General features: G+C 68.4%; 58 protein-coding genes (1 of these 58 running past the window's edge). 28 read left to right on the forward strand and 30 right to left on the reverse strand.

Translation table 11 applies throughout. The annotated features are described in order from the left end of the window. The 7 genes from ACODSY_RS13120 to ACODSY_RS13150 form a co-directional block, all read right to left on the reverse strand. A partial coding sequence (locus ACODSY_RS13120) for a hypothetical protein (protein ID WP_488952200.1) occupies positions 1-222 on the reverse strand: 222 nt, incomplete at its 3' end. Continuing rightward, positions 219-977: a TrbG/VirB9 family P-type conjugative transfer protein gene (locus ACODSY_RS13125; RefSeq protein ID WP_488952201.1), complete on the reverse strand. Its 759-nt coding sequence runs from the start codon at positions 975-977 to the stop codon at positions 219-221. The genes ACODSY_RS13120 and ACODSY_RS13125, both read right to left, overlap by 4 nt. Then, positions 974-2,143, reverse strand: coding sequence for a TrbL/VirB6 family protein (locus tag ACODSY_RS13130; protein WP_488952202.1), 1,170 nt, complete (start codon positions 2,141-2,143; stop codon positions 974-976). Before ACODSY_RS13130 ends, ACODSY_RS13125 begins: the two co-directional genes overlap by 4 nt. 34 nt (positions 2,144-2,177) lie before the next feature. Further along, the gene (locus ACODSY_RS13135) at positions 2,178-4,577 is read right to left on the reverse strand and encodes a VirB4 family type IV secretion/conjugal transfer ATPase (protein WP_488952203.1); all 2,400 of its coding nucleotides are present in this window, start codon (positions 4,575-4,577) and stop codon (positions 2,178-2,180) included. After that, positions 4,574-4,858, reverse strand: a complete 285-nt coding sequence (locus ACODSY_RS13140) for a VirB3 family type IV secretion system protein (protein ID WP_488952204.1) — start codon at positions 4,856-4,858, stop codon at positions 4,574-4,576. The genes ACODSY_RS13135 and ACODSY_RS13140 overlap by 4 nt, the downstream gene beginning before the upstream one ends. 3 nt (positions 4,859-4,861) lie before the next feature. Then, positions 4,862-5,164, reverse strand: coding sequence for a TrbC/VirB2 family protein (locus ACODSY_RS13145; protein ID WP_488952205.1), 303 nt, complete (start codon positions 5,162-5,164; stop codon positions 4,862-4,864). 5 nt (positions 5,165-5,169) lie between these two features. After that, positions 5,170-5,769 carry a lytic transglycosylase domain-containing protein gene (locus ACODSY_RS13150; protein ID WP_488952206.1) on the reverse strand — a complete coding sequence of 200 codons (600 nt, stop codon included), beginning with the start codon at positions 5,767-5,769 and terminating at the stop codon, positions 5,170-5,172. Positions 5,770-6,003: 234 nt separating this feature from the next. Between ACODSY_RS13150 and ACODSY_RS13155 the strand changes: the two genes are divergently transcribed. Next, positions 6,004-7,590, forward strand: coding sequence for a hypothetical protein (locus ACODSY_RS13155; RefSeq protein ID WP_488952207.1), 1,587 nt, complete (start codon positions 6,004-6,006; stop codon positions 7,588-7,590). Positions 7,591-7,678: 88 nt separating this feature from the next. Next, entirely contained in the window at positions 7,679-10,354 is a 2,676-nt protein-coding gene (locus tag ACODSY_RS13160) for a TonB-dependent receptor domain-containing protein (RefSeq protein WP_488952208.1), read from the forward strand. 44 nt (positions 10,355-10,398) lie between these two features. Here the strand turns inward: ACODSY_RS13160 and ACODSY_RS13165 are convergent, their stop codons facing one another. Continuing rightward, on the reverse strand, positions 10,399-10,983 hold the full coding sequence (locus ACODSY_RS13165; RefSeq protein WP_488952209.1) for a recombinase family protein: 585 nt from the start codon (positions 10,981-10,983) through the stop codon (positions 10,399-10,401). Between the two features lie 182 nt (positions 10,984-11,165). Beyond that, positions 11,166-12,275 (reverse strand): alpha/beta fold hydrolase, encoded by a 1,110-nt coding sequence (locus ACODSY_RS13170; protein ID WP_488952210.1) that lies wholly within the window; start codon positions 12,273-12,275, stop codon positions 11,166-11,168. 163 nt (positions 12,276-12,438) lie between these two features. Here ACODSY_RS13170 and ACODSY_RS13175 point away from each other — a divergent pair, with 163 nt between their 5' ends. Beyond that, complete coding sequence (locus tag ACODSY_RS13175; RefSeq protein WP_488952211.1) at positions 12,439-12,699, forward strand: XrtV sorting system accessory protein; 261 nt, start codon at positions 12,439-12,441, stop codon at positions 12,697-12,699. A gap of 31 nt (positions 12,700-12,730) precedes the next feature. Here ACODSY_RS13175 and ACODSY_RS13180 read toward each other — a convergent pair whose 3' ends face one another. The 4 genes from ACODSY_RS13180 to ACODSY_RS13195 form a co-directional block, all read right to left on the reverse strand. After that, complete coding sequence (locus ACODSY_RS13180) at positions 12,731-14,206, reverse strand: exopolysaccharide biosynthesis polyprenyl glycosylphosphotransferase (protein ID WP_488952212.1); 1,476 nt, start codon at positions 14,204-14,206, stop codon at positions 12,731-12,733. Between the two features lie 77 nt (positions 14,207-14,283). Continuing rightward, positions 14,284-14,982, reverse strand: a complete 699-nt coding sequence (locus ACODSY_RS13185) for a sugar transferase (RefSeq protein WP_488952213.1) — start codon at positions 14,980-14,982, stop codon at positions 14,284-14,286. Further along, positions 14,975-15,214 (reverse strand): hypothetical protein, encoded by a 240-nt coding sequence (locus ACODSY_RS13190; RefSeq protein ID WP_488952214.1) that lies wholly within the window; start codon positions 15,212-15,214, stop codon positions 14,975-14,977. Before ACODSY_RS13190 ends, ACODSY_RS13185 begins: the two co-directional genes overlap by 8 nt. A gap of 156 nt (positions 15,215-15,370) precedes the next feature. Further along, entirely contained in the window at positions 15,371-16,054 is a 684-nt protein-coding gene (locus ACODSY_RS13195) for an exopolysaccharide biosynthesis polyprenyl glycosylphosphotransferase (protein WP_488952215.1), read from the reverse strand. A gap of 164 nt (positions 16,055-16,218) precedes the next feature. On the opposite strand from ACODSY_RS13195, the gene ACODSY_RS13200 reads away from it, so the two are divergent. From ACODSY_RS13200 to ACODSY_RS13215, 4 genes are all read left to right on the forward strand, one after another. After that, positions 16,219-16,362 (forward strand): hypothetical protein, encoded by a 144-nt coding sequence (locus tag ACODSY_RS13200; RefSeq protein WP_488952216.1) that lies wholly within the window; start codon positions 16,219-16,221, stop codon positions 16,360-16,362. A gap of 270 nt (positions 16,363-16,632) precedes the next feature. Then, positions 16,633-17,700, forward strand: a complete 1,068-nt coding sequence (locus ACODSY_RS13205) for an AGE family epimerase/isomerase (RefSeq protein WP_488952217.1) — start codon at positions 16,633-16,635, stop codon at positions 17,698-17,700. Between the two features lie 11 nt (positions 17,701-17,711). Next, positions 17,712-19,001, forward strand: coding sequence for a nucleotide sugar dehydrogenase (locus ACODSY_RS13210; RefSeq protein ID WP_488952218.1), 1,290 nt, complete (start codon positions 17,712-17,714; stop codon positions 18,999-19,001). Positions 19,002-19,065: 64 nt separating this feature from the next. Then, a complete protein-coding gene (locus tag ACODSY_RS13215) occupies positions 19,066-19,665 on the forward strand; it encodes a surface-adhesin E family protein (RefSeq protein ID WP_488952219.1) in 600 nt (199 codons plus the stop codon). Positions 19,666-19,913: 248 nt separating this feature from the next. Here ACODSY_RS13215 and ACODSY_RS13220 read toward each other — a convergent pair whose 3' ends face one another. Beyond that, positions 19,914-22,427: a TonB-dependent receptor plug domain-containing protein gene (locus ACODSY_RS13220; protein WP_488952220.1), complete on the reverse strand. Its 2,514-nt coding sequence runs from the start codon at positions 22,425-22,427 to the stop codon at positions 19,914-19,916. Positions 22,428-22,856: 429 nt separating this feature from the next. Between ACODSY_RS13220 and ACODSY_RS13225 the strand changes: the two genes are divergently transcribed. After that, positions 22,857-24,461, forward strand: a complete 1,605-nt coding sequence (locus ACODSY_RS13225) for a flavin monoamine oxidase family protein (RefSeq protein ID WP_488952221.1) — start codon at positions 22,857-22,859, stop codon at positions 24,459-24,461. Positions 24,462-24,482: 21 nt separating this feature from the next. Continuing rightward, entirely contained in the window at positions 24,483-24,959 is a 477-nt protein-coding gene (locus ACODSY_RS13230) for a RidA family protein (protein WP_488952222.1), read from the forward strand. Positions 24,960-24,962: 3 nt separating this feature from the next. On the opposite strand, the gene ACODSY_RS13235 is transcribed toward ACODSY_RS13230, so the two are convergent. Continuing rightward, positions 24,963-25,286 carry a UrcA family protein gene (locus ACODSY_RS13235; RefSeq protein ID WP_488952223.1) on the reverse strand — a complete coding sequence of 108 codons (324 nt, stop codon included), beginning with the start codon at positions 25,284-25,286 and terminating at the stop codon, positions 24,963-24,965. Positions 25,287-25,497: 211 nt separating this feature from the next. On the opposite strand from ACODSY_RS13235, the gene ACODSY_RS13240 reads away from it, so the two are divergent. After that, the gene (locus ACODSY_RS13240; RefSeq protein ID WP_488952224.1) at positions 25,498-26,733 is read left to right on the forward strand and encodes a M24 family metallopeptidase; all 1,236 of its coding nucleotides are present in this window, start codon (positions 25,498-25,500) and stop codon (positions 26,731-26,733) included. Here the strand turns inward: ACODSY_RS13240 and ACODSY_RS13245 are convergent. From ACODSY_RS13245 to ACODSY_RS13270, 6 genes are all read right to left on the reverse strand, one after another. Beyond that, positions 26,730-27,185, reverse strand: a complete 456-nt coding sequence (locus tag ACODSY_RS13245; protein ID WP_488952225.1) for an SRPBCC family protein — start codon at positions 27,183-27,185, stop codon at positions 26,730-26,732. The two genes, ACODSY_RS13240 and ACODSY_RS13245, sit on opposite strands and share 4 nt — an antisense overlap. A 2-nt stretch (positions 27,186-27,187) precedes the next feature. Then, positions 27,188-28,195: an NAD-dependent epimerase gene (locus ACODSY_RS13250; protein WP_488952226.1), complete on the reverse strand. Its 1,008-nt coding sequence runs from the start codon at positions 28,193-28,195 to the stop codon at positions 27,188-27,190. Positions 28,196-28,262: 67 nt separating this feature from the next. After that, the gene (locus ACODSY_RS13255) at positions 28,263-29,087 is read right to left on the reverse strand and encodes a glycosyltransferase family protein (protein WP_488952227.1); all 825 of its coding nucleotides are present in this window, start codon (positions 29,085-29,087) and stop codon (positions 28,263-28,265) included. An 87-nt stretch (positions 29,088-29,174) separates the two neighbouring features. Continuing rightward, positions 29,175-31,646: a TonB-dependent receptor gene (locus ACODSY_RS13260; RefSeq protein ID WP_488952228.1), complete on the reverse strand. Its 2,472-nt coding sequence runs from the start codon at positions 31,644-31,646 to the stop codon at positions 29,175-29,177. Between the two features lie 27 nt (positions 31,647-31,673). After that, positions 31,674-32,663, reverse strand: coding sequence for a FecR family protein (locus ACODSY_RS13265; RefSeq protein WP_488952229.1), 990 nt, complete (start codon positions 32,661-32,663; stop codon positions 31,674-31,676). Positions 32,664-32,760: 97 nt separating this feature from the next. Continuing rightward, complete coding sequence (locus tag ACODSY_RS13270; RefSeq protein ID WP_488952230.1) at positions 32,761-33,330, reverse strand: RNA polymerase sigma factor; 570 nt, start codon at positions 33,328-33,330, stop codon at positions 32,761-32,763. Positions 33,331-33,816: 486 nt separating this feature from the next. Between ACODSY_RS13270 and ACODSY_RS13275 the strand changes: the two genes are divergently transcribed. Further along, positions 33,817-35,679, forward strand: a complete 1,863-nt coding sequence (locus ACODSY_RS13275) for a phosphoenolpyruvate carboxykinase (GTP) (protein ID WP_488952231.1) — start codon at positions 33,817-33,819, stop codon at positions 35,677-35,679. Positions 35,680-35,749: 70 nt separating this feature from the next. Here the strand turns inward: ACODSY_RS13275 and ACODSY_RS13280 are convergent, their stop codons facing one another. The 3 genes from ACODSY_RS13280 to ACODSY_RS13290 form a co-directional block, all read right to left on the reverse strand. Beyond that, positions 35,750-37,681 (reverse strand): polysaccharide biosynthesis protein, encoded by a 1,932-nt coding sequence (locus tag ACODSY_RS13280; RefSeq protein ID WP_488952232.1) that lies wholly within the window; start codon positions 37,679-37,681, stop codon positions 35,750-35,752. 233 nt (positions 37,682-37,914) lie between these two features. Continuing rightward, positions 37,915-38,613, reverse strand: coding sequence for a TorF family putative porin (locus ACODSY_RS13285; protein WP_488952233.1), 699 nt, complete (start codon positions 38,611-38,613; stop codon positions 37,915-37,917). Positions 38,614-38,819: 206 nt separating this feature from the next. Further along, positions 38,820-39,620: an SDR family NAD(P)-dependent oxidoreductase gene (locus tag ACODSY_RS13290; protein ID WP_488952234.1), complete on the reverse strand. Its 801-nt coding sequence runs from the start codon at positions 39,618-39,620 to the stop codon at positions 38,820-38,822. A 55-nt stretch (positions 39,621-39,675) separates the two neighbouring features. On the opposite strand from ACODSY_RS13290, the gene queF reads away from it, so the two are divergent. After that, a complete protein-coding gene (queF, locus tag ACODSY_RS13295; RefSeq protein WP_488952235.1) occupies positions 39,676-40,131 on the forward strand; it encodes a preQ(1) synthase in 456 nt (151 codons plus the stop codon). A 309-nt stretch (positions 40,132-40,440) separates the two neighbouring features. On the opposite strand, the gene ACODSY_RS13300 is transcribed toward queF, so the two are convergent. Then, entirely contained in the window at positions 40,441-41,052 is a 612-nt protein-coding gene (locus ACODSY_RS13300) for a nitroreductase family protein (RefSeq protein ID WP_488952236.1), read from the reverse strand. Between the two features lie 84 nt (positions 41,053-41,136). Between ACODSY_RS13300 and ACODSY_RS13305 the strand changes: the two genes are divergently transcribed. The 3 genes from ACODSY_RS13305 to ACODSY_RS13315 all read left to right on the forward strand — a co-directional run bounded on the left by ACODSY_RS13305 (position 41,137) and on the right by ACODSY_RS13315 (position 42,878). Next, a complete protein-coding gene (locus ACODSY_RS13305) occupies positions 41,137-41,751 on the forward strand; it encodes an NUDIX domain-containing protein (protein WP_488952237.1) in 615 nt (204 codons plus the stop codon). 27 nt (positions 41,752-41,778) lie between these two features. Then, positions 41,779-42,609: a serine O-acetyltransferase gene (gene cysE, locus ACODSY_RS13310; RefSeq protein ID WP_488952238.1), complete on the forward strand. Its 831-nt coding sequence runs from the start codon at positions 41,779-41,781 to the stop codon at positions 42,607-42,609. A gap of 62 nt (positions 42,610-42,671) precedes the next feature. Beyond that, complete coding sequence (locus ACODSY_RS13315) at positions 42,672-42,878, forward strand: DUF3126 family protein (protein WP_488952239.1); 207 nt, start codon at positions 42,672-42,674, stop codon at positions 42,876-42,878. A gap of 10 nt (positions 42,879-42,888) precedes the next feature. Here ACODSY_RS13315 and ACODSY_RS13320 read toward each other — a convergent pair whose 3' ends face one another. Together ACODSY_RS13320 and ACODSY_RS13325 are read right to left on the reverse strand one after the other, a co-directional pair. Further along, positions 42,889-43,437, reverse strand: a complete 549-nt coding sequence (locus tag ACODSY_RS13320; RefSeq protein WP_488952240.1) for an SOS response-associated peptidase — start codon at positions 43,435-43,437, stop codon at positions 42,889-42,891. Positions 43,438-43,483: 46 nt separating this feature from the next. Continuing rightward, on the reverse strand, positions 43,484-44,182 hold the full coding sequence (locus ACODSY_RS13325; protein ID WP_488952241.1) for a S24 family peptidase: 699 nt from the start codon (positions 44,180-44,182) through the stop codon (positions 43,484-43,486). A gap of 7 nt (positions 44,183-44,189) precedes the next feature. Here ACODSY_RS13325 and ACODSY_RS13330 point away from each other — a divergent pair, with 7 nt between their 5' ends. From ACODSY_RS13330 to ACODSY_RS13340, 3 genes are read left to right on the forward strand one after another with little or no spacing between them, the layout of a single operon-like run. After that, positions 44,190-44,429: a hypothetical protein gene (locus ACODSY_RS13330; RefSeq protein WP_488952242.1), complete on the forward strand. Its 240-nt coding sequence runs from the start codon at positions 44,190-44,192 to the stop codon at positions 44,427-44,429. Between the two features lie 38 nt (positions 44,430-44,467). Then, positions 44,468-44,623 (forward strand): hypothetical protein, encoded by a 156-nt coding sequence (locus ACODSY_RS13335; RefSeq protein WP_488952243.1) that lies wholly within the window; start codon positions 44,468-44,470, stop codon positions 44,621-44,623. Further along, positions 44,620-45,222: a hypothetical protein gene (locus tag ACODSY_RS13340; protein WP_488952244.1), complete on the forward strand. Its 603-nt coding sequence runs from the start codon at positions 44,620-44,622 to the stop codon at positions 45,220-45,222. The genes ACODSY_RS13335 and ACODSY_RS13340 overlap by 4 nt, the downstream gene beginning before the upstream one ends. A gap of 106 nt (positions 45,223-45,328) precedes the next feature. On the opposite strand, the gene ACODSY_RS13345 is transcribed toward ACODSY_RS13340, so the two are convergent. Next, entirely contained in the window at positions 45,329-45,595 is a 267-nt protein-coding gene (locus tag ACODSY_RS13345; protein ID WP_488952245.1) for a hypothetical protein, read from the reverse strand. A 232-nt stretch (positions 45,596-45,827) separates the two neighbouring features. Between ACODSY_RS13345 and ACODSY_RS13350 the strand changes: the two genes are divergently transcribed. From ACODSY_RS13350 to ACODSY_RS13380, 7 genes are all read left to right on the forward strand, one after another. Further along, a complete protein-coding gene (locus tag ACODSY_RS13350; RefSeq protein ID WP_488952246.1) occupies positions 45,828-46,346 on the forward strand; it encodes a terminase small subunit-like protein in 519 nt (172 codons plus the stop codon). After that, positions 46,343-47,722, forward strand: a complete 1,380-nt coding sequence (locus ACODSY_RS13355) for a hypothetical protein (RefSeq protein WP_488952247.1) — start codon at positions 46,343-46,345, stop codon at positions 47,720-47,722. Before ACODSY_RS13350 ends, ACODSY_RS13355 begins: the two co-directional genes overlap by 4 nt. Before the next feature lie 145 nt (positions 47,723-47,867). Then, positions 47,868-47,990 carry a hypothetical protein gene (locus ACODSY_RS13360; protein ID WP_488952248.1) on the forward strand — a complete coding sequence of 41 codons (123 nt, stop codon included), beginning with the start codon at positions 47,868-47,870 and terminating at the stop codon, positions 47,988-47,990. 63 nt (positions 47,991-48,053) lie between these two features. Beyond that, positions 48,054-48,311: a GlsB/YeaQ/YmgE family stress response membrane protein gene (locus ACODSY_RS13365; RefSeq protein WP_488952249.1), complete on the forward strand. Its 258-nt coding sequence runs from the start codon at positions 48,054-48,056 to the stop codon at positions 48,309-48,311. 88 nt (positions 48,312-48,399) lie between these two features. Then, entirely contained in the window at positions 48,400-48,924 is a 525-nt protein-coding gene (locus tag ACODSY_RS13370) for a hypothetical protein (RefSeq protein WP_488952250.1), read from the forward strand. 4 nt (positions 48,925-48,928) lie between these two features. Next, positions 48,929-49,327: a BlaI/MecI/CopY family transcriptional regulator gene (locus tag ACODSY_RS13375; protein ID WP_488952251.1), complete on the forward strand. Its 399-nt coding sequence runs from the start codon at positions 48,929-48,931 to the stop codon at positions 49,325-49,327. Between the two features lie 53 nt (positions 49,328-49,380). Beyond that, positions 49,381-49,857 carry a low affinity iron permease family protein gene (locus ACODSY_RS13380; RefSeq protein WP_488952252.1) on the forward strand — a complete coding sequence of 159 codons (477 nt, stop codon included), beginning with the start codon at positions 49,381-49,383 and terminating at the stop codon, positions 49,855-49,857. Here the strand turns inward: ACODSY_RS13380 and ACODSY_RS13385 are convergent. Further along, positions 49,854-52,007, reverse strand: a complete 2,154-nt coding sequence (locus ACODSY_RS13385; protein WP_488952253.1) for a hybrid sensor histidine kinase/response regulator — start codon at positions 52,005-52,007, stop codon at positions 49,854-49,856. The two genes, ACODSY_RS13380 and ACODSY_RS13385, sit on opposite strands and share 4 nt — an antisense overlap. A gap of 155 nt (positions 52,008-52,162) precedes the next feature. Here ACODSY_RS13385 and ACODSY_RS13390 point away from each other — a divergent pair, with 155 nt between their 5' ends. From ACODSY_RS13390 to ACODSY_RS13400, 3 genes are all read left to right on the forward strand, one after another. Then, entirely contained in the window at positions 52,163-52,588 is a 426-nt protein-coding gene (locus ACODSY_RS13390) for an OsmC family protein (RefSeq protein ID WP_488952254.1), read from the forward strand. Between the two features lie 380 nt (positions 52,589-52,968). Beyond that, positions 52,969-53,400 (forward strand): hypothetical protein, encoded by a 432-nt coding sequence (locus tag ACODSY_RS13395; RefSeq protein ID WP_488952255.1) that lies wholly within the window; start codon positions 52,969-52,971, stop codon positions 53,398-53,400. A 35-nt stretch (positions 53,401-53,435) separates the two neighbouring features. After that, positions 53,436-54,230 carry a hypothetical protein gene (locus tag ACODSY_RS13400; protein ID WP_488952256.1) on the forward strand — a complete coding sequence of 265 codons (795 nt, stop codon included), beginning with the start codon at positions 53,436-53,438 and terminating at the stop codon, positions 54,228-54,230. On the opposite strand, the gene ACODSY_RS13405 is transcribed toward ACODSY_RS13400, so the two are convergent. Then, positions 54,227-54,374 carry the end of a DUF2239 family protein gene (locus tag ACODSY_RS13405; protein WP_488952257.1) on the reverse strand. Its footprint extends 413 nt past the window's final position, so 148 of the gene's 561 nt are visible here — the last part of the coding sequence; its start codon lies off the right edge, out of view; it ends in the stop codon at positions 54,227-54,229. The genes ACODSY_RS13400 and ACODSY_RS13405 overlap by 4 nt on opposite strands.

Genomic DNA, 54,374 nt, shown 5'->3' on the forward strand with positions numbered 1-54,374 from the left:
GGGCTGGGGCGCGGGCGCGGCCACCTGCGCGGGCGGGGTCTGGGCACGCGCCTCACGGCTGCTGGACAGGCCGTTGAACACGAGAATCCCCAGCACCGCCGCGCCACCGACGCCGACCCACATGGTCCAGGGCGAGTCGGGCGCCTGCACCTTGGGGCGGCGCGCCGCGCCGCGCGCGAAAACCGGGCTCACATCGGTCGGGATTTGGTCTTTGGAGGTCATCGCCGCCACCACGGATCCTTCTTGCGCTGGGGAAGCGCACTGGCTTCTTCAACTCGGAAGCCGTCGTTGTAGATGCGGGTGGTCTCGCTGCCCCGGCGCAGCACGAAGCCGCGCGCGATGCGATCGACCACCACATAGCCATCACGCTCGCGCGTGTTGACCACGGCCTCGCCGCCGTCGGGATCCACCGCGAAGATCGCGGGAAGGTCCTCGGCCTGGCGGAACGAGAAGTAGGTGTCCTGGCCGTCGTCGAACACCTTCACCGGGAGCGTCTTGGACGACCCCTGGTAGGAGTAGGCGGCGTTGCGCTCGACCGGCGGCGGCGGCGGCGGCGGCGGCGCGATATAGGCCACCACCGGCGGTGCGTAGAGGAAGCGGACGCTGAACGGCGCGCTGCGGGCCGCGGCGCGCGGGCGCAGGCCGAGCTCGAAGTTGTAGCGCCTCAGGTTTGTGACCACCGTCATGTTCGTCGGGGGACGCTGCGACATCGGCTTCAGGAACAGCAGGTTCGCGCGGCGGTTCGGTGTCACCTGCCAGCCCAGCGAGTCGCCGATCGCGACGTTCTCGATCTTCTCGGAGGGGTCGAACTCGACCGACAACTGGTAGCCCAGCGCGACCTTCAGTTCGACCACGTCTTCGGGATTGTACTCGACGACGTGAATGCGGGGGTCGCCGCCGCCCGGGTGCGGAACGACGGCGAGCGCGGGGGTGGCGATCAGGGCGAGCGACACGGCGAAGGCGGAAAGTCGGGTCATCGCGAAACTCTCGCGCGGCGGGCGGTGAAAGCGGGGCGGCGGTAGGCGTCGCCGAGATGGGGCGTGGGGTCGATCGAGACCGAGGTCCGCCGGCCCGCTGCGGCGGCGGAGCTGGCGCTGGCGATCGCCGCGGCCCTGCCACGGGAACTCTGCGCGAGGTCTCGCTGGAGATCCGCGGCCAGGCGTTCCGCCCGCGACGGGGTGGACGCCGCGAGCGCGGCGGCGGCCGCCGCCGTGGGCGAGGGGGGCGCCACTTCGACCCGTGCGGCGCGGTCGCGCCGTCCTACGGGCAGGTGCAGGCCCATGGCCATGATCGAGGCTCCGGCGACGAGCACGGCCTGGGCCGCGGCGAAGACGAAGACCAGCGCCGCCGCGCTCATGGCCGTCTGAGGCGTCAGCCGCAACCCCAGCCGCTGCTCGTTGAGCGCGCCGATCCAGGGGTCGAGCACGGATAGCATCAGGACGATCAGGAGCCAGGCAACCAGGGGCGTCAGGGCCGATGCCGCCAAGGCCCGAAGCCATCCGACGAACAGGCCACGGGTGGCTGGGATGAGCGCCAGGATGACGAACAGCGGGCCAACCGCGGTAAGCACGCCGATGGACAATGTCGCCGCGGAGATGACGCCGGCGCTGGTGACGAAGAGGGCGCCCGCGGCTGCGGCGCTGGCCTCCGCGGCGGCCGCCTGCGGGCTCGCATAGCCCTTGGCGTTCGGGCCCGCGATCTTGCCGTAGGCCGCGGCGGTGGCGCTGAACTCGTCATAGGCGGCCTGCAGCCCGTCCACCGGCCGGGTCGCCAGCGTGGCGCCGTCCTGCGCGGTAGGGGCCGAGATCAAGGCCGCGAGCTCGGTCGGCGCACGGTCGGCGACATCGAAGACCAGGGTCTGGAAGGTGGACCAGCTCGTGACCAGGGCGAGGATCGCACCGATCTTCAGCGCAATACCCGGGGCGTCCGAGAGGCGCATCCCGCCCTGGGCGAACAGCAGCCGGTAGCCGATCAGGGCGACGTAGATCGTCAGCAGGGCGGTGAGGGCGGTCTGGAAGACGGACGAGCCCGATGTCAGCGCGATGTATCCGCTCTGGGCGTAGCCGCGCGTCTGGCAGTCCACCGTGGCGAGCACGCCACGGATCAGGCCGTCGTCGATCATCGCGGCGCAGGCGCTGCTCATGCGAAGTCACCGCTCTGGGCGTGTCGAGACGCGCTCATGCCGCGCTCCGGCCCTTGCGATCACGGTCTTCCATGAACGCGGGCAGCCAGGCGGCGGGCTCGTCGCCCACCTCCAGGCGCAGCGCATCGAGGCGGCGCACGGCCCGCTCGGTGCCGGCCAGCACGGCCAGTTCGCCCGACAGGCCGGTGAGGTCGAGGCGCGCCACGACGCTGTGGTCGCCCCGCTTGATGAGGAAGCAGCGCGAGGTGTCCGGCAGCGAGCGGACCAGCTCGAACTCGTGCTCGGTCAGACCGAAGCCGTCGACGTAGTCGGAGGCCTTGGCGCGGGCGTTCGGGAAGAAGATCTGGGTCGCCGCCTGCTCGATGATCGCCGAGGCGATGCGACTATCCAGGGCGTCCGAGGCCGACTGGGTGCAGAAGCCGACCAGGCCGTTGCGCTTCCGGATGGTCTTTTCCCAGTCCTTGATGCGGCGGACGAACACGGGGTCGTCCAGAACCTTCCACCCTTCGTCGACCACGAACATGGCCGGACTTCCGTCCAGCCGCTGCTCCAGCCGGTGGAACAGATACATCATCGCCGGAATGCGGATGGTTGGCGCGTCCAGGACCTTGGTCATGTCGAAGCCCAGGATGCGGGTCTCGATGTCCAGGAGGTCGTCGGCGTTGTCGAACAGCCAGGCGTGGTCGCCGCCCTCGCACCAGGCCGACAGGCGCGAGGCCAGGTCGCCGGCGTGCGGGCGGCGCGCGCCGCGGAACAGCTCGCGCAGGTAGCGCAGGCGGCGGTGGCCGGGCGGCTGGGCGAAGTTGGCGTCGATCGCGTCGGCGATCATCGCGCGGTCTTCGGAGTCCAGCGTCTCGCCGTCGGCGGTCAGCAGTTGGGCCACCCACTCTCCGAGGAATGCGCGGTTGGCCGGCGTGTCCGGCATGGCCAGCGGGTTGAAGCCCGTGGGCTCGCCTGGCGAAATCACGTCGTACCGCCCGCCGATCGCGCGGATGAAGGGCTCGGCGCCCCGGTCCTTGTCGAAATAGGCGATCCGCGGCTTCAGGCGCTCGGCCTGGGCCAGCAGGAAGGTCAGCAGCACGGTCTTGCCCGAACCGGACGGACCGATGACCGTGAAGTTGCCCAGGTCGCCATTGTGGAAATTGAAGTGGTAGGGACCGAAGGCGGTGGTCTCGAGCACGGCGATGGCCGGGCCCCAGTGGTTGCCGTCGGGCTGGCCTGTCGGGTGGTTGTGGAAGCTCGCGAGGCCGGCGAAGTTGCCGGCCGAGATCATGGCTTTTCGCGAGATGTATTTGAAATTCGCGGGAAACTGGGCCCAAAACGCGGGCTCGAGATTCACGTCTTCGCGCACCGCCACCGCGCCGGCTTCGGCCAGCGAGGATTGGATATCGGCGATGCCAGCGTCCAGTTCGTCCAGGCTGTCGGCCTTGGCCAGGATCGTCAGGTGGTGCTCGCCATAGGCCTGGCGACCGGCGCCGACGTCGTCGCGGGCCTGGGCCAGCTCGCCGCGCAGGCTGAAGGCGTCGTCCTCGGCGGCCTTGAGGCGGCGCAGGGCCAGGCCCATGCGGTCCAGCGCCACCTGACGGTCGACGAAGGCGAAGCTTTCGGTGAGCACCATCTCCATGGGCAGGCGCAGCACGCCGTCCAGCAGGCCCGGCGCCGTGCGGGCCGGGTAGTCCTTCATCGAGACCATGGCGCCGAAGCTGGAGCCCTCGGGCCCGCCGCCGAACTCCATCGCGTCGAGCCCGAAGCTGAGGCGGCGGGTCGCGATGGCGTCGGAGAGGTCACCGGTCGGCGCCAGCACCGGCCGCAGCTCGCCGTTCAGGATCAGGCTGAGGAATTCGGCGGGCTCGGAGCGCTGGGCGCCGCCGCCGGCGGTGTAGAGGCCCAGGGTGCGCGCGCCGTACGGCGCCAGGGCCGCGGCGAAGGCCTCGCGCGCGGCGTGCAGGTCGCGCAGGTCGCGGGCGATATCGACGTCGCGGTTGCGCGAACCCTTCATCAGCCGTTCGAGGAAGCCGCCGGCGCCCTGTGTCGGCCGCATTACCAGCGTCAGGAAGATCTCGTTGACGTAGAGCCTGCGGCTGGCGAGCTGTTCGCGCCAGCGGGTGTCGAGACCCCGGCAGAACGGCTCTTCCGGCGCGGGCGGGAAGCTCGGGGTCACCCGGCGACGCACCACGTGATGATAGACGGCGAGGCGCGAGCTGGCGGCGCCCTTCAGCACCGTCTCGCGGATGGCCTTGCGGTAGTTCAGCTCGTCGTCTGGGGCCGTCTCGAAGGGGAAGCCGGCCAGATGCAGCGTCTGCACCAGCAGGCCCTCCCGCGTGCGCAGGGTCACCTCGTCGGCGTGGCCCAGGTAGGGCAGGCGGGTTCCCACCGCAACCTCGCGGGGGGCCAGCACCTTTGCGGCGCCCGTGGTGAGGAAGGTCTGGCTCATGGGCGGTACGAGTTCCCCTGCCAGAAGGCGAAGTTCTTCACGCGCGGACAGGTGGACAGCCGGGTCACCCACAGGTCGAAGAACCGCGGCTCACGCAGCGATCCCACATAGCCCACCGCGTGCAGGACCACCGCGATCAGCAGCGACCAGAACGAGCGCGTGATCAGGAAGGCCTCGGCCGTGACGATCAGGTTGAGGACCATGTACGGATAGGTGACGCCACCGATCATCTGTGGCCGCGTGAGCGCCGCGAAGACGGGGTCGGAGGCGAGCCGGCTCATGGCTCAGAACCCTCCGGCCAGCGAGCGGATGCCGGCGACGATCGTCACCGCGCCGAAGATGATGAAGATGCCGACGAGGGTGATCACGCCGCGCCGCCAGTCGAAGCGGCCGACCAGCATCAGATAGCCGATGATGGCGACCGCGATGACCGCGGCGGTCGTGGCGAGGTTGCCCAGCAGCGTGCCCTGCACCCAGTTGAGGGCGGCGAGCAGCGGCGAGGACCCGGCCGGATCGCCCTGGACCTGGGCGTGGGCGGGGGTGGCGAGAAGGGCCGTCAGCGCGGCGATCGGGACGAATTTCTTCATGGGCCTCACGGAGCGCCGGCGGCCGTGGCGGATGCAACCGCCAGGCGCGCCATGATGGCGCGGACATAGGACTGGGTTTCGGCGTAGGGCGGCACGCCACCGTAGCGCTCGACCGCCTTCGGACCGGCGTTATATGCCGCCAGGGCCAGCTTCACGTCGCCGAAGCGCCGCAGCTGCTGGCCAAGGTAGGCGGCGCCGCCATCGATATTGCTCTTGAGGTCCGCGGGGTTCACGCCGAGGTCGCTAGCCGTTGTCGGTAACAGTTGCATGACACCGAGCGCGCCCTTTGACGAAACTGCCGCGTGATTGAAACGCGATTCCTGCCAGGCGACTGCCTCGACGATTTGGGCAGGCACGGCGTGGCGGGCCGAAGATTCGCGGATCAACTGCACGACCTCCTCCGGCGGGGCCCGGAAGAGCGGCGCGGGAGCGGGCGGCGCGATGGCGACGGCGCTGCTGTCCGTATGGACCATGGGGCCGGCGTAGGTGGTCACCGCTCCGTCATCCCCGATCGAAAGCACCTGGGCCTCCGCCGTCGCGGCGGGGGCGAAGCACGCGCCAAACGCCGCGGCGAACACCAAGGAGAGCCACGCCCCGCCAGCCATCAGTCGTCTCCAGATTGAGGGGCCTAGATAGCTCATATGAACCGGCGGCGGCCAGATCACTTTGTCACGGCGACCTTCTGACACTGCTCAATGACGACTGCGGCAGTGCTTCGACAGCTCTGCAATAAGTCTGTCACGAGTCTGTCGGGGAGGTGTCATGCCCGGCGCCTAAGTAGTGGTCCGGGCAGGCGGGGGAACAGGCTCCTGAACGGGTTCGATCGGAGCCCCGCGTGCATGCACATGCGTCTCGCGGAGATCCAGATGAACAGCGGCAAGCTCAAGACCCTCCTTCTCGCCTCGCTGAGCGCGCTGGCGCTCGCCGGTTGCGGAGCTGACGACATCTCGTCGCCCGGCACGGGCGGCAACGTCACCATCAACAACGGCTCCGGCGGCAACACCGGCGGCAACAATGGCGGGAACAACGGCGGCGGCGGCGCGATCACGCCGGCCTCGGGCTGCCCCACCATCGCCGATCCGCAAGGCCTGAAGGACGACGGCACGATCACCGGCCCGACCGGCACGTACCGCGTCTGCACCCTGCCGGCCCGCATCAACACCTCGATCCGCCTGACCAAGGTCTCGGGCCTGCTCTACCAGCTGGCCGGGCGCGTCGACGTCGGCACAGACGGCGGCTTCACCGCCAGCTCGTCGGACACCAACGTCACGCTCACGATCGACCCCGGCGTGATCATCTTCGGCGGCACCGGCCAGTCGTGGCTGGCGGTCAACCGCGGCAACAAGATCAGCGCGGTGGGTACTGCCACCCAGCCGATCATCTTCACCAGCCGTGACAACGTCCTCGGCCTCAACACCGAGACTTCGCAGGGCCAGTGGGGCGGCGTCGTGCTCATGGGGCGCGGCAAGGTCACCGACTGCACCACCGGCTCGGTGGCGGCCGGCACCTGCGAGCGCCAGACGGAAGGTTCGGCCGACCCGGCCCGCTTCGGCGGCGGCAACGACGCGGACAACAGCGGCCGGATGTCCTTCGTCCAGATCCGCTATTCGGGCTTCGTGCTCGGGGCGAACGTCGAGCTTCAGTCGCTGACCACCGAGGGCGTGGGTTCGGCCACGGTGCTCGACCACATCATGAGCTTCAACAGCTCGGATGACGGCTCCGAACACTTCGGCGGCTCGCCGAACCTGAAATACTACGTCGCCGTCGGCGCCGACGACGACAGCCTGGACGTCGACACGGGCGCCCAGATGAACGTGCAGTTCGCCCTGCTGATCCAGCGCTCCGGCGCCGGCGACGCGCTCTTCGAGATCGACTCGAACGGCTTCGAGACCGACACGCCGCGCACCAAGCTGCGGGTCGCGAACTTCGTGGGGATCCAGAGCGCCGTCAGCAGCAACAACGAGGCGAACGACCAGGCGTCGAGCCTGTTCCGCGGCAACTCCGACGTGACGCTCGTCAACGGCGTGATCAACACGCCGAACAACGAGTGCATCCGGATGAACGGTTCGGGCGCGACGCCGTCCACCCTTACCGCCAGCTCGGTGGCGCTGAACTGCAACGCCACGAAGTTCCTCGGCACCGGCAGCTACAACGCGACCCAGGTGGCCGGCTTCTTCACCGCGGGCGCGAACAACAAGGACGTCTTCACGCCGACGTTCACCAACCTCTTCGTGAATGGATCGAACGAGACCGGGGTGGTCGCCTTCAACGTGGGCAGCCTGGGCGCCTTCTTCACCTCGGCGGCCTACATCGGCGCGGTGAAGGACAGCTCCGACACCTGGTACGCGGGCTGGACCTGCAACAGCACCGCCGCGAGCTTCGGCACGGGCAACTCGGGCAACTGCACCTCGCTGCCGACCACCTGATCCGCCGCCAGACTTAGTCCAACGGGGGGCGGCCGGCGACGGCGGCCCCCCTTTTTCACCAGATTGCTTCTCCTCGGGGAATCGGAAAATGATCAAGCGGCGGCTCACGTCCCTGTTGCTGCTCTCCACCGCGCTGTCCGTGCCGACATGGGCCCATGGCGCAGACCAACCCGCTTCCCGGCCGGCCACCGCCCCATCGGCCGCCACCGCGGGCACGCCCGCAGCGGCGCAGGAGGACCCCGAGGTTTCCATCCCGGGGGTGTCCGAAATCGTGGTGACGGGCACCCGCGCCAACGTCGTCCGCTCCACCTCGCAGGTGGTGTCGGTGCTGTCGACGCAGGAGCTGCAGCGTAGCGGCGAGGGCAACATCGCCGGGGCCTTGAACCGGCTCTCGGGCATCAGCCTGGTCGGCGGCGGCTATGTTTATGTGCGAGGGCTCGGCGACCGCTACTCGCTGGCGCTGCTCAACGGCTCCCCCCTCCCGAGCCCCGAGCCGCTGAAGCGCGTCGTTCCCCTGGATCTCTTCCCGAGCAGCATCGTCTCGTCGGCGCTGGTGCAGAAGAGCTATTCGCCCAATTTCCCCGGCGAATTCGGCGGCGGCGTGATCAACCTGACCACCCGCTCGATCCCGCAGGACGGCTTCTTCACCATCGGCGCGTCCGTCGCCGCCGACACCGAGACCACCAACCAGCTCGGCTATACCTATTACGGAAGCAAGACGGACTGGAGCGGCTACGACAACGGCGATCGCGACATCGCTCCGGCCCTCGCCGCCTTCCTGGCGAGCGGCGAGCGGATCAGTTCCGGCAAGGTGGACACCGCCAAGATCGCCAGCCAGCTGGTCACCGGCCGCAACGCCGTCCTCCAGAAGGACAACAACCTTCCGGTCAACTTCTCGGTCAACGCCGCGGGCGCGAAGTCCTTCGACCTGGGTTCGGGCAACCTGGGCGTCATCGGGGCGGCCGGCTACAGCAACCGCTGGCAGACCCGGGACGCCACGAACCAGACCTCGCTGAACGGCGACCTGGCCGACCTGGAATCCGATTTCAACCGGGTGACGACCCAGAACCGGCTGATCGTGAACGGCCTCTTCGGCCTCGCCTACGAATTCGGCGAGACGAACGAGAACAAGATCCGGTGGACCAACGTCTACGTCCACGACACCATCAAGCACGCGCGCCTCGGCCTCGGGAACCGCAAGGGCACGACGGTCGACTACATGCAGCAGGACACCGCCTGGTATGAGCGGCAGCTGCTCGACACCCAGTTCGTCGGCGAGTTCAAGCCGATGGAGAACCTCGATGTCGACGTGCGCGCCAGCTACGCCAAGACCAAGCGCGACGCCCCCTACGAACTCTCGTTCGAGTATGTCCGCACCAATGCGGCGGCCGACCCCTATGGCCAATACTTCGTCAACCGGCTGAACAACGGCAACAACGGCGACGCTCGGATCAGCTTCTCCGAACTGGACGAACGGCTCTGGTCGGGAGGCGTGGACGCCTCCTACCAGGTCTCGCCCGACCTTACGGTGACCGCCGGCTACGCCTATTCCGACACCCGGCGTACGAGCTCGCGCCGCGACTTCCAGTTTCAGGCGCCCAACACCTTCCCGGGCGGGGTGGACATGTTCCGCCCCGACCTCCTGCTGCAGCCCTCGGTGATCAACAACTTCGGGATCACGATGGTCGAAAGCAACGAGGGCAGTCCCGCCTTCCTGGCCACGCTGAAAAACCACGCGGGCTATGTGAAGCTGAACGGCCAGCTGTTCGAGAGCCTGAAGTTCGACGTCGGCGTTCGCTACGAGACCGCGGAGGAAAATGTCGCGCCGATCCAGGTGTTCACCAATCCGGGCGCATCGACCGCGGCGACGAACCTCGACAACGACTACTGGCTGCCCGCGGCGACGCTGACCTGGGCGGTTCGGCCCGACATGCAGCTCCGCGCCAACCTGTCCAAGACCCTGGCCCGCCCGCAGTTCCGCGAGCTGATCTTCCAGTTCTACTTCGACCCGGACACCAATCGGCAGTATCGCGGCAACCCTCTGATGGTGGACAGCGAACTGACCAACGCCGAGCTCCGCTACGAGTGGTACTTCGCCCCCGAGCAGCGGCTCTCGGCCGCGGCCTTCTACAAGCGACTGAAGAACCCGATCGAATCCTACGTCTCGGGCGAGTCCTTCATCACCAGTTTCGCCAATGCCCCGAAGGCGGACCTCTATGGGATCGAGCTCGACACCCAGAAGTACTTCGAGGTGTCGGACTGGCTGCAGGGCGACCTGTTCGCCACGCGCCGTCTGCTGGTCGCGGCAAACTACACCTACTCAAAGTCGGAACTGCAGGTGTCTCCGAACGACACCGTGGCGGTGTTCAACTCGAGTTCGACGCTGGCGACCGACTTCTTCCGCGACGGGGCCCCGCTGACCGGGCAGTCCGAACACGTGGCCAATTTCCAGATCGGCCTGGAAGACAGCGACCACCTTTCGCAGCAGACCCTGATGATCAACTACGCCAGCAAGCGGGTCACCAGCCGCGGCCTGGCGAACACGGGTCAGCCGGACATCTTCGAGCACCCCGGCTTCCGGATCGATCTGGTCCTGCGCCAGGGCATCGAGGTGGCTGGACGCGACGTGGAGCTGAAGTTCGAGGCCCGCAACCTGACGGGCCGGAAGTACGAGGAATACCAGGAGACGGCCGGCAACCGGATCGACGTGAACACCTACAAGGTCGGCCGCGTATTCACGCTCTCGGCGAGCACCACGTTCTGACCTGCGGGCGGGGGAGGGGCGGCGCCCTTCCTCCGCCTCTCGCCTCAGCGGCCCGGGGCGTCTCCGAACTCGGCGTCGCGTGTCTCCGCGTCCGCATCCACCGCGTCGCGGCTGGCCCGCAGCAGCTTGGCCATCTCATTGGGCGCCAGGCGGAACAACAGGCCAATCGCACGCATCGAGTGGCCACGCCGGTGCATGTCGCGTGCGAACTTCAATTGATGCTGGGTCAGCGGCGCATCGGCGGATCGCGTCCGGCGGCGGACGGCCGGGCGGTCGGGCTTGCGGCTCTCATGGTCGGCCAGCAGCGCCAGGGCCCGCGGGATCGTGCCGGTCGGCGCCAGGGTCTCGATCTGGGATCCGCCCACGATCCGCAGGGTGACGCCGGCTTCGAAGAAGCGGCGGATGAGGCGAGCGAGTTCGCCCGTCGTCGCGTCCAGGCTTTCCAGGCCATAGACGATCACCTCGTCGCCGCGCTGGAGGCCGAAGAGCAGGGTCAGCAGGCTGCGATGGTCGGCGGCCTGCGCTTCGCCGGCCTGCAGGATGAGATCGCACCCGGCGGTCTCGATCTGTCGGCGCTGGACGCTTGGTGGCGGAAGGTCGTCCGACGTCCGGACCACGCCATAGCGCATGCCGCAAGACTCCTTCCCACGTAGACGAGTCGCAGGAAGTTCCAGCGCCGTCCCCCAGTTGCCGCCTTTCGACTATGCGGCCCGTGGGCGACAGTTCGATGAAAGCCTGACGTGGAGTCGGTGACATTCGCGGCGTCGGCCAAGGCGCGAATCGTCGCCTGCCTGTCGCAACGGGGGGGCGTTCAGCGAGGCGCCTCATTCGGACGCCAGATCGGCGCGCCGCTGAGGGCGTCTTGCGGACGGAAGGAATCGAGCGGGCTGCCGTCCAGCAGGTTCTCCGGCAGCTTGAGGAGTTCGTCCTCGGTCGAGGCTGCGCCTTCGCTCGGCGGCAACGGCTCCGGCGCGCGGCCGGACCGCTGGGCGGCGATCATCTGCTGGACCGCGGCAATTACCACGTCGGGCCGATCCAGCATGATCATGTGGGAGGACTGGACGGTCTGTTGCGAACCGACCTGCGAGCGCGCGGCCAGCTGCTGGTGCTGAAGCTCCCAGACCGACTGCGGCGGGTAGAAGCCGTAGGTCGGCGCCGCATCCGCCGTCGCGGATGCCGTGATCACATACAGAGGCGTCGAGCGCAGCACGGGGACGGTCCTGGCGGCCTCCTCGGAGGTGCGGCCGAAAAGGGAGTCGAGCTCCGAGACCTGTCCCGACCAGGTGGCGCTGCGCTTGGCGACCTCGATCTCGTGCGGATTCGCGTTCGCGCCGACACAGCCGGACCAGGCCGGGTCGTTCAACGGCGGCGCCGGGTTCACCTGCGTGGTCGCCAGGCAGCGCCGGGCCCGCTGACGCAGGCCGTCGAGCCCATCGTTCATCGGTCGCGGAGCGCGCCGCTCGATGGTCGGGTCGAGCAGGATGAGGCCGAAGACGTCGTCCGGCCGCCGCGCCGCGAGGATCCGGGCGTAGAGCCCGCCCGCCGAGTGGCCCACCACGATGAAGGGGCCCGAAAGCTTGGCGGCGTCCAGAGCCTGTTCGAGGTCGCGAGCGATCGAGGGGCCGTCACGAGGTTCGGGGCCCGGATCGCTGTAGCCGCTGCCAGCCCGATCGTAGCTGCACACCTGGGTGGTGCGGGCCAAGGCCGGCTGCACCTTGTACCAGGCGCCCGCGTTCGCGCCGAAGCCGCCTTCCAGCAGGACCGTGGGCGCGCCGCGCCCCGTACAGACCAGGTTGATCCGCCGCCCGTCGGGCAGCGTGACGAGGCGGCCAGGGCCAGCGTCGGCGGTCGAGGTGATATTGCAGCCCAGGAGAGCCAGAGCCGCGGTCAGCACGACGGAATGCCGGGTGCGGCTTTTCACCTGCTCCAACGCCGCGCGGCGTCTTCCCGAACGAGACATGTTATTCCATCTGAGCTGGCGACTCGGCACGCCTCTTGCTCTCAACCTAGTCGAGCCGCCCGAATGTGGCGATTGAACGTTGCGGCGGGCCTGCTAGGTAGGCTCAGGAACACGGAGCTGTCTGGTGGAAACCGTCTACGATTGGATCACCGTTGCGATCTTCGGGGGGCTGGTTGTCCTGTTCCTGCACCGGTCCGTCCAGCCGGGCGAACCGCAGGACACCATCCTGCACTACCTGCCGCCGGCCGTGGGCTGCGCGGTGGCCAACTGGTTCGGCAACGAGGGCCAGGGGCTGATCTCGTTCCTCATCGTCCTGGGCGTGCTGATCTATATCGCCCTGGTGCTGAAGCCGTTCGGCCTCAAGTTCCCGGGCGGCAAGGGCTAAGGAACGCGGCTCGGCGGCCCAAGGCCGCCGGCTAACGAACGGCCCCGCTGTCGCCCAGCAGGCAGGGCGCCGTCCGCAGGATGATCGCGACGTCCAGCCAGAACGAGCGGCGCTCGACGTACTCGAGATCCAGCGCCACGCGCCGGCGGACATCTTCCGCCGTGTCGACGGGCCCACGCGATCCGTTGACCGCGGCCCAGCCGGTAAGGCCGGGCTTGATGCGATGGCGGTGGGCGTAGGTCTCGACCAGCTTGCTGGCCTCGGCGCCGCCGCTCAGCATGCCGATGGCGTGCGGCCGAGGCCCCACGATAGACATCTCGCCGGTGATGATGTTGAAGATCTGCGGCAGCTCGTCGAGGCTGGTCTTGCGGATGAAGCGGCCGACCTTGGTGATACGGTCGTCGCCGGCGGTGACCTGGCGGGCAGCCTTGTGGTCGGTCGCCTCCACGCGCATCGAGCGGAACTTCCAGACCACGATCTCTTCGTTCATGTAGCCGTGGCGGCGCTGGCGAAAGAAGATCGGGCCGGGGCTGTCCAGCCGAATGGCGACGGCGACGGCGGTCATTAGCGGCGCGAGGGCGATCACCGCCAGCACCGACAGCGTCAGGTCCATGGCCCGCTTGGCCAGCAGGTAGCCAGACCTCTCGGACGCGCCCGACACATGCATCAGGTCGAAGTCGGCGATGCGGCCGATGGCGTTGGTCTCGGTTTCGTCGTCGGTGTCGTCGAGCAGCAGCGAGATCGGGTTCGGGATCGGCGCCAGGCGCTCCAGAAGCTGCGCGATCCGCGCGCTGGCCTTCGGTGGCACGGTCACCACGATCCGGTCGACGTACGGCAGGATGCGGTGGTCGATCAGGTCGGCCGTCTTGCCCAGCACCGGCACGCCGCAGACGTCGGGGCCCACGCGGTCGCGGCGATCGTCGAAGACGCCCAGGATGTTGACGTCGCGGGTCTTGAGCGCGCGCCGGATGAGGCGTTGCGCCGAGGCGGTTCCGCCGACGATGAGCAGGTTCGGTGTCAGCAGGCCGCGCTTGCGCAGATCCTTCAGGATGCCACCCCAGAGGAGGTGGGTGGCGAACAGCGCGCTCGCCGCGGCCGCGACCCAGGCGGCGCAGCCGATGGCGGGGAAACTGGGATCCAGGATGCCGCAGACCGTGCCGGCCCCGCCGCCGGCGGCCGCCGCAGCGATGAGCAGGCGGCCGAACCTGCGGCGCGAGCGCTCGCGAGAACTCATGGCGTAGGCGCCGGTGGCGACCAGCAGCAGGATGGCCAGTATCGGCGCCCCGACCCACATCGCCTTGGGCAGGTCGACCAGGCGGCCCGCCAGCAGCGAGGCGACCATCAGGGCGGCGGCGTCGCCGGCCTGGAAGAGGCGTGCGATGCCCGCGCCCGACACGCGGGACCGCACGGGCTGCAGGCGCTCGGGCCGCAGCGGCCCCCGCTTGTGCTGCGCCGGCGTGGCCTCGCTCTTCGAGATGGCGCGGAAAGCGCCGGTGTCGTCCGCCATACTCGGCATCCCCAAAACCAGTCGGGGGGAACCTAAGCGGCGCGCCTGAGCGATCAGTTAATCCGGACGAACGTGGGTCAGTAGGCCCGTGTGTCGCCGAAGATCAGGGGCAGGGTGCGCCAGATGATCTTCATGTCGAGGGCGAACGACCAGGTGTCCACATACTCGTTGTCGGCCCCGACGCGATCGACGATGGCCTGCAGCTCCTTGACCTCGCCGCGGAAGCCGCAGACCGCCGCGTAACCGGTCAGCCCCGGGCGCGCGCGAAAGCGGCGATCGTAGCCGGGCACCTGCTGGCCCCACATCTCGTCGTGGGCCACGGCGTGCGGGCGCGGGCCGATCAGGGACATGTCGCCCCGCAGGACATTCAGCAACTGCGGCAGCTCATCCAGGCTGAGCTTGCGCAGGACGGCGCCCAGCGCGGTGACCCGCGCGTCGCCGCGCGTGGCTTGGCGGACGGTCTCGCCATCCTCGGCCACGGTCATGGTGCGGAACTTGAAAACCGTGAACACTACGCCATGCAGGCCCGTGCGGCGCTGGCGGAACAGGGCGGGGCCCTTGCTCTCCAGCCGCACCAGCAGCGCGATGGTCAGCAGCAGCGGCAGGAACACCAGTAGCGCGGCCAGGGCCATGGTGAAGTCGAAGGCGCGCTTTCGGCGGCTGGTGGCGCAGGCGGCTGTGGTCAGAGGCGCCGGCGCGACCGCCGGCTTCGGCCCGTTCGCGGGCGTCCAGTTCGTCGCCTCGGCGTGGGCGTGGAACTCCGCCATCTTACTCATAGCAGGCTCTGCGGTCGGGCCGTCCGAAGGCGTGGAGGTCTCGCAGGAAGGCGTCCATCGCCTCGGCGCTCCACAGCCGGACCCGGAGCTTCGGTCCGTGGGTGTCGATCTCGGTCGAGATGTGGGCGTCGCCGTCGACCTCGGCTGCGTGCGCGCCGACGAAGCCATAGAATGCGGCGCGGATTCGGTCCGCATCGTCTTCCGCCTGAAATCGCGTCTCAAAACCGGACATTTCCCCGACCCGCCCCGTCGATTGTGCAGGGTTCGCAGCAAGAGCCGCGCCACGGGTCCCGTCCCGGTGACTGCGCAATCTTGGCTATATTCGGCGAAGTGGGCCGTTCGGTTGCAGTTAGGGTTGATAAATCGTCACCGTAAGGGCGACGGCCGCTCAGTAGGCCTGAGGGTCGCGGAAGATGATCATCGCGGTCTTGGCCAGGATCGCGATGTCGAGGCCGAACGACCAGCTGTCGATGTAGAGGTTGTCGGCCGCGATCCGGTCGCGCATGCAGCGCAGGTCCTGGATCTCGCCCCGCAGGCCGTTGACCTGGGCAAGGCCGGTCAGGCCGGGCTTCGTGCGGAAGCGATCCACATAGGCGGGGATCAGGTCGCCGTAGTAGTCGTCGTGCGCAAGCGCGTGCGGACGAGGGCCCACCAGCGACATGTCCCCCTTCAGCACATTGAAGAACTGGGGCAGCTCGTCGAGGCTGAGCTTGCGCAGGACCGCGCCGATCGCCGTGACCCGCGCGTCGCCCTTGGTGGCCTGCTTCACGTTCCCGCAGTCCTCGGCCACGGTCATCGTGCGGAACTTGTAGATCGTGAAGATCCGGCCCTGGTGGCCCGTCCGGCGCTGCTTGAAGATCACCGGCCCGCCGGACTCCAGGCGCACCAGCATCGCGATGGTCAGCAGCAGCGGCAGAAAGATCAGCAGGGCGACGAGCGCGCCGGCGACGTCGACGGCGCGCTTGCCGATGCTGCGGGCCACGTCGACGGCCTCGGGCGTCAGCAATCCTCGAACCGTGGGCTCTTCGGCCGACGGCGCGGTACTGACGATCCTGGCGACGACATCCGTCATCGAAAACGCACCCCGATCTACCCCAAGCCCCCGGACGTCGCTCCCGACATCATGGTTGCTTCCCCGTTAGCCCTTTTCCCAAACGAACTGTTCACGCTCATCGGTACTTAATGTGACACAGCCCGAAAATTGGGCGGTGTCGAGGTAAAAACATGCCGTCCGACGTGTCCGTCGAACTGGTTACCCAAGTCGCCGACGCACAGCCGGCCCGCCGCCTCCCGGTCGGCATGGGCCTAGCCATCGGCGCTTGCGCGTCGCTGGCGCTCTGGACCTGCATCGGCTTGGGTCTGCGCGCGCTCCTCGCCTGAGAGCCGCGGTCCCCCTCCAGGTCCGCCGCGCGGAAAAGCATACACAGACTTATACTTAAGGCGTTTTACCCGTCTCCGCGGCGGAGAGCAATCTGCGCGAATCCCGTTCGCTGGAGCCGCGGGGCGGCGAGGCGGCTCATCGTGCGGTTTGCGAAGGGCGCTGAAGAGGATAGGTGAGCCCCGCGGTCGCCAAGGCCGTGATGGAGGCCGTCCCTGTCCACCCCCCGAGATCCCGGACCGCCGCCCCCTGGCGGCTTTCGCGACCTGCGAGTGGCCGCCGCTTGGTACGATGCCTGGTTGGTCGGCGCGGCGCTGCCGCTGTGGGCGAGCGTCGGCGTCGATCCCGACACGGGAGCCTTTCGGGAGGCGCTGACATGGCCGGGCGCGCCCCACGATCCGCGCTACCGGGCCCGCGTCCAGGCGCGCCAGGCCTTCGTCTATGCCACCGCAGCGACCGAGGGTCTGTGGGCGTCCGACGCCGTGGCGCGCCGCGGGTTCGAGCTTTTCGCGCGGCGTGCGGCGCGCGGAGACGGCCTGTTCATGGCCGTCCTGGACCCTGCAGGAGCGCCGATCGACGCCACGGCCTATCTTTACGAGCACGCCTTCGTCCTGCTGGCCCTGTCCGCGCTGGGGGACGAGGCGCGCGCGCTGGAGCTGAGACGCGCGCTCGAGCTGTTCCGGCATGAGGCCGGCGGCTTTCATGAAGCGGGAACGCATCCCTTCCAGGCCAATGCCCAGATGCACCTGCTTGAGGCCTCCCTGGCCTGGGAGGCGGCCGGCGGCGAGGCGGGCTGGGCGGCGCTTTCGGACGAGCTGGTCGAGCTGGCGCTCGGCCGCTTCATCGATGCGGAGAGCGGCGCGCTTTCGGAGTTCTTCAACGGCGACTGGCGGCCGCTCCCGGGGCCGTCCGGGTTGATCGAGCCGGGCCATCAATTCGAATGGGCCTGGCTGCTGGAGCGCTGGGGTCGCGCGCGGGGGCGGCCGGAGGGACTGGAGGCGGCGAGGCGGCTGTTCGCGGTGGGCCGCAAGGGCTTCGATCCGGCGCGACGGGTTGCGGTGGACGCGCTGACCGACGACCTGGCCGTGCGTGACGCGGGGGCCCGACTGTGGCCGCAGACCGAGCATCTCAAGGCGGCGCTGGTTCTGGGCGATGAAGCGGCCGCCCTGCAAGGCGTGAACGGCCTGCTGGGCTATCTGGACACGCCGGCCCGTGGCGTCTGGCGCGAGCGAATGCGGGGTGACGGAAGCTTCGTCGAGGAGCCGTCGCCCGCCACCTCGTTCTATCATCTGTACCTGGCGGCCCGCGAACTGGCGCGGTTCGCGGGCGAACCGTGCTAGTCAGCCGCGAAATGGCGCTAAACCCCTTCACCCAGAGCCCCGCCAAGATCGCCGTCATCGGCCTGGGCTACGTCGGCCTGCCGCTGGCCGTGGCCTTCGCCGCGGAGCACGACGTGGTGGGCTTCGACATTGGCGCCGCGCGGGTCGCCGAGCTTTCGCGCGGCGAAGACCGGACGCTGGAGGTGGCCGGCGAAGCCTTGGCGGCGGCGTCGCGGCTCACGTTCACCGCCGATCCTGACGCCCTGGCCGGCTGCAACGTCTTCATCGTCACGGTTCCGACGCCCATCGACGATCACAAGCGGCCGGACCTGTCGGCGTTGATGGCGGCCAGCCGCACCGTCGGCGGCGCGATCGGTCGGGGTGGGGTCGTGATCTACGAATCCACCGTCTATCCCGGCGCCACGGAGGAAGACTGCGTGCCCGTGGTCGCCGAGGTGTCGGGCCTGACGTTCAACCGCGATTTCTTCGCCGGCTACAGTCCGGAGCGCGCCAATCCGGGCGACCCGCACCACCGCCTGGCCGACATCGTCAAGGTCACCGCCGGCTCGACGCCGGAGGCGGCCGATTTCGTGGACGGGCTCTATCGCTCGGTTGTGACGGCCGGCACACACCGCGCCACCTCGATCCGGGTCGCCGAGGCGGCCAAGGTGATCGAGAACACCCAGCGCGACCTGAACATCGCCCTGGTGAACGAATTCGCGTTGATCTTCCGTCGCTTGGGCGTCGATACGCAGGAAGTCCTGGCCGCGGCGGCGACCAAGTGGAATTTCCTCAACTTCCGCCCTGGCCTGGTGGGCGGCCACTGCATCGGGGTCGATCCCTATTACCTGACCCACAAGGCCGAGACCGTCGGATACCGGCCCGAGGTGATCCTGGCGGGGCGCCGGATCAACGACGGCATGGGCGGGTATGTGGCGCGCGAACTGGTCAAGGAGATGATCCGGCGGGGGCGGCTCGTGAAGGGCAGCCGGGTCCTGGTCCTGGGATTGGCCTTCAAGGAAAATACGCCCGACCTCCGAAACACCCGCGTGATCGACATCGTCCGCGAGCTGGCGGAATACGGCGTGGACGTTGACGTCTCCGACCCTTGGATCGACGACGACGAGGCCCGTGGGGAATATGGCCTGGACCTGGTCGAGACGCCCGAGGCCGGGGCCTACGACGGGATCGTCCTGGCCGTGGCGCACCGCCAGTTTCTGGAACTCGGGGCGGAACGGATCCGCGCCTATGGCGTCGAAGACGTGGTGCTGTTCGACGTGAAGGCGGCGCTGGCCAAGGGGGAGGCCGATCTCCGCCTTTGAGCGGCCTTGTCACCCGCTTAAGCCCTGGTCTCATATGGTCTGTCGAATGGGGAGGACCTGTCGCTTGCCGAAATCGCTTCGACGGATCGCACAGCTCGCGCTGCTCACGCTGGCCATCGCCGCGCCGGCGGCCGAGGCGCGGCCCTATTTCGTGGTCAACCCCGTCTCGGACGTCTGGGTGGTGTTCGACCCCTCCGCCCGCGAGCAGGCGTCCGAGCCGGATGTCACCAAGGTCTGGATGGTCACGGTCCAGCGCAACATCCTGACGACCGACCCGCCGCAGCCCGGATATGTCCGGAGCCTCAACGAATACGACTGCAAACGGCAGCGGATGCGCTGGCTGAACTTCGCGGCCTTCTTCCGCGACGGCTCGTCGGCGGTCGAGAGGGTCAATCCCTCACCGCAATGGGAGCCCGTGAACACCAGCCGGTCGCGTCAGGCGGAGCTGAGCCTGGTGTGCGGACAGACGCGCGGACGGGCGGTGGTGGCCGCCGACAGCCTGGCCAAGATCGTCGTGACGCTAATGGGAAGCTGGGACGCGCTGCCGGTCGCCACGGCCCCGGTGGGGCCTCCCCCGGTCGGAACCCCGAAGGTCGCGCCGCCGACGCCCAAGGCCCCCCCCACGAAGGCTCCCGCCGGCAAACCGGCGACGCCGAAGCCTTAGGCCGGACCTCGGCGCCTCATCGGTACGCAAGGCGCCCGTCGGATAGGCGCCTGTCACCGAACCGTTGTTTGAACCAGCTAGACCGTTTCCAACGCCACGCGGGGCGGGCCAACGTGGCCTTGCCCTTCGGGGCGTTTCCTCCCTGAACTCGCCGCGCCCCAAAAAGGCGCGGCTTTTTGTTTGTGCAGGGCTGCGACGCGAAAAAGGCCGCGGGCGAACCCGCGGCCTCTCCAAGGCTTGGCGTCTACTCAGAAGGTGTAGGCGATCTTGCCATAGTAGTAGCCGCCGTTGATCCCGAAGGACGAGAAGGTCGGATACTGGGTCACGTAGCCGTTGGCGTTGCCCGTCAGGAAGGTGTTCCGGTAGTCCGGATTCAGCTTGTCGGGGTACTTGTTGAACAGGTTGTTGGCGCCGATGGTGAGCTTCACAGGCTCGATGATCCGATAGCTGATCTCCAGGTCCGTGATGAAGGCGGCGTCGATCTTGTTCTTGAAGCAGGTCGGAAGCGTTGAGCCCGTCGTCAGCGGACAGCCGGTGCGGCTGTCATAGCGGGACGAGGGTCCGTAGAGCGTCTCCTTCAGGTTCACGCTCAGCTTGTCCCACGTCCACACCGCGCCCAGCACGAAGCGATACTTGGGCGCGGTGGTCTCCAGGTTGCCGATCGCGGTCAGGTCGAACAGCGACGCCCCGGCGAGCTGGGCCGGGGGGGCGGCGATCTTGGTGACCTTGGTGTCGGTCAGATTGCCGGTGAACGACCACTGCACGTTGCCCCAGTCCGCGAGATCCTGGGTGGTGGTGACGACGAGTTCGGCGCCGCGCGTGCGGGTGTTGAGACCGTTGGTGAAGATGTTGATCCCCGTCTGGGTGACGGTGGGATCCAGCACGTTGCCGTTGGCGATGATCGCCGCCCGCACCGCCGGGATGTTCACGTCGCCGCCCGACCCGAACAGCGAGCCCGAACCGACGATCCGGTCGCGGATGCTGATCTGATAAAGGTCGAGGGTCGCGGTGACGCCCCAGCCGGGGTGGGTCACGAAGCCGACGCTGAAATTGCGCGACTTTTCGGGATCCAGACCGTTGACGCCGACCAGGGCCGCGGCGGCGGAGTTCGGCGGCAGCTGCACGAAGGCCGAGGTAGGGGACACGTTGGTCGCGGAGTAGTAGCTCTCGGCGAGAGTCGGGGCGCGGAAGCCCGTGCTGGCCGTGCCGCGGATGGCGATCTGTTCGTTGAAGTCGTAGCGGCCGGTCCCCTTGACGATGAATGTGTCGCCGAAGTCGCTGAAGTGCTCATAGCGCGCCGCAAGGTCGAGCTTCAGGGGTTCGCTCGGGTTGAGGGCGACGTTGCCGTAGACCGCGTAGCTGCGGCGGCTGTGCTTGCCGGCGTCGGTAAGCTGGAAGCCGGGGTAGGACTGCGAGCCTTCCTTGTAGCGCGACGCCGCGTCGCCCGGCTTGATCTCGTAGGTCTCGCGCCGGTACTCGCCGCCGAAGGCCACGTTCATCGGGCTCGCCATCCCGACGTCGTATTCCTTGGAGAGGTCGAGCTGGGTGGTCCACTGGGTGAAGATGAAGTCGCCGGCGTGGAAGTCGGTCGGCGAGGACCCGGGCGTCGTGGCCGTCGAGGTGTCGATGTAAAGGGACCGGTTCAGCGAGTCCTTCACATTGACCGAAACGTTGTCTTTTCCGTAGGTCGAGGCCAGGTCGTAGCTCCAGCCGCCGGCCGCCAGGCCCTTGATGCCCGCTGTGGCGGCGTAGTCGGTCTCGTAGATCACCTCGCGCGGGCTGAACCCGAGCGGGCGCGGCACGGTGCCATCCCGGCCGACCACCAGGTTTGGAACCCGATAGTTCTCATAGGCCGAGGCGTATTTGTCGCCGTAGGTGCCGAAGCTGTAGAGCTCGACGTCGCCGAGCTCGATGCCGAAGTTGTACGAGCCGATGTTCAGTCGGTATTCGGCGTCGCCCGCGATGCGGTTGATATACGGAAAGTCGGGGTGGCCGGCGAGTTGGGGATAGCGCGACAACCGCGACGTCGAGTTGACGTTCGTCGGCAGGTTCAGGACCCGCGGGTCGACGTCGCCCCGGAAGCTGTAGTCGTGATAGCGCGTTTGATAGGTCAGGTTCAGGTACGAGTTCTCGACCGGCTTGAACCCGACGTTCAGCGTCAGGTCGGCGGTCTCGCCGCCGCCGCTCATGTACTTGCCGGCGCTGGCCGTGATGCCGCCGCCTTCGTCGGCGTCCTTCAGGATGATGTTGATCACGCCCGCGATGGCGTCCGAGCCGTATTGGGCGGCGGCGCCCTCCTGCAGCACCTCGACGTGACTGACGGCGCCCAGGCTGACGAAGTTGAGGTCGGCCGCCGCGCCCCCCTGGAACGGGCCGCCCAGGACCGCGAGATTGGCGGTGCCGTGGCGGCGCTTGCCGTTGATCAGCACCAGGGCGTGGTTGGGCGACAGGCCGCGCAGCTTGGCCGAGAGCGTCAGGTTGGCGGTGTCGCCGCCGAACGCCTGGGCGTTGAAGGACGGCACGTTCTGGGCGATCGCCTGGATCAGGTCGGTCTGGCCGACGCGGGACAGGGCCGTGGAATCCAGGACCGTGATGGGTGCGGGGCTGTCGACCGCGCGCAGGCCGGTCGTGCGGGTGCCGGTGACGATGACGGCGTCCAGCTCCGCCGTGTCCGCCGCGCCGTCCGCCTCCGCGGCCTGGACGGCGCCAGCCATGGCGAGGCCAAGCACCAGGGCGCTTACGCCCGAAAACAACCTCTTCATTATACTTAGACCCCCTCGTTTTCGATGTGGGCCCTTCTCGGCGTCTTCCCCTCGTGCGAGCGCCATTGAACATCGGCGTCGCATAACGAGGGTCAGCACCACGCGCGCCCCGGTTCGAGTCAATAAGTCCCGGAGCGAGGATCGCGGTCGTCTTTGTTGCATGATGAAAATATTTGCGACCGCGCATCGCGATGCGGCATGAATATTGATTTTGACATGAAGGAGAATTATGCCGACTCGAAGAATTCTGTGCGCGCAAATTCGACGCTCACGTCAGTTGGCGAATTCTTGTGCTCAACCTGCCGCTTCCATCGCCAGGTCTTCGCGAAACTGCTCAAATCCTCATCGGCCGCCTTGTCAGCCCGGTCCCGCCGGGGCGTTTGAAGCCACCCGCAAGGAGGGCCGGGCGGGGCACAGGCGGAGGGCGTTATGAGGCTTAGTCGGCGGAACTTCCTGCACAGGATCGGGGCGGCCGGGGGCTATGCGGCAGCCTATTCCGCGATGGTCAGCCTCGGCCTGATGGCGACGCCCGCCAAGGCCGGGCCACTGCAGCTTCCCGCGACCATCGGGGCCGGGAAGAGCGTCATCGTGCTGGGCGGCGGCATCGCCGGCCTCACGGCGGCTTACGAACTGGAACGCGCGGGATTCTCGGTCACGCTGCTCGAGGCTCGCGACCGCGTCGGCGGCCGCAACTGGACCCTGCGCAACGGCTCCAAGGTCGAGATGGTGGGGGAGGCGACCCAGACGGTCTCGTTCTCGGACGGCCTCTACATGAACGCCGGGCCCGCGCGGATCCCGAGCCACCACGAAGGCCTCCTCGGCTATTGCGACAAGCTGGGCGTGCCGCTGGAGGTCGAAATCAACTCCAGCCGTAGCGCCTATTTCTGGTCGGCCGGCTCGAACGGCGGCAAGCCGATCCAGATGCGCCAGGGGGTGAACGACACCCGCGGCTACATCTCCGAGCTGTTGGCCAAGGCGCTGAACAAGGGCGCGCTCGACCAGGACCTGACGGCCGAGGACAAGCAGAAGCTGCTGCCGTTCCTGCGCGCATATGGGGACCTGGACCAGGGCATGGCGTTCAAGGGCACCGAGCGCTCTGGCTTCGCGCAGGTTCCCGGCGCCGCCGCGCAGTTCGGCAAAGGCCGCGACCCGCTGCCCCTGAGGGAGCTGCTGGCCAATGAGCAGCTGGGCTCCACCCTGTTCGAAGACATGGTCTACATGCAGGCGACCATGTTCCAGCCGGTGGGCGGCATGGACCGCATCGCCGCGGGCTTCCAGCGGGCGATCCGGAGCCCGGTGATCCGGAATGCCGAGGTGCTGCAGATTCGCCAGACCAGCGGCGGCGTGGCGGTCGCGTGGCGCGACCGGGGAGGCGGGCCGAACCAGGTGTCGCAGGCCGACTATGCCATCGTCACCATCCCACTGAACATCCTCAGCAAGATCGACAGCAATTTCGACAAGCCGGTGAAGGCGGCGATCGCCTCCGTACCCTACGACTATTCCAACAAGATCGGCTTCGACGCGCCGCGCTTCTGGGAGAAACAGCAGATCTTCGGCGGCATCTCGTTCGTGGGCGGCGACACCAGCTTGGTCTGGTATCCGTCGAACGGCCTGCACACGGCGCGCGGCATGCTGCTGGCCTGCTACGGGTCGGGCCCGAACGCCAAGGGCTTCGCGGCGCGCCCGTTGGAAGAGCAGATCGCCATCGCCCGGGGGGTGGTCGGGCGGCTGCACCCCGGCCACGAGGGCGAACTGAGCAATCCGGTGGTGGTGAACTGGAGCAAGATCCCGTTCAACCTGGGACCCTGGCCGGCGTGGAGCGGGGCGAGCGGTCAGGAGGGCCATCTGGACGATCCGGCCTACCGGCTGCTGAACGAACCGCACGGCCGCGTCTATTTCTCGGGCGCCCACCTGTCGCAGATGCCGGGGTGGCAGGAAGGCGCGGTGCTTTCCGCGCAACGTACGCTAGGCCAGATCGCGACCCGCGTGTCACAGTCGGTGGCGGAGAACCGCGCCACCCGGCCCGCGGCCTGACGTCTTTTCGAGGGGAGAACCATGCGCAAGATCCTGCTGTCCGCCGCCGTCCTCACGCTGGCCGCGAGCGCCGCCCAGGCGGAGAACCTCCATGTCAATCCGTCGAACGCCTTCATTTCCAGCGCCGTGAAGGTGCCGGCCGGTTCGGAGACGCTCTACGTCAGCGGCATCACCCCCGACACCGTCGCGGGTGCGCCGGCGGCCACGCCGTTCGGCGACACCAAGACCCAGGTGATCAGCATCCTGACCAAGATCCAGGGGATCATGAAGGCGCAGGGCTACGAGCTCAGCGACACCGTCATGATGCGCGTGTTGCTGGTGGGCGACCCGGCCAAGGGCGGCGGCATGGACTTCGCCGGCATGATGGAAGGCTACAACCAGTTCTACGGGCCGCTGAAGAATAAGCCGGCGCGCATCACCTCCCAGGTCGCCGCGCTGGTGCGACCCGGGATGTATGCCGAGATCGAGGTGCAGGCGGCGAAGACGCCGGCGAAGTAGGTCCTACCGGTCGCCGGCGGGGGCGGCGCGCTCGCGGAGCGCGGCGCTCACCGCCGGGGCGTTCAGGTGGGCCTCGGCGCCGGCCACCGCGTCGCGGAAGCAAGCGGACTGCCGCACGGCCGCCTGGTATTCGCGAACGCTGAACGCGGAGGCGCCGCAGGCGCGGACCGCCGCGCGCTCGATGCGACCCGCCATCAAGGCCGCGCCGCTGGCGCTGCCGAGGTCGAGGCCCGTTGGAGAAACGGCGATCGAGGTGGTCACCGTGGCGGCCGTGGCCGGCGCGACGGCGATCATGGCGAAGAGCGCCGAGGCGGCGAGAAGCTTCATGGGGGACTCCTTCCTGCGGCCGGTCGTTGCGCCGGCTTGTGTCGTTAGCGATCTAACTAGTGCGCGCGGCTTGGGCGCGTAACCCAGAAGCGCGCTTGTTTCACGGGCAAGTGAGCGATTCCGCGGCCAGTTTGGTGAAAATGGCTTGGGCGGCCAGGTGATGCGCTGGCGGACCCTTGAGCGCGATCCGGAGTCGCGCGAGCTTTGCCACATGGATCGACGCAGACTGCTCACCCTCGGCGGCGCCGGGTTCGCCCTGGCCGCCGCGCCGCTCAGCCTCCGCGCGGCCGACCTGCCGGCCCGGCTCCCAAACCGGCCGCCGCCCATCGGCACGGCGGAACGTCAGGCGCGGATCGCCCGGGCCCAGAAGCTGATGCGCGAGCAGGGCGTCTCGGCGCTGCTGGTCGAGCCGGGCTCCAGTCTGGTCTATTTCACCGGCATCCGCTGGAGCCGCAGCGAACGGCTGACCTGCGCGCTGATCCCGGCGGAGGGCGAGATCGGCGTGGTGACCCCCTTCTTCGAGGAGCCGTCGATCCGCGAGATGCTGGACGTACCGGCGCAGGTCCGCACCTGGCAGGAGCATGAGGACCCGCTGGCGCTGGTGGCCGGCTGGCTGAGCGACCGCAAGCTGGGTTCCGGCGTCGTGGCTATCGAGGAGACCAACCGCTACTTCATCGTCGACGGGCTGAAGCGGAACTTGCCCACCGCGACGCTTCGGAACGGGGCGCCGGTGGTGCGCGGTTGCCGGATGATCAAGACGCCGGCCGAGATCGCGCTGATGCAGCACGCCTCGGACATCACCATCGCGGCCTACCGCTACACCATCCCGAAGATCGAGGCCGGCATGCGTCCTTCGGACATCGGTAGGATGATGAACCAGGCGACCATGGCGCTGGGCGGCGATCCCGAGTTCGAGCTGATCCTGTTGGGCGAGGCGGCGGCCTATCCGCACGGCTCGGGCAAGCCTCAGTCGGTGAAGGCGGGCGAGGTGGTCCTGATGGATTGCGGCTGCACCGTCGAGGGCTACCAGTCGGATATCTCCCGCACCTTCGTCTACGGCGAGCCGACCCCGAAGCAGCGCAAGGTGTGGAGCGAAGTTCAGAAGGGCCAGCAGATCGCCTTCGAGGCGGCGAAGCTTGGCGCGGCCTGCGGCAGCGTCGACGACGCCGTGCGCAGCTACTACGTCGGCCTGGGCTATGGCCCCGACTACAAGCTGCCCGGCCTGTCGCATAGGACGGGCCACGGCATCGGGATGGACGGGCACGAGCCGGTGAACCTGGTGCGGGGCGAGACCACGACGCTGGCCTCGGGGATGTGCTTCTCGGACGAGCCCGGGATCTACATTCCCGGCGAGTTCGGCGTGCGTCTTGAGGATTGCTTCCACATGACGCCGCAGGGGCCCAAGTGGTTCTCCCAGCCCTCGGCCGCGATCGACAGGCCCGTCTAGCGCTCCACGAAGGCCGCGAGGTTGGCGAGGCTGGAGTCCATGCCCAACTGGTGGTCCTCGGCGCTGATCCCCGGCGGGACGTTGGAGATCGCCACGTCGACACGGGCGCCGCCGTCGACAGCCGTAAAGGTCGTCGTGATGGTCATGGCGCCGGCGAAGGCTGCGTCATCGGTCTCGAAGCGCACCTGCTCGACGATCCGCCTGTCGGGGATCAACTCCACGAAGCGGCCTTCGAAGACGTCGGCCTTGTCGTTCGTCTTGCCTTGCCCGGCGGCGACATAGACGAGGGCCATGCGATAGCCCCCGCCTTCGCGCGGGTCGAAGCTGTAGACCTCGCCTCGCATGCCCTGGGGAGCCCGCCAGGCGGCGAGGGCGGCCGGATCGAGATGCGCCCGGTAGATCGCCGCCGGCGAGGCCTCGATCGTGCGGGACGCCCGGTCGATCCGCGCCATCCTCAGACTCCGTAGTACTCGCGATACCAGTCGACGAAGCGGCCGACGCCGACCTCGACCGAGGTGGACGGCGCATAGTCCAGCACGGCCTTGGTCTCGGCGGTGTCCGCCTCGGTGCTGGCCACGTCGCCGGGCTGCATCGGCATGAAATTGATCTGCGCCTTCCGGCCCAGCTTCTCCTCCAGCACCTCGACGTAGCGCATCAGTTCGACCCGGCGGCTGGCGCCGAGGTTGAGGATCCGCCAGGGCGCCGAACTGGTGGCGGGATCGGCGGCCTCCGAGTCCCACGCCGGGTTCTCGGCCGGCGGGCGGTCGAGGGCGGCGACCAGACCATCGACGATGTCGTCCACATAGGTGAAATCGCGCGACATCTGGCCCTGGCCGTACACGTCGATCGGCTGGCCCTTCAGGATGGCGTCGGTGAACTTGAAGAGCGCCATGTCGGGCCGGCCCCAGGGGCCGTAGACCGTGAAGAAGCGGAAGCCGGTGCAAGGGATGCCGAACAGGTGGGCGTAGGAGTGCGCCATGGCCTCGTTGGCGGCCTTGCTGGCGGCATAGAGCGTGATCGGGTGCGTGGCCGCGTCATGCACATTGAACGGCAGCTTGGTCTGGTTGCCGTAGATCGAGCTGGTCGATGCGAAGACCAGGTGCTTCGGCTGGGTGGCGCGGCAACCTTCGAGGATGTTCAGGAAGCCCACGACGTTGGAGTCCACGTAGGTCTCGGGGCTCTCCAGGCTGTAGCGGACGCCGGCCTGGGCGGCGAGGTTGACCAAATGGCTGGGCTTCACCTCGGCGAACAGCGCCGGGACGCCCTGGCGGTCGGCGAGGTCCAGCTTGGCATGCCGGTAACCCTTGTAGCCCTCCAGGATCGCCAGCCGCGACGCCTTCAGCTTGGGATCGTAGTAGGCGTTCAGGCTGTCGAGCCCCACCACCGTATCGCCGCGTTCGAGCAGCCGGCGGCTGAGATGAAAGCCGATGAAGCCGGCCGAGCCGGTGACCAGGATCGTCAAGGTGTCGCCTCGCTGCTTGTGCGCGAAGCGTGCCTAGCGGCGGCCGGGTTGCAAGGGCCTTAAGCGCTCAGTGCGCGAGTCCGACCACTTCGGGCAGGCGGGAGATGCGCGCGGCTTCGGCCGTCGCGGCGCTGCGGGCGGCCAGGACGTCGGCGGCGCGCATGCGCGACAGGACCGGGAACATGCCGGACAGCAGCGCCACGAGCAGACCCAGGCGGCCTTCACGCCATCCGCCCCTCACCACATAGCCGCGCAGGAATGCGCCGAGGCCGGTGACGACGCCCGCGCCCATGCGCAGAGGGGCGCCACGATCGGCCAGGTCTTCGGCCGCGAGGCCAGTCAAGCGGTTCAGACGCTCCATCAGCGCGCCCACGTCGCGGCCCAGCGAGCGGCGGATGGCGCCGGTGAGCGCGCCGCCTGCGCGTCCGGCCATGACGGCGGGCGCGTTGAGTCGGCGCGGCTCCCAAGCCTTCAGGCCGCGCTTGTAGAGGCGGGGCTCGAGCCGGGCGCTCAAGGCGCCGGTCCAGCCGTCGCGGATGAGGGTTTCGCCCACGTAGTTGTCGATGGGCAGGTCGTACCAATCGCCGTCGGGCCGCATCTGCAGAACCGCGCGGATTTCCCAGGCCAGGGCGGCGTCGACCAGTTCCTCGGGGTCGATCTCCAGGATCCAATCGCCGGAACAGGCCTCGATGCCCGCCGCCTTGCGCTGGCTTTCAAGCGGGAAGATGCCGTCGATCAGGATCGCGCCCTGCCGGCGGGCGACTTCCTGGGACCTGTCCGTGCAGCGGTCGGCGACCACCACGATCTCATCGCAGAAGGAAAGCTTGCGCAGGCATTGCGACAGCTGCGCATCCTGGTTTTGCACGCACACCAGCGCAGACAGCCTGACCACCCCGAACGCTCCCATCCCGACAACCCCGTTGTGGAGTTAGACGCCGCCGGCGCGTTCAGCCCCCCAGGGCCAAGCTTTACATTTTGTTCAGAATGCGGCGGCGAGTCGCACCCCGACCGTGCGGGGGCGCTGCGGAGTCACCTGGCGAACCTTCCCGAAATTGAACGGATTGCCGTAGGCGAAGGTGTCGGCCTCGTCGTTGAACGGGTTGGCCACGTAGACCATGGCGCGCCAGCGGTCGCTGACCACCTCGGCCGAGGCCTCGGCGCGCAGGTAGTGGCCCATGCGGCGGGGCAGTTCCGTGTCAAAGCTCAGGGTGGCGCGGCCCACGTAGCTGGCCTCGCCGGTCAGACGCAGCATGAGCCCGCCGCCGAGCGGACGCTCGTAGACGGCGAGCATCCCGCCGGACACGTCCGGCACGCCTGGCAGGTGGGGCGTGACCGGCGCGCCAAAGTCCGGATTGCCGTTGGTCACCCGCGAGCTCGAGACGAGCCCGTTGACCTGGACCGAGAGTCCGAAGGGCCAGTCGTAGCCGACCTCCGCCTCGAGGCCCGTGATACGGGCGTCGCCGACATTGGCCGTATAGGCCAGGCCCGAGGTCCGGTAGCGGTCGGTCTGGATGTTGGTCCAGTCGTCGTAGTAGGCGGTGGCGCGCACAAGCAGGCGGTCGTCCAGGCGGCGCAGCTTGACCCCGACCTCGTAGTTGCGCAGCCGATCGGGCGCGAAGGTCACCCGGGCCGGGCGGATCGGGAAGAAGCCGGCGGAGTTGAAGCCGCCGGGGCGATAGCCCTCGGTGACCAGCCCGTAGATCAGGTCGCCGTTCGAGAACTGCCGCTGGAGCGAGAGCTTCGGCGAGAAGCCGTTGAAGATCCGCTGCCGATCGAAGAACCGTGGGCCGTAGGGCTGGATGATCTCGATCTGCGCGGTCGTGTGGACCCGCGTCTCGAAGAACCGTCCGCCCAGCGTGGCGCTCCAGCCTGCGCCGAGCCGATACGAGCCCTCGCCATAGACCGCATATTCCCGTTGCCGGTCCTTCCGCGCCTCGGTGTAGGCGGTCATCACCCGACCGCCGCCAAACAGGAGCCCCAGGGTCGAAGGGCTGCGCTCGGTGGTGCGCGCGCCGTAGACGCCGAACAGCCAGTCGAACCGCCCCACGCCCGAGGAGCGGACCACGAGGTCCTGCACCAGGATGCTCGAGCGGGTTTCTTCCGTGAAGAGGCCGAGGTCCTGCTCCGTCGCCACCCCGTTGAGCGGCGCCATCGGATCGCTCGGGTCGATGGCGCCGAAGGCGTCGAACTGACTCGAGAAGACGTGATGGACGTAGCTGGTGGAGGAGGTGAGGCTGCCCCAGCCGAAATCGCCCTGAACCGTCACGCCGCCATAGTAGAAGTCGTTGTTGTGCGCCTCGCGGACGCGGTTTCGGCGCTGGCCGGGCGCCGAGGGCGGCGGCGATCCCTCTTCCTCGCTGATGCCAAGGGTTCCGTTGGCGTCGGGCGCGCTTACGGCATTGGCTAGGACATACTGAGTGTCGTTCGAGCGCAGGTGCTGGGTGGCGGCCAAGGCGTCCAGCCGCCAGTTGTCGTCGAACCGGATGCGCAGGGCGACGCGACCGCCGTCGCGGCGGGTCTGGTCGACGTTCGGGATCTGCAGATTGACGTCGTCCAGATAGCCGCCCTGCAGGTCTTCGTAGGCGACAAGCCGCAGGCCGATATGGTCCTTGGCGACCGGGATGTTCAGATAGCCTTCCAGTTCGTGGCTCTGGTCGCCCCCCTTCGTCCAGGCGAGGCCGGCCGCGACGCCGGCCTGGTAGTGGTCCAGGTCGGGCTTGCTGGTGACGATCCGATAGATCCCGGCGAGCGATCCTGAGCCATAGAGCGCGCCCTGAGGGCCACGGACCACTTCGACCCGATCCACGTCGACCAGGCGAAGGTCGGGGTCCGGGGCGTTGTAGTTGATCGGCGCGTCGTCCAGGTAGGTCGAGACCGTGGAGCGGGTCCGGCCGGTGAAGGCGCCGTCGGAGAGGCCGCGGATCAGCAGCTTGTCGCGGCCGGGGCCGAGGTTGGTGGTCAGGACGCCCGCGAGCTGACCGATGGTCTGGCCCACGTCGGTGGAGCGCGTGGTCTGGATCTGCTCGCGGGAAATCGCGCTGACGCCGGCAGGGAGCTGGTCGAGGGATGCCGGCCGCTTGGTGGCGGTTACGACGACTTCCGACACCAGCGCCGGCGCGCGAGGCTCCCGGCTCGCCACGGGCGATGCGGCTCCTGCGCGCGCCAGGATCCGCACCGTCCGGGAGTCGACGATGCTGAAGTGACAAGGCGCACCGTCCAGCAGGCGCTCCAGGGCCTCGCGCACGGTGTAGCGCCCCGCAAGGCTCACGCGCCCGTCGGCGCCGCAGTTGGCGGTGCCCAGCACAGAGATGTTGGCCTGCAGGCCGACGTCGATCAGGGCGTCAGCGTAGGAACGGGCAGGTATCGAAAAGCGCAGGCGCGCGTCGGCGGCCTCAGCGCGCCCCGCCAGGCAGGCGAGGGCGACGCCGCCCAGCAACGTCTGCAGAGGCAAACCACGCCTCGGTATGGCTCCACGCCCTCATCGGCGGTCCGACGCTGGATCGCGCCGCAACACTACGTCCGGGCCGGAACGTACAGCGTTGATGGGAACCAGCAAGGCCAAGCGGCGGATTAACGCAGCTTGGTCATCGAGAACGAGCACGCCCGAGATCGGGGTCGCGGCCAGTTCGGGGTCCTCGATGCGGATCGGGGTCGCAAACTGCTGATTGAGGTCGTCGATGACCTCGCCCAAGGGCTGTTGCCGATAGACCAGCCGGCCGGTCCGCCAGCCCAGCACCTCGGTGGGCTCAGCGGCGGCCACGCGCGTCGCGGCGGCGCCCTCCACGTGGTCGAGCTTCTGGCCGGGATGCAGACGATAGGCCTTGCCCGTTGCGCCTTGCGCCGGACGCACCTCGACCGCGCCGCGCGCCACGGTCACGGAGACCTTTCCGCCGAGCCGTCGGACGTCGAACTGGGTGCCCACCACACGCACGGTGCGGTCGCCGGCGGCTACGAGGAACGGCCGGCGGGCGTCGTGGGCGACGTCGAACACCGCCTGTCCCTCGGCAAGGATCACATGCCGGCTATCGCGCCCGAGGCGCACCGACAGGCGCGTGCCGCCGTTCAGATCGAGCGTGGAGCCGTCGGCGAGCTGGATCGTGCGCCGTTCGCCCTTGGCGGTGGCGTAGCTCTCGGTCTGTGGCCCGGACAATTGCGGGGCGACCAGAACGGCGACGGCCGCGGCGGCGGCCACCGCGCCGAACCCGATGACCGCCCGGCGACCGATCGGACTGGCGGGCGCGGCTCGGCGCTGGGAGAGCTCGGCGGCGACTTCAGGGGCTCGGGCGGAATAGGCTTGCGACAGCGCCAGGGCGGCGTCGAAGGCGGCGGCGTTGTCGGGGGAAGCGGACAGCCAAGCGTCGAAGGCTACGGCCTCGGCGTCGCCGAGGTCGCCGGCCTCGAGCCGCACGACCCACGCCGCGGCGTCCTCGCGCCGGGCGTCGTCGCCATGTCGCCAACCGTTGATCATGAATCCTTCCGCGGCCCGCACGCGCGACGACCCGTCGCAGGAGTAGACGTCACCGACCCAGGCTTCCCCCCAGTTCCGGAATGCAATTTCTGGTAGGTCATCGGCCGAGCTTCGCCGTGAGCGCCTTGAGCGCCGCCGAAATGTGCTTCTCCACCGACTTTACCGAAAGGCCCATGGCCTGGGCGGTCTCCGCGTGGCTGCGGCCTTCCAGCTTGTGGAGGCGGAATGCGCGCTGCATCTGGGGCGGCAGCTCGGCCACGGCGTCGACCAGCTGCCGCAGGCGCTGGCGCGAGGCGACGGCCTCGTCGGCGGGCGCGATGTCGGCCACATCCTCATCCCCGGCCGTAGCATGGGCGACGCGCCGCCAGGCGGCGTCCCGCGCCACGGCGCGCGCCTCGCCGCGGGCGCGGTCCAGCATGACATTGGTGGCGATGCGGTAGATCAGGGCGACGGGGTTCTCCGCGGTGACCGCGGGGTCGCGCGTGGCCAGCTTGACGTAGAGCTCCTGCGCCAGATCCTCGGCGACGGCGCGCGAGCCGGCGCGGGCCGCAAAGAAGCGCACGAGGTTCGCCCGCCGCTCCAGGTAGATCTCGAGCAGGGGATCTGTGGGCGCCGTGCGCGGCGCCTCAGGGTCGGTCACCGGGCTCACGCCGACGGCCTTCCGCACCCAGGGTGCGGGCGCCGCTTCGCGATCTGGCGCATGCGAGTTCGATCCATGGCCGCGTGAACAGTGGAGCCGGACGAAAGTCATGCCCCATTCCAGCCGCCGCGCCAACTTCGTCGCGGCCGGGGCGGGGGGCGCGTCGTCCCGGCGGCGTCTAGGCATGGACACCGCATGGTTGACGGCGCCGCGTGGCGGCCGTCTGGGGGGCGGTGTCACGGCGTGCGGGTCGCGGGGGAGCGGCCCGCACGTTCTCCTTTCGGCAGACCGATGATTCGCGACAGGCGCATCCGCGCGCCGCTTTGGAATGGCGCGTTCCACAGGCGCCCCGGCGATTCCCACAGGCAGATCAGTGCGATCACGCGGAGTCGAAGGGGGCGGAGCTGGCCCAAGGTATGCAGACGCATCTTCTCATTCTATGAGGTTGCTCTCGGTGAGAGAGCAGGCGGGGGCGCTCCGCTGTATCGAAATGGGGCCAAGGAGTAGTCGTTCATGAGCCTTAAGACCGTGCCGGGACTCGAGCCCGCGCCGACGAAGCACGCCAAACTGGTACAGTGGGTGCGTGAAATCGCCGACCTGGCCCAGCCCGACCGCGTCGTCTGGTGCGATGGGTCCGACGAGGAATGGACCCGCCTGACGGGCGAGCTGGTGGCCGGCGGAACGCTGAAGCCCCTGAACCCCGAAAAGCGTCCGAACTCGTTCTATGCCGCCTCCGACCCGCGCGATGTCGCCCGCGTCGAGAGCCGCACGTTCATCTGCTCGGAAAAGCCCGAGGACGCGGGCCCGACCAACAACTGGCTCGACCCTGCCGAGATGCGCGCCGACCTGAAGGATCTCTTCAAGGGCGTGATGCGCGGCCGGACCATGTATGTGGTGCCGTTCTGCATGGGGCCGCTGGGCTCGAAGATCAGCCAGATCGGGGTCGAGATCACCGACAGCGCCTACGTGGCCGTGTCGATGAAGATCATGACCCGGATGGGGAAGGGCGCCCTGGACATGCTGGGCGACGACGGCTTCTTCGTGCCGGCCGTCCACACCGTGGGCATGCCCCTGGTCGACGGCGTCAAGGACGTCGCCTGGCCCTGTAACGAAATCAAGTACATCGTCCACTTCCCTGAGACGCGCGAGATCTGGTCGTACGGCTCGGGCTATGGCGGCAATGCGCTGCTGGGCAAGAAGTGCTTCGCCCTGCGGATCGCCTCGGTCATGGCTCGCGACGAGGGCTGGTTCGCCGAGCACATGCTGATCCTCAAGCTCACCTCGCCTGAGGGCGCGGTGAAGTACGTGGCGGCCGCGTTCCCCAGCGCCTGCGGCAAGACCAACATGGCCATGCTGCAGCCGACCCTGGCGGGCTGGAAGGCCGAGACCATCGGCGACGACATCTGCTGGATGCGCTTCGGGGATGATGGCCGCCTCTACGCCATCAACCCCGAGGCCGGCTTCTTCGGCGTTGCGCCGGGCACGGGCGAGGTCACCAACAAGAACGCGATCGACGCGCTGTGGGGCAATTCGATCTTCACCAACGTGGCGCTGACCGATGACGGCGACGTGTGGTGGGAGGGCCTGACCGAGGCCGCCCCCGCGCACCTGATCGACTGGAAGGGCCGCGACTGGACCCCGGACAGCGCCGAGCCGGCTGCGCACCCGAATGCGCGCTTTACCGTCCCGGCCTCGCAGTGCCCGGTGGCGGCGCCCGAATGGGAAGATCCCGCCGGCGTGCCGATCTCGGCCATCCTGTTCGGCGGCCGCCGCGCCTCGGCCGTCCCACTGGTGACGGAAGCCCGCGACTGGCGCCACGGCGTGTTCATGGCCTCCAACGTGGCCTCGGAAGGCACGGCGGCGGCCGAGAACGCCATCGGGGAGCTGCGCCGCGACCCGTTCGCGATGCTGCCCTTCTGCGGCTACAACATGGGCGACTACTTCGGCCACTGGCTGAAGATGGGCGAGACCGCCGCCGATCCGTCGAAGCTGCCGCGCATCTATTTCGTGAACTGGTTCCGCAAGGACGAGCGCGGCAAGTTCGTCTGGCCGGGCTACGGCGAGAACAGCCGGGTCCTGAAGTGGATCGCCGAGCGCCTGGATGGCAAGGCGGATGCTGTGGACACGCCGATCGGCAAGGTTCCGACCAAGGCCAGCCTGGACCTGTCGGGCGTGAGCCTCACCGACGCCCAGCTCGAACTGCTGCTGACGGTCGATCCGGCGATCTGGACCCAGGAAGCCGCCCTGATCCCCGCCTTCTACGAGCGTTTCGGCGAGACCACGCCCAAGGCGCTATGGGAGGAATACGAGAGCCTCCTTGAGCGGCTGCAGGCCGCGAACGATGTCGAGGACGAGCGGATCGTGGCCGCCGAATAGCTACATACCCGGATAAACAACGAAAAGGCCGCGGGGCGACCCGCGGCCTTTATCGTTTCGGAGCGCCCGGTCAGCCGCCGGCGACGACGCGCAGGTTGGGGGCCGCCACGGGCTTCTCTCCGCGGACCTGGGCCACCAGGTCGAAAAGCGCGGTGCGGACGTGGTCGGCATCGCCGGTCTCGACGACCTCGGCCAGGGCCTCGAGGTGGCCGGGCGTGACCCGCACGGCCGAGTTGGAGACGACTTCCATCACCTTGGGCGCGGCGGGCAGGGAGCGCTCGGTCTCGTCCAGCAGGGCCTCGGTGAGCTTCTCACCCGGGCGCAGTCCGGTGATCTCGATCTCGATGTCGCGGCGGCCCGACAGCGCGATCATCTGACGGGCCAGGTCCAGGATGCTGACGGGTTCGCCCATCTCCAGCAGGAACAGGCGCGAGTCGCGACGGTCGTCCTCGTGACAGGCGGCGGTGGCGTGCAGCACGAGCTGGGCTGCCTCGGGGATCGTCATGAAAAAGCGGTTGATCTCGGGGTGGGTGACCGTCACCGGTCCGCCCCGCTCGATCTGCGACTTGAAGATCGGCACCACCGAACCGGACGAGCCCAGGACGTTGCCGAAGCGCACGGCCGAGAAGCGGGTGTCGCTGTTGCTGGTCGCCTGCTGCGCCTGGATAACGGCCTCAGCCAGGCGCTTGGTGGCGCCCATGGCGTTGGTGGGATCGACGGCCTTGTCCGTGGAGATCAGCACCATCTGGCCGGCCCCGCAGGCCTTGGACGCCTCGGCCACGTTCCAGGTGCCGATGACGTTGGTGAGGATGCCTTCCGTCGGGTGGCGCTCGACCATGGACACGTGCTTCAGCGCCGCGGCATGGAAGACCAGATCCGGGGTCTCGCGGCTGAACGCTTCGGTGATCCGCCGCGCGCTGCGCACGTCGCAAAGGACCGCCTTGACCGCGATGTGCGGGAAGGTCTCTCGCATCTCGCGCTCGATTTCGAAGAGAGCGGTCTCGGAGATGTCCACCAGCGTCAGGTGGGCGCAATTGAACGTGGCGACCTGGCGGCAGAGCTCGGAGCCAATGGATCCGCCGGCGCCCGTGATCAGGACGCGGCGGCCCTTGATCAGGCCGCCGATGGCGCGGCGATCCAGCTCGATCGGCTCGCGGGCCAGTAGCTCCTCGATGTTGATGTCGCGCATCGGGAGCAGGGTCAGGCCTTCGTGCTGCGAAAGCTCGACGATGGACGGCAGCCGGAGCAGGCGGATGCCGTCGGTCTTCAGCCGGCCCAGGATGTCGGCGGTCAGGCCCTTCAGCTTGCCAGGCTCTTCCAGGAACAGGATGGCGCGCGGATAGCGGTTCCAGCGGCGCAGGTCGGCCAGAGCTTCATCCAGGCGGTCGATGGCCTCGAGGATACAGACGCCGCGCACCTGGGCGCCTACGTCGCGGCGGTCGGTGCCGATGATGCCCACCGGCGTGTAGGTGCGGTCGTGGCTGCGGGCCACGTCGCGCAGGTAGGTGTCGGCCAGCGAGGGCGGTCCGATCAGCAGCAGCGATGGCGACTGGGTGAGCCGTTCGGTGATCGTCTTGAGCGGGGAGAAGCTTTCCAGCGCGTGCTCGTGGAGCGCGCGGCGCAGGATGCGGACGCCCATGGCGCTGACCATCTGGAACAGGGGAGCCATGACTAGGGTCGAGCGCGGCAGTCCCTCGGCGCGATCGAGCACGAAGACCGAAAGCAGAAATACGCCGACGGTCAGCAGCGCGCTGCGCGCCAGGACGAGGGCGTCGGGGATCGAGACGTACCGCCAGGGCGAAAGCTCCCCGCGGAAGATCAGGCTGAAGACCCCCGCGATGGTCGCGTAGAGCGCGGCGAGCTGGAAGAAGCTCAGGGCGCCGGCCTGGCCGAAACCCAGCTCGGGCTGGGTGGGAGCCACGAAGAACGCGATGGAGAAGGCAAGGGCCGCGAGGAGCATGTCGAAGACGACGATCTGCGCCCGGACGGCCATCCGCTCCATTCGCCGCACTCCACTCACGTGTCGATTCCCAAGCATAGGCCCGGTCGTTCGGGCGGCTAGCAAAACTTGGACGGGGCGGAGTTTTTCCGCGGGCCCAGGCGCCTTGTACTCATGGAACAAGCGCGCGGCGAGAACGGGAACTTAGAAACTGGCGCCCCGCCGCGCAAACGAAAAGCCGCCGCGAGATGCGCGACGGCTTCCGTAGAACACAAGCGCTAAGCTTTGGTTTCGGTTCAGAAGACCAGCTTGATGCCGCCCACGACGCGGCTGTCGCCCAGGCCGCCGGTGACGGCGTTACCCTGGTTGGTGTCCCAGTAGCGGACGTCGAAGCTGATATGGTCGGTCAGCGCGAAGCCGACGCCCAGGTTCCAGGTCGTGTAGTCGAACGCCTTGTCGACCTCCTGGCGGCCGATGGCGCCGTTGATCGTGAACTTGGTGTCCGGGATCGCGATCGCGGCGTTGGCCTCGTAGTACCAGGCGTCACCGGTCTTCCCGAAGAACTCCGGCGAGTAGTAAACCGCCGCGCCCAGCGTCGCCGGGCCGGCCGGCACCGAGGCGGCGACCTTGCCCTCCCAGTAGTCCTCGTTCGAACCCGAGGGCTGGTCGATGTAGCCGTAATAGATCACGCCGATGTCGAAGGTCACCGGGCCGGCGGTCGGCTTGATGCCGGCGTACAGGTCGAACTCGGCGTCGGTGCCGTTGCCGAAGTCGACGTTGGAAACCCACACACCCGCGTAGCCGATGCCCATGGTGGCGTCGACGCCGCCATACACCTGCGGATCCTCGTCGGTCTGGCTAAGGCCGCGGAAGACGTAGTCCGTCGAGGCCCCCACGTTGAAGGCGAAGGTCGGGCCCCCATCCTGGGCCTGCGCGGCGCCAGCGAGCGCCAGCGAGCCGACAGCGGCCGCCAGCGCGATTTTCAGCGTTCTCATTCTCGTATCCCCTCTTACGTCCGTCCGGTCGGAACCGACGGGCGTCTCATCGTCGTCGGCGGGGCCGGCAGATCAACGTGACGGGATGACGACAGCCAAGCCATGGGGCGGCTGATGTGAGATTGGGCGCCCCTGAATAAGGGCGCCATAAAATTGGGCGACTTGGGCCGGCGGGGGCAAATTGCGCGGCCCCGAGCGGCGGGAATTCAGCGCGCGACGAGCGGCGCGAATCCCAGATGGGAGCCGGCGTCGACCAGCAGCGTCTCACCGGTGACGTGCCGGGACGCGGGCGAGGCCAGGAAGACCGCAGACGCGGCGATGTCCTCGGGTGTGGAGGCGGCGCGCAGCGGGGTGCCCGCCGCAGCGTTGGCGCGGACCCGCTCGGCGGCGGCTTCGCCCAGGCCTTTGCCGAACCACGGCGTGTCGATGAAGCCGGGACAGATGGCGTTGACGCGGATCTTCGGCGCGAGGGCCCGGGCCAGCGACAAGGTCATGGTGTTGAGGGCGCCCTTGGACGCCGCATAGGGCACGGACGAGCCGATGCCGGTGACGCCGGCGATGGAGGCGGTCATCACCACCGCGCCGGGCCGTGGCGCGGCCTCGAGCAGCGTCCGGCAGGCGCGCACCATCTGGTAGGCGCCCACCACGTTCACGGAATAGAGGTCGAGGAAGTCCTGTGCGGATACGCCCTCGAGGTCGGCGTGGTTGTTGAACTTCGTCACGCCGGCGTTGTTGAAGAGGGCGTCGACGCGGCCGTAGGGCTGAGCGGCGGCGGCGATCCGGCGGCAGTCTTCGTCGTTGGCGACGTCGCCCTGGACCAGGACGGTCTCGGCGCCGTGAGCCTGGCATTGCCGCGCCGTTTCTTCCGCGTCGTCCAGGTTGCGCGCGTAGTTGATGATGACAGCTTTGGCGCCCCGCGATGCGACCTCCACGGCCACGGCTCGCCCGAGGCCGGTCGAGGCTCCGGTCACCACCACCACGAAGTCCTGATAGTCGCCCTGGGCCATGGGTCGCGCCTCCCGCTCGTTGTTTGCGGGCCTAGTAGCGTCTAAAGGGCCCGAGATGGAAGAGACCCACCTCACGCAGCTGGGCCGCGAGACCAAGGGCTTCGAGAGCCCCGAGGCGGCCGTCCTGGAACGCGTCCCCAATCCGCACCCCGGCGCGACCTACCTCGTCCGGTTCGCCGCGCCGGAGTTCACCTCGCTCTGCCCGGTGACCGGACAGCCCGATTTCGCCCACCTGGTCATCGACTACGTCCCAGCCGACTGGCTCGTGGAATCGAAGTCTCTGAAGCTCTACCTGGGCTCGTTCCGCAACCACGGCGCGTTCCACGAAGATTGCACGGTGGCGATCGGAATGCGGCTGGTGAGCGAGCTTTCGCCTCGATGGCTCAGGATCGGCGGGTACTGGTATCCCCGCGGCGGAATTCCGATCGACGTTTTCTGGCAGAGCGGCACGGCGCCGGAAGGATTGTGGTTGCCGGACCAAGGGGTCGCACCTTACCGCGGCCGCGGTTGAACAGTGCGTCGTCCCGAGATGAGATCGCCGCCAGTCTGACAGCTTTGGAATACTGTAGAGCCCGAAGCAAACCGTCGGAGGTCCAGCTGTTATGCTGAGCGTCTCGTCAGCATACCGATGCGCGAGATGCCGCGGGTCCTGTTCTCTTTCGAGGGGAAAAATGGGCGCGGACTCTCGCGGGGGCCATTCGGGCTTTCCAAAACCCGCCTGCGAGCCTATACCTGATCCCGCCCAACTCTCCTCGGGCGTGTCACCTCAGGCCGGGCGGCGCGGCGCGTCGTCCGGCCGTCGTGTTTCCGGGACCCAGCGTCAGCGCTTCCAGCGTGTCATCAGGGGATCGAGGTTGGGCCGCTCCCGTTCCAGCGGCGCTTCCTTCGCGGTTCCGATCAACAGGAAGCCGGCGACCCGCTCACCCTCGACAAGCCCAAGGATCGACGTCGCCTCGGCATCGTAGCTGTACCAGTCGGTGATCCAGTTTGCGCCGAAGCCCATGGCGAGCGCCGCGGCGAGGAGGTTCGTGCAGACCGCGCCGGCCGAAAGGACCTGCTCCCATTCCGGGATTGCGGCGGCGCGGGGCGCCGAGATCACCACCACCGCCATCGGGGGGACCTTCAGCTTGGCGAGCTTGGCGGCGAGCGTCGGGTCGCCGCGGCGCTGTGCGAGGGCTTCGAGCTCCCCCGCGAACGCGGCCTTGTCAGCGCCTTCCATGACCACAAAACGCCAGGGCGAGAGCTTGCCGTGGTCGGGCGCGCGGACGGCGATACGCAGCAGGTCGGCAAGTTGCGCGGCGTCGGGCGCGGGCGCGGTCAGGGTCACGGCCGGTGTCGAGCGGCGCAGCGCCAGGAAGCGCAGGACTTCGGGCGAAGGTTCGAGCGGGAGCGCGGCTCCGAACTCGGGGGCGGGCGGCAGGACTGACGGCAACGGAGCTCCGGCGTTTAGAGTGCCGATAGGAGAGCCTCTTTATGGGGGCGCGACGCCGAACCGCAAGGCAAGGGGACCGAAACGATGGGGGATAAGCCCGCGTGGCTGCGAGCGCACGGCTCGCCCTGGACGAGGGGCGAGGGGCGCGACGTCTACGACAACCCCTGGATCCGGGTGACGGAATACACCGCCACGGCGCCGACTGGTCGCCCAGCGCAGTACGGGCTGGTCAGCTTCAAGAACCATGCGGTGGCGGTCCTGCCGCTGTTCGACGATGGGACCACCGTGCTGGTCGGTCAGCACCGGCTTCCGGCCGGCGACTACAGCTGGGAGATCCCCGAGGGCGGTTCGCGCGCCGGCGGCGACCCGCTGGAGGGCGCCAAGCGCGAGTTGGCGGAGGAGACCGGACTGCAGGCGGCCGAGTGGTGCGAGGTGATGCAGGCGCAGCTCTCGAACTCCGTCACGGACGAGCTGATGTACGGCTATCTCGCGCTGGGTCTGTCGCGAGCGAAGGCAGGGCAGGAGATGGACGACACCGAGGCGCTGGAGATCGTGCGGGTCCCGTTCCGCGAAGCGCTGGACGCCGCGATGGCCGGCCACATCAAAGACATGTTGACGGTGGCGATGCTGCTCAAGGCTTACCATATGGCCCGTGAAGGGCTTCTGGCGCCTGCTTTGGCGCGCGCCATGCTAGGGTAGGAAAAATACATGGGTCGGGAGGAGACCATGAGTCAGCGCCTGGAGGTGGTGAACCCCGCCGCGCCGCCGCCTGTCTGGGCCGCTCTGCGGAACGAGGCCTATGCCGCCGCCAAGAACGAGGCCGCGCTGGCGAGCCTGCTGGCGGCCGTGATCCTGAACCACGACAGCCTGGGCGATGCGCTGAGCTACCAGCTGGCGCGGAAGCTGGGCGACCAGGAGCTGCGGGCCATGAGCCTGCGAGACACCGTGGAGGAGGCCTATGAGGCCGATCCATCTATCGTGGAGATCGCCGAGGCCGATCTGAAGGCGGTGTTCGAGCGCGACCCGGCCTGCAAGGGCTATGTCCAACCGTTCCTGTTCTTCAAGGGCTTCCTGGCGCTGCAGACCCACCGGGTGGCGCACTGGCTCTACAACGAGGGCCGCGAGACCCTGGCGTTCTACCTGCAGAGCCGAACCAGCGAACTGTTCCAGGTGGACATCAATCCGGCCACCAAGATCGGCCGCGGCGTGTTCGTCGACCACGGGACCGGGATCGTCATCGGCGAGACCGCGGTGATCGGCGACGACGTCTCGATGCTGCAGGGCGTGACCCTGGGCGGCACGGGCGCCGAGCGGGGCGACCGCCACCCGAAGATCGGCAAGGGCGTATTGCTGGGCGCGGGCGCCAAGGTGCTCGGGAACATCACGATCGGCGACTACGCCAAGATCGCCTCGGGCTCGGTGGTGCTGAAGCCTGTGCCGCCGGGATGCACCGCGGCCGGGGTGCCCGCGCGGCTGGTGAACTGCCCGACGTGCGAGGAGCCGGCCAAGAGCATGGACCATACGCTCGCGGATGCTGTGTACGACTATGTGATCTGAGGTTTCGCCCGGCCTGCGGACCGGCTAGTTTCCGCGCAACGATTTGCACGGAGCGTTTTGGCGTGGACGAGAAAGCTATCCGCAAGGTCGAAGGCCACCTGCGTGGGACTTTCGCGAACGCGCGCATCACGCTCGTGCCGCGTCCGAAACAGAAGGACTCGGCCGAGGTCTACATCGGCGAGGAGTTCATCGGCGTGGTGTTCGAGGACGAGGACGGCGACGGCTCGTACGTCTTCAACATGTCGATCCTGGCCGAGGACCTGCCGTAGCAGGCGCCGCTCAGCGGATCTGAACCACCTTCAGCGCGCCGGCCGGTGCGGGCGCGAGCGGCGGCGATGGCCGGCTGCTGTCGAGCCAGGCGGCCCAGTCCGCGCGCGGCACGATCACGATCTGCCGGTCGTGATAGGGCGCGATGTCGGGGCCAGGCGGGCCGGTCAGCAAGGTGAAGCGGTCGTCGCGGGTCAGGCCGGCGACACCCAGGACCGCATCGTCGCTGGCCGTGAAGCGCCACTTTGACTTGGGCGCCTTGGCGCCCGTGAACTCGAAAAAGGCGTCGACGGGCACCAGGCAGCGGCCCTTCGGGAAGCTGCGTCCGTCCGAACGGAAGTTGATGATGGGGCCGCGAGGCCCCGGGAAGCCCCAGCGCATCTGGGACAGCACCGCCATACCGTCGCGGCCGGTGACGATGTAGCTGGGGTCCGTGGGGCGGATCGACGGACGCGGCTCCATGTTCGGCGCGCCGCCGTCCCACGTCAGCGGCAGCTCGAGCTGGCCGAACTCCTTGAGCAATTCGTCGAGGGACCGTTCCTGGGCGTACTCGTTGCACATCTTTCCTACAGGCCCTCGCTGGCCGGACGATGGAGGTTTTCTACGGTCAAGCCGCGCCGCGCAGGATGCGCCGGGCCTGGAAGGGGGGGATGATAGCGGTGATGTGGGCGGCCCAGCGCAGGCGGGCGTCGTGGCGCATGGGCCCGGCGACGCTCTCCAGGTCGTAGACGCCCGAGCGCGAGCCGCGCAGCAGCCGTTTGACCAGCACCTCGTCGGTGTCCAGCTCGACGACGACCACATGGCCCAGCATGTCGGGGGAGGGCGCGGTGCGCTGGTCCTCGAAATAGATGATCGCGCCGTCGTCGGCGACGCCGCGCATGGAATGACCGACCACCTTGAGGGCACGCGCACGGTCGGTTCCGCCCGGCGGGATCGGCGCGAGCTCGGCCGGATCGTGGCCGACGGCGAAGAGGACCGTGCCGTCCGGGTTCGCGCCCACATGCCCGATCACCGGGACGAATCCATCCACAGCCGGCTGCATCGGGCCGGCAGCGTCATAGAGCCACTCGGGACTGACGCCGAAGGCCGCCGCGTATTCCTTGGCCCGGCGATAGGAGAACGGCGCGTTGCCGTTCTCGTTCGAGGCATAGGTGTTGCGGCTCCAGCCATGGACGTCCGCAGCTGACGCAGCAGTGTCGTAGCCTTTGTCGATGCGGGCCTGTTTGAGCCTCTGAGCGCGACCGTCCATAAAAATGTAGATAACGTACAGCGAAACGTTGCGCAATCGACTGTAGCTTTCATACATTGTGCGCATGGCTATCTCATCTCATATCCCATCGAGCTACGCCGCCCTCCGGTATGGCGGAGCTTCCCCCCTCCGAGCTCAGGCGGAACTGGCGATCACCCCGGCTCACGCCGGCAAGCTGGAGGCGATCTTCAAGGTCGCGCGTCCCGGCAAGATGCTGGACCGCATGAAACCTCGCTTTGCGGACCATCGCGCCCACGTGGCGGCGGTCGCGGCGGCGGGCGGCTACCCGGTGCTGACCCGGTGAGCGGCCGCGAGGATGCCGCGGCGCTCGTCGCGAGCGCATTGAGCCGCAGGGCCGTCGCCGACCGGAGCCGCTTCCTGCGCGAGCTACTCGCCCACACCGCGGCCGGCCTGGTGGTGATCGACGGCGAGGCCCATGCGTCCGAGGCGGTCTACCGCCTGGCTGACGCCGTGGTCGCGCGGCGGTGCAGCCGATGAGCGGCGCGAGGACGACCCGCGATCCCACGCTGAAGGCGCAGCGCGCGGCGCGCGATCGGCTGTTGCGAGTGGAGCGGCAGGCGAAGGCGCGAGGGGAGGCGGACGCCGTGGCCGCCGGCGTGGCCGAAACCGTGGCGCTGTCGCGGGCCCGGGGCCAGGCGATCGCGGAGCCTGGGCCCGGCGCGCCGCGGGCGCGAGCCTATCGTCGGCAGACGGGTCTGGAGTGGCTGGCCAGCCGCGGGCGCATCGACGCTTCGGCGCGGGCGGCCGGCGAACGCTATGGCTGGGCCTACCGGCGCGTGAAGCTGGAGAAGGCGATCCCGTCCACCCTGGACCCACGAGTGCGGGGCGAGTTCGTCGCGCCTTCGATCGAAGACGTCCTCGCCAGCGGAGAGCGGACCGAGCTGGCGAGGCGCGCTCTTGTCGAGTTCCGCGGGCGACTTTGGCGGCAGACCGATCTGGTCGCGGCCTGCGATCTGATCTGCGGCGAGGAAAAGACGCCTCGGGAGGCGGCCGAGGGAGAGCGCGAGGCCGGGCGGCTGGAGGCGGTGCTGAAAGTGGCCCTGGACATCCTGTCGGCAGCCCGCCAACGTTCGTGATTTGTTCTTGACATCCGAGCGCGAATTTGAGAGAGTTCTGTCAGCGTTGATGTCTGCGCCCGCCGCATGGGCAGCGGGGCGCTATGGGCAGCCGCCGGGGGATCCGTCAGGACAGCCGGAGGAACCAGCGGAACGGCGACAGGCCGCGAGGACGATCCGTCGGTCCTTGATCATCGGTCTTGTCGCCGAAGGACGCGGGTTCGGGTGGACGCTGGCCGTGGCTTTCGCCGCGCTTGGCGCCGGCCTCCACGGCGAGGGCGTGGTATCGGGCGGCCTCGTCGATGAGCTCGCCTCTCGTGCGCATGTTGTCGGCGGAGGCTGCGCGGCGGAGCAGGGCTTCGGCCTGGCTGCGGTATTCGGCCTCGGACGACATGAGTTGCCTCCCCATCGGATCGGACGGCCGCGCGGCTTGCCGGGGGACCGCCGCCGCGACGCGGACCCTCGGTGGGATTCGGACACGGCCTCCTGAACACGCGCGCAAATTGAGCCCGGTTTGTGGCGCCGGAAGCGCGTCGAAACATCAATGAAAACAGCAAGCTTTGCCATGGTGTGAAAGCCACGGCCGGCGAAGCTCTCCACCCGTATGAAGAGAAGGGATCGACGCGATGGCGAAGACACCTGTCCAGCGGCGGACGCGAGGCCGCGCGAAGAAGGTCGCCGGCGCGGCCAGGCCGACGCCGCCCAGCGAGTACAGCCTCGCGCGCGCCAACAAGATCTGCGAGCGGCTGGCGAAGGGCGAGCCGCTGTACCGGATATGCGAGGACGACGATCTGCCGGGCTGCACCACCGTCTATGGGTGGGAACGGAAGAACCCAAGCTTCAGCGAGCGGGTCTCGCGCGCGCGTCAGGCGGGCGCCGACTACTGCGCGGATCGGGCGCTCACCGTGGCCGAGGAGTCCACCAAGGAGACGGCGCAGCGGGATCGCCTGCTGGTCGCAACGCTGATGAAGCGGGCCGCGCTGATCGCGCCCCGCCGCTGGGGTGGGAAGGCGGGCAAGGAGGAGGCCGGGGCGAAGGACAAGGTCGCGCCGAACATCCTGTTCTACGTCCGGCGCTTCGAACGCGTCGTGGCGGAGGATGGCAGCGTGAGCGTGCGGGAGCTGAAGCCCGAGGGCCTGAAATGAAAGCCGACGAGAAGGACGCGAAGGACGGTGACAAGGCGCAGCCGACTCCGGATCAGGAACTGGGTCTGCCGCTGATCTGGGAGCCCCGGGAGTACCAGGTGGGCTTGTGGGACGCCCTGCTGTCGGGCGTGAAGCGGGCGGACGTGGTGGCGCACCGGCGCTGGGGTAAGGACGAGGTGGCGCTGCATTGGGCGGCTTGGTCGGCGTGGCATCGGCCCGGCAGCTACTGGCACCTGCTGCCCGAGCAGGCGCAGGGTCGCAAGGCGATCTGGGACGCGGTGAATCCCCATACCGGCAAGCGGCGCATCGAGGAGGCGTTTCCCGAGGTGATGGGCCCCGTGTTTCACGAGAGCGAGATGCAGGTCGTGCTGAGCAATGGCGCGACCTGGCAGGTGCTGGGGTCGGACAACTACAACAGCCTGATGGGCGCCTCCACGGCGGGCGTGGTGATGTCGGAGTGGGCTTTGGCCAGGCCGGACGCCTGGACCTACATCCGGCCGATGCTGCTGGAGAACGACGGCTGGGCGCTCTTCCTGTGGACGCCGCGCGGCCGCAACCACGCGGCGCGGGCGTTCGAGTCCCGGCGCTCAGATCCCGAATGGTTCTGCCTGAAAAGCCCCGCGACCGAGACCACCGTTTTCACACCCGACCAGCTCGAGCGCGAGAAGCGGGAGATGGTCGCCGAGCTGGGTTCGGAGGAGGAGGGCGAAGCTCGGTTCGCCTCGGAGTATCTGGTGGACTTCGACGCGGCGGCGCCGGGCACCTACTACGCCTCGCTGCTGGCCGAGGCCGAAAGGGGCGGCCGGGTGGGCCGCGTGCCGGCCGATCCGTCGCTGAAGGTGGATACGGCCTGGGACCTTGGCATCGACGACTATACCGCGGTGTGGTTCTTCCAGCAGGCCGGGCGCGAGGTGCGGGTCATCGACTATTTCGAGACCAACGGCGTCGGCCTGGCCGAGGTGGTGCGGCAGGCGATCAGCGGAAGGCCGTATGTGTGGGGCGAGCATCACCTCCCGCACGACGTGATGGTGCGAGAACTGGCGACGGGAAGGTCGCGGTACGAGACGCTGGGTTCGCTGGGCCTGTCGGGAATCCAGGTGGGTGCGGCGGCCGACCCGGAGGAGCGGGTGAATGCGGCGCGCTTGATGATCCCAATGTGCTGGTTCGACGCCGAGCGCTGCGCTGGGGGGCTGGAGCGACTGCGCGCCTACCGCAAGCGCTGGCACCGGGCGACACGGAGCTATGGCGGGCCGCTGCACGACATAGCGAGCCATGGCGCCGACGCGTTCGGGGAGTTCGCCCTAAATCGTCGCGGTGGCGCGTCGAGGGCCCAGCGGCGCGTCGAGGGCCGCGCCGCCGGATCGTGGATGGGGTAGGTCCCCGCGTGCACGTTCTCCGCACCTGCAGGAGGATCTGCGCGCTGGCGTTGAGCAAGTTAATCCTGATCGTCCAAATCCCGTTAAGGGCCTTGATCTAAACGATAAATCGTCGGGGGACGTTGCGGACTTGGGTAGGCCGCGGATGCCCGAACCTCTACGCCAGCTGGTCGAACTCGCCGAGGCTCGTCCCTTCGCCTCCATCGGCTGCGCGATCGCCGCGATCCTTTATCTGCGCCTGATGATGTCGGGACCGCGCGTCTACTAGGCCATCGCTGCAACCGTCGTCGCCGCTCTGCATTTGCCTCCCGCGGGAATGGAGGACTGCAAAATGAGCGGAGTAGGTATTATCGGCGCCATCCTGATCGGCATCCTGGCCGGCTGGATCGCGGAAAAGGTCATGCATCGGAACCATGGCCTCTTGACCAACCTGATCGTCGGCGTGGTCGGCGCCTTCCTGGGCAGCTTCATCGCAACCTCGCTGGGCATCGGCACGGGCGCGGGCGTCATCCCGAGCCTCATCGTCGCCACCGCGGGTGCGATCCTGTTGCTGTTCATCGTCGGCCTGTTCCGGCGCCGGAGCGTCTAACCGACCCAGTTCCATCGCGGCTGTTGACAGCGATTGTTACGAGTGTAGTTTGAGATTGCTACATCTGTAATAATGGTTGGAGGCCGCGATGCGGACTGTGGGACGTACGGTGGTTGTGGGCTTCGTCGCGGCGTTCGTCACAAAGGCGGCGGCCGCCGACCCGACATATGTGACGGGAAAGGTTGTCGAGCCGGTTTATACCGTCGTCCCGGTTGCCGAGCGGTTGACCGTCGGCGGTGTGTTCGCCAACGCATCGCCTGAAATGCAGGTGATCATGCTCTTGCTGGCGGCGGCGACCCTGGCCGCTGTGGCCGTTTGGGCGCTGAGCCTCGATAAGGTGGGCAAGGGTGACGCCAAGGGTCTGGCCGGAGCGCTCGGGCGGCTGCGGATCGTACGCTCCGCCGGTGTGCCCCTCGGGTGCCTGGCTGCGGGCTATGTGATGTTCTCGAGCTTTCTCGGCATTTCGAACGTGCGCCCCGCGCCGACACTGACCGTCGTCGCGCCCGGCTTGGCGGAGGCTTCCCTGCAGATCGTGCTGGGATTGCTGGCCACGACCGTGGCCGTAATCTGCGAACGGCACCTGGAAGGCCGGATCCGCCGCGCGGCGGCTTGAAGGCGTGGACGCGCTTCGCATCTCGGAGGCGGAGAGCCAGGTGATGTCCGCAGTCTGGGCAGCCGTGGAGGCGGGCGCCGAGGGCGCGGGGGCGGAGGAGATCGTGGCCGGCCCCGGGGCGGCGAACGCCTGGAGCGAATCCACCGTCCGCACCCTGATCCACCGGCTCATCCGAAAGGGCGCCCTGAAGTCGCGGCGGCGCGGAGCGATGGTGGTCTATGCCCCGCTGCTGAGCCGCCAGGACTGGGTGACTTCGGAGAGCCAGGGCCTGCTCGACCGGCTGTTCGGCGGCCAGTTGGCGCCGCTGGTCGCGCACTTCGCGCGGGAGAAGGCGGTCTCGCCCGAAGACCTCGCCCGTCTGCGCCGGCTGGTGGCCGATCTCGATGCGGACGAGGAGGACTAAGCACTCATTTTTCAAGCGGCGCCACGCGCGGGCGGTTTGCGCGTTGAGCCGACATGAGCATCGACAAAGCCTTCGCCGCGTTCGCCAACAAGACCGCCAAGGCGGCCGGCAGTCCCTGGACCTTCGGCATATGCCTGCTGCTGGTGATCGGGTGGGCGGTGAGCGGGCCGGTCTTCAAGTTTTCCGAGACCTGGCAGCTGGTGATCAACACGGGCACGACGATCATCACCTTCCTGATGGTCTTCCTGATCCAGAACACCCAGAACCGTGACGCCCAGGCCATGCAGGCGAAGCTGGACGATTTGATCCTGACGTCGGCGGCCGAGAACGACTTCGTCGGGATCGAGTCGATGAGCGACAAGGAGCTTCGCGCCTTCCACGAGCGCTGCCTAGAGCGGGCGCAGGCGCACGAGGTGCTACACGCCAAGGTGAAGGATGAACTCGAGGGCCGCAGCCAGAAGCGCGGCAAGGGCAGCCGTACGCCGAGAAAGCCGGCGACCCGACGGCCCTCCGCGCGCAAGGCCGCCTAGACGGCAACCTCGGCGGGATCGGCGGCCAGCAGCCGCGCGATTTCGGCGAGCAAGGCTCCGGCAGAGATCGGCTTCGCCACCATGCCCGTCATGCCGGCTGCGGCATATTCGGCGCGCTGGTGGACCATGGCGTTGGCGGTGAGCGCAATGATCGGGACTCGGCCCGCGGGACCCCGAAAGCCGCGGATCGCGCGGGACGCTTCGACGCCGCCCATGTGCGGCATCTGGATGTCCATGAGCACGAGGTCGAACCGCCCCGAGCGCGCGGCGGCGACGCCGGCGACCCCATCCTCGGCCTCCTCGACCGAGGCGCCCAGGCGGGTCAGCATGGTACGGGCGACGAGGCGATTGGTGGCGTTGTCCTCAACGAGCAGGATGCTGACCCCTTCGAGCAGCGCTTCGTCGATCGCCTGTTCGCGGACGGGCTGGGCGGCGGGCGCCTCGAAGCTGAGCCGGAAGGTCGAACCCTCCCCGGCGACGCTGGTCGCGTCGATATGGCCGCCCATCATCTGGATCAGCGCCCGACTGATGGACAGGCCAAGGCCAGCGCCCCCAAATCGGCGCGCGGTGTCGCTTTCGGCCTGGTGAAACCGTTCGAACAGACGGGCCTGGGCTTCAGGCGTCATGCCGATCCCCGTGTCCTCGACCTGGAAGGCGATGTGACGGCGGTCGTCGCCCGTCGAGGTGACCGACAGACGGGCGATCACATGGCCGGCGGGGGTGAACTTCACGGCGTTGCCGACCAGGTTGAACATGGCCTGGCGCAGGCGGACCGGATCGGCCTCGATCCAGAGGTCGTCGCCGGAAACCTCGCAGCGCAGATCGACGCCCTTGGCGCGGGCCTGGCCATCGAGCAGGCCGACCACGCTCGACAAGGCCTCGCCCGCGTCCATCGGCTCGGGCGCCAGATCGAGCTGACCAGCCTCGATCTTCGAAAAGTCGAGTACGTCGTTGAGGAGTTGCGACAACATGCGGCCGCTGTCGGCCGCCTGCCGCATCAGTTCGCGGCCCTCGGGCGAAATGTGTTCCTGCTCGAGCAACTGGAGAGCGCCCAGGACGCCGTTCATGGGCGTACGGATCTCGTGGCTGACGTTGGCGACGAACTCGGCCTTGGCGCGGGTGGCGGCCTCGGCCTGGGCCTTGGCCTCCTGCAGCGCGGCGTCGGCGGCGACCTTGGCGGTGACATCGCGGCTGGCGTCGATGGTCGCCACGGGCGCGCCGTCCTGGAAGATCAGGCGACCGCTGGACTGGAGCCAGATCCAGCGCCCGTCCTTGTGTCGGACGCGCACGGTCATGACCTCCGCGCGGCGGGGGTCGGCCAGCATGCGCTGGAAGGCCTCGCCCATGGCGGCCCGGTCGACGTCAGGATCCGTGATTGCCCAACGAGAGGTCCCGATGAGTTCCTCGGGCGCGTAGCCGAGGACCGCCAGCACGGCCGGCGAGACGTATTCGAACTCGCCGCTCAAGGCGGTGCGCGAGATGACATCGGTAACGTTGGCGGCCAGCGTCTCGTAGTTCTCGAGGCTCGCGTTGATCCGGCGCTGCTGCTCCTGGACGGATGGGGTATCGATGGCGCGGCCGAGACAGAAGAAGCCCCCGAGGGCGAGGGCGATCCAGACGAGCGCCGTCTCGCGCAGGTCGCGCCCCTCCGCGGCGAGCAGCACGGCCATTGCACCGATGGCGGGCGCGGCGCCGGCTACGAGAAAGACCACGGGGGTATTGTGGAAGAGGAGTACGGCCACGGCGAACACGACCAGGATGATCGCGGCGCCCGCCGCCTGCGCCACGGGCGTCCCCGCGGAGACGAGGAGAAGTCCGAGCAGCAGCCACCAGGCGTTCATCGCGAGATAGGCCGACGTGAAGTTCACCCAGCTGGCGCGGGTCCGCGCCTGGCCGTTCGGAGGCGACGCGAGCGCGAACCAAGTCCAGGTCTCGATCGCCAGCATCCCCGCGATCCAGAACAGGCACGGAGACCACGGGAGCACGAGCCGGGCTGACAGGCCGGCGACCAGGCCGAGCCCGATCTTAAGGATCGTGACATCGCGCAGTGGCTGGGCCGCTTCCTCGAAGCGGGCGGCCAAGGTCGGCTGGGCGCGCGGCCGCGCGGATGCGGGATCGGCGATCAGCCGGATCGCGGCGGATTTGGACAACGGGCTCCCCCTCAGGCGCGCGATCAGGAGACGCCGGGGGCGGTGACTGCAAAGCTAAGGCTGCGTGCGACAAATCGACGTTCCGGCGCCGTGCGACGGCTCGACGGGCGCGGTCGATTGTCCCAGGCTTGAGGTTGGCATCAGAGGAGCTGGACATGATCCGCAAGGCGAACGCGGTGTGGCGCGGCACGGGACGCGACGGCGAAGGGGCGCTGACGTCGGCGTCCGGTGTGCTGAAAGACACGCCCTATAGCTTCAAGACCCGCTTCGAGGACCAGCCCGGGACCAATCCGGAAGAGCTGATCGCCGCGGCCCATGCCGGCTGCTTCACGATGGCGCTGGCGTTCGCCCTGCAGCGCGAGGGCTTCACGCCGGCCGAGCTGGCGACCGAGGCCGCGGTGTCGCTGGACCAGGATGGTTCGGGGTTCAAGATCACCAAGTCGGCGCTGACCCTGCGCGCCCGCGTGCCGGGGCTGAGCGAGGCGAAGTTCCGCGAGGTCGCCGAGGCGGCCGAAAAGACGTGCCCGGTGTCGCGGGTTCTGAACGCCGAGATCACGCTGGACGCGCTGTTGGAGGACTGACGGCCGCGCGCGAATGTTCGCATTTTGTTCTTGACATTCGCGCGCGAATTTGAGAGAGTTCTGTCAGCGTTGATGACTGCGCCTTGGACCATCTCGACGCGTTCGGCCCCGGCGTGCGCGGCGCACTGGGGCTTCTCACGAAAGTCATTCCATGATCCATGATCGATGATCGCAATCCGGGCTTCGGGCGAGAGTTCCGAATTTCGTCCGCGGAACTCGGTGACCTGCGTGAGCGATAGCGTGACCTCGGGCGACAGGTCTGGGAGGCCGGGACGCGGCTGGGCCGAGACATCAAGGCCCAGGCGGAACAGCAACTCGAGGCGCTGGGACGGGACTCGCGGTCCTCACGCTCGGCCGGCGAGGCCTTGGTGAGCCCCCGCATGAAGCCGATCCTACCGATCCTACCGATCCTCGCGATGGGGGCTCTGGTGTCGAGCTGCAGCGTCGAGCCGATCGCGGACCTGTTCAATGGAACGGGCGCGCCCATCGCGGCTCGCGTCGCGGGGGCGCAGGCTGGCAGCGCGCCGGCTCACGAGGACCTCCCGATCGCCGCGGGGACCTCGGTCAGGCTGCGGGGCTCGGCCCTTCCGCCACCGGGCTTCTCGATTGTCGCCAGAGGCTGCGTCTACGCCTACCGGCTCTGGTCGGGTGACCTAGAGACGATCAAGAGGAGCGGGGCTGCGGCCTATCCGGTCCCACTGGAAGTGGGGCCGGACATGGCTATTCGGCTGCGGTCCCCGAAACGGGCGGATGGGCCGAAGGCGGAGAGCTTCGGGTTTCCGCGTCGCGCCGTCTCGCGGAGTTGCCGATAGTGGGTGCGGCGATACGGCGACCGGCCTTTGCGATCTTGCTGGCGTTCGCGCTTGCGGCGTGCAGCCAGATCGAGCGGGCGAAGCTGGTCAACGACACGGGCGCGCCGATCGTCTTCCGGCTCTCCGCGGTCACCTCGGATGGGCGCGACGCCGGTCACGATGTGCTCATCACGTTGAAGCCCGGCGAAAGCAAGGTCTTCAAGGGCGGGCGCCTGAGGGCCGATAGGCTGGAGATCGCCGCCGCCCGTTGTCGCTACGTGTACCGCCTTGGCGGCGACGATCTCTGGAGGCTCAGAGAGGAGGGCGAGCGGTCCTTTCCGATCGAGTTGCGGCTGAAGCGTGATTTCGCGCTGCACCTGCCCCCTCAGCGACCACGAAGCGCGCTGCGAGGAGCGCCTCTCCGAAATCAAGGCGGCGGCGGCCTCGACGCTCCAGGCCGTCGAAGGGCTGAAGAGCCGATCCTGGGGCATCGCCGCCGCGCTGCTGGCCTGGGCGCTGGCCCAACTCTGGAGCGCCAACGCCACCAAGATCGAGCGGCTGGAAGCCGATCGGCCGGCCGCCGTTCAAGTCGCCGCGGCGCAGGCCGCGAACAGCACATCAGGAGATATTCGATGAGAGTTCCGATCCTAGCGGCCGCTGCCTTGAGCGCGGCCGCGTGCAGTCCGCTGTCCGCCATCACCGGAGCGCCGGGGCAAACCAGCAATGCCGAGGTGCTGAAGGCGCTCGGTCAACATATCGAGGGGTGCGATCGAAGGTATCAGGGGGGATTGGGAGTCGGCGCCAGCTTCACGTTCAATATCGACTGCAAGGCGCGGACGCCGGCTTCCTAACGGGCGCTCGCCAGTCGCAGGACATATTGCCGGACGTCCTGCGGCCAGCCCTGCGTCTCGCGCATGAGCTTGTCGGTGTCGTCGGCGAAGAGCGCACGGCTCGCTTCTTCGAACCCCGGGAGGTCGCCGCCCAGCGCGGACATC

The sequence above is a fragment of the Phenylobacterium sp. FG114 genome (assembly GCF_057809855.1).

Excerpts from the sequence above, each read along its gene's own strand:
- ACODSY_RS13395 (WP_488952255.1), top strand. The coding sequence starts at position 52,969 with ATGAAGCCGATCCTACCGATCCTACCGATCCTCGCGATGGGGGCTCTG.
- cysE (WP_488952238.1), top strand. The coding sequence starts at position 41,779 with ATGAGTCAGCGCCTGGAGGTGGTGAACCCCGCCGCGCCGCCGCCTGTC.
- ACODSY_RS13320 (WP_488952240.1), bottom strand. The coding sequence starts at position 43,437 with ATGTGCAACGAGTACGCCCAGGAACGGTCCCTCGACGAATTGCTCAAG.
- ACODSY_RS13125 (WP_488952201.1), bottom strand. The coding sequence starts at position 977 with ATGACCCGACTTTCCGCCTTCGCCGTGTCGCTCGCCCTGATCGCCACC.
- ACODSY_RS13340 (WP_488952244.1), top strand. The coding sequence starts at position 44,620 with ATGAGCGGCGCGAGGACGACCCGCGATCCCACGCTGAAGGCGCAGCGC.
- ACODSY_RS13280 (WP_488952232.1), bottom strand. The coding sequence starts at position 37,681 with ATGGAGCGGATGGCCGTCCGGGCGCAGATCGTCGTCTTCGACATGCTC.
- ACODSY_RS13225 (WP_488952221.1), top strand. The coding sequence starts at position 22,857 with ATGAGGCTTAGTCGGCGGAACTTCCTGCACAGGATCGGGGCGGCCGGG.
- ACODSY_RS13330 (WP_488952242.1), top strand. The coding sequence starts at position 44,190 with ATGGCTATCTCATCTCATATCCCATCGAGCTACGCCGCCCTCCGGTAT.
- ACODSY_RS13150 (WP_488952206.1), bottom strand. The coding sequence starts at position 5,769 with ATGGCTGGCGGGGCGTGGCTCTCCTTGGTGTTCGCCGCGGCGTTTGGC.
- ACODSY_RS13325 (WP_488952241.1), bottom strand. The coding sequence starts at position 44,182 with ATGTATGAAAGCTACAGTCGATTGCGCAACGTTTCGCTGTACGTTATC.
- ACODSY_RS13160 (WP_488952208.1), top strand. The coding sequence starts at position 7,679 with ATGATCAAGCGGCGGCTCACGTCCCTGTTGCTGCTCTCCACCGCGCTG.
- ACODSY_RS13145 (WP_488952205.1), bottom strand. The coding sequence starts at position 5,164 with ATGAAGAAATTCGTCCCGATCGCCGCGCTGACGGCCCTTCTCGCCACC.
- queF (WP_488952235.1), top strand. The coding sequence starts at position 39,676 with ATGGAAGAGACCCACCTCACGCAGCTGGGCCGCGAGACCAAGGGCTTC.
- ACODSY_RS13380 (WP_488952252.1), top strand. The coding sequence starts at position 49,381 with ATGAGCATCGACAAAGCCTTCGCCGCGTTCGCCAACAAGACCGCCAAG.
- ACODSY_RS13285 (WP_488952233.1), bottom strand. The coding sequence starts at position 38,613 with ATGAGAACGCTGAAAATCGCGCTGGCGGCCGCTGTCGGCTCGCTGGCG.
- ACODSY_RS13140 (WP_488952204.1), bottom strand. The coding sequence starts at position 4,858 with ATGAGCCGGCTCGCCTCCGACCCCGTCTTCGCGGCGCTCACGCGGCCA.
- ACODSY_RS13155 (WP_488952207.1), top strand. The coding sequence starts at position 6,004 with ATGCACATGCGTCTCGCGGAGATCCAGATGAACAGCGGCAAGCTCAAG.
- ACODSY_RS13130 (WP_488952202.1), bottom strand. The coding sequence starts at position 2,143 with ATGAGCAGCGCCTGCGCCGCGATGATCGACGACGGCCTGATCCGTGGC.
- ACODSY_RS13180 (WP_488952212.1), bottom strand. The coding sequence starts at position 14,206 with ATGGCGGACGACACCGGCGCTTTCCGCGCCATCTCGAAGAGCGAGGCC.
- ACODSY_RS13235 (WP_488952223.1), bottom strand. The coding sequence starts at position 25,286 with ATGAAGCTTCTCGCCGCCTCGGCGCTCTTCGCCATGATCGCCGTCGCG.
- ACODSY_RS13135 (WP_488952203.1), bottom strand. The coding sequence starts at position 4,577 with ATGAGCCAGACCTTCCTCACCACGGGCGCCGCAAAGGTGCTGGCCCCC.
- ACODSY_RS13240 (WP_488952224.1), top strand. The coding sequence starts at position 25,498 with ATGGATCGACGCAGACTGCTCACCCTCGGCGGCGCCGGGTTCGCCCTG.
- ACODSY_RS13195 (WP_488952215.1), bottom strand. The coding sequence starts at position 16,054 with ATGACGGATGTCGTCGCCAGGATCGTCAGTACCGCGCCGTCGGCCGAA.
- ACODSY_RS13245 (WP_488952225.1), bottom strand. The coding sequence starts at position 27,185 with ATGGCGCGGATCGACCGGGCGTCCCGCACGATCGAGGCCTCGCCGGCG.
- ACODSY_RS13190 (WP_488952214.1), bottom strand. The coding sequence starts at position 15,214 with ATGTCCGGTTTTGAGACGCGATTTCAGGCGGAAGACGATGCGGACCGA.
- ACODSY_RS13390 (WP_488952254.1), top strand. The coding sequence starts at position 52,163 with ATGATCCGCAAGGCGAACGCGGTGTGGCGCGGCACGGGACGCGACGGC.
- ACODSY_RS13365 (WP_488952249.1), top strand. The coding sequence starts at position 48,054 with ATGAGCGGAGTAGGTATTATCGGCGCCATCCTGATCGGCATCCTGGCC.
- ACODSY_RS13360 (WP_488952248.1), top strand. The coding sequence starts at position 47,868 with ATGCCCGAACCTCTACGCCAGCTGGTCGAACTCGCCGAGGCTCGTCCC.
- ACODSY_RS13345 (WP_488952245.1), bottom strand. The coding sequence starts at position 45,595 with ATGTCGTCCGAGGCCGAATACCGCAGCCAGGCCGAAGCCCTGCTCCGC.
- ACODSY_RS13210 (WP_488952218.1), top strand. The coding sequence starts at position 17,712 with ATGGCGCTAAACCCCTTCACCCAGAGCCCCGCCAAGATCGCCGTCATC.
- ACODSY_RS13370 (WP_488952250.1), top strand. The coding sequence starts at position 48,400 with ATGCGGACTGTGGGACGTACGGTGGTTGTGGGCTTCGTCGCGGCGTTC.
- ACODSY_RS13220 (WP_488952220.1), bottom strand. The coding sequence starts at position 22,427 with ATGAAGAGGTTGTTTTCGGGCGTAAGCGCCCTGGTGCTTGGCCTCGCC.
- ACODSY_RS13265 (WP_488952229.1), bottom strand. The coding sequence starts at position 32,663 with ATGATCAACGGTTGGCGACATGGCGACGACGCCCGGCGCGAGGACGCC.
- ACODSY_RS13290 (WP_488952234.1), bottom strand. The coding sequence starts at position 39,620 with ATGGCCCAGGGCGACTATCAGGACTTCGTGGTGGTGGTGACCGGAGCC.
- ACODSY_RS13165 (WP_488952209.1), bottom strand. The coding sequence starts at position 10,983 with ATGCGCTATGGCGTGGTCCGGACGTCGGACGACCTTCCGCCACCAAGC.
- ACODSY_RS13305 (WP_488952237.1), top strand. The coding sequence starts at position 41,137 with ATGGGGGATAAGCCCGCGTGGCTGCGAGCGCACGGCTCGCCCTGGACG.
- ACODSY_RS13350 (WP_488952246.1), top strand. The coding sequence starts at position 45,828 with ATGGCGAAGACACCTGTCCAGCGGCGGACGCGAGGCCGCGCGAAGAAG.
- ACODSY_RS13275 (WP_488952231.1), top strand. The coding sequence starts at position 33,817 with ATGAGCCTTAAGACCGTGCCGGGACTCGAGCCCGCGCCGACGAAGCAC.
- ACODSY_RS13230 (WP_488952222.1), top strand. The coding sequence starts at position 24,483 with ATGCGCAAGATCCTGCTGTCCGCCGCCGTCCTCACGCTGGCCGCGAGC.
- ACODSY_RS13185 (WP_488952213.1), bottom strand. The coding sequence starts at position 14,982 with ATGAGTAAGATGGCGGAGTTCCACGCCCACGCCGAGGCGACGAACTGG.
- ACODSY_RS13355 (WP_488952247.1), top strand. The coding sequence starts at position 46,343 with ATGAAAGCCGACGAGAAGGACGCGAAGGACGGTGACAAGGCGCAGCCG.